The 55,002-nt window shown below is 40.3% G+C and carries 49 protein-coding genes and 2 pseudogenes; 29 read left to right on the plus strand and 22 right to left on the minus strand.

Going from position 1 to position 55,002, the window contains the following annotated elements:
* A pseudogene (locus tag RH40_RS02935) lies at window positions 1-417 on the minus strand (glyceraldehyde-3-phosphate dehydrogenase); the annotation flags it as partial.
* A gap of 572 nt (window positions 418-989) precedes the next feature.
* Here RH40_RS02935 and RH40_RS21205 point away from each other — a divergent pair.
* On the plus strand, window positions 990-1,694 hold the full coding sequence (locus RH40_RS21205) for a response regulator (RefSeq protein WP_009599824.1): 705 nt from the start codon (window positions 990-992) through the stop codon (window positions 1,692-1,694).
* A gap of 1 nt (window position 1,695) precedes the next feature.
* On the opposite strand, the gene RH40_RS02945 is transcribed toward RH40_RS21205, so the two are convergent.
* The gene (locus RH40_RS02945) at window positions 1,696-2,157 is read right to left on the minus strand and encodes a dCMP deaminase family protein (protein WP_009599825.1); all 462 of its coding nucleotides are present in this window, start codon (window positions 2,155-2,157) and stop codon (window positions 1,696-1,698) included.
* A 1,106-nt stretch (window positions 2,158-3,263) separates the two neighbouring features.
* Window positions 3,264-4,571 (minus strand): ABC1 kinase family protein, encoded by a 1,308-nt coding sequence (locus tag RH40_RS02950; protein ID WP_009599826.1) that lies wholly within the window; start codon window positions 4,569-4,571, stop codon window positions 3,264-3,266.
* A gap of 423 nt (window positions 4,572-4,994) precedes the next feature.
* Between RH40_RS02950 and RH40_RS02955 the strand changes: the two genes are divergently transcribed.
* Window positions 4,995-5,753 carry a class II glutamine amidotransferase gene (locus RH40_RS02955; protein WP_009599827.1) on the plus strand — a complete coding sequence of 253 codons (759 nt, stop codon included), beginning with the start codon at window positions 4,995-4,997 and terminating at the stop codon, window positions 5,751-5,753.
* On the opposite strand, the gene yjeH is transcribed toward RH40_RS02955, so the two are convergent.
* Window positions 5,739-7,004 carry an L-methionine/branched-chain amino acid transporter gene (gene yjeH, locus RH40_RS02960; protein ID WP_009599828.1) on the minus strand — a complete coding sequence of 422 codons (1,266 nt, stop codon included), beginning with the start codon at window positions 7,002-7,004 and terminating at the stop codon, window positions 5,739-5,741. The genes RH40_RS02955 and yjeH overlap by 15 nt on opposite strands.
* 222 nt (window positions 7,005-7,226) lie before the next feature.
* Between yjeH and RH40_RS02965 the strand changes: the two genes are divergently transcribed.
* The 5 genes from RH40_RS02965 to RH40_RS02985 all read left to right on the plus strand — a co-directional run bounded on the left by RH40_RS02965 (window position 7,227) and on the right by RH40_RS02985 (window position 10,847).
* On the plus strand, window positions 7,227-7,676 hold the full coding sequence (locus RH40_RS02965) for an Lrp/AsnC family transcriptional regulator (RefSeq protein WP_009599829.1): 450 nt from the start codon (window positions 7,227-7,229) through the stop codon (window positions 7,674-7,676).
* Complete coding sequence (locus RH40_RS02970; RefSeq protein WP_009599830.1) at window positions 7,669-8,601, plus strand: LysR family transcriptional regulator; 933 nt, start codon at window positions 7,669-7,671, stop codon at window positions 8,599-8,601. The genes RH40_RS02965 and RH40_RS02970 overlap by 8 nt, the downstream gene beginning before the upstream one ends.
* A 140-nt stretch (window positions 8,602-8,741) precedes the next feature.
* A complete protein-coding gene (locus RH40_RS02975; RefSeq protein ID WP_009599831.1) occupies window positions 8,742-9,356 on the plus strand; it encodes a LysE family translocator in 615 nt (204 codons plus the stop codon).
* 72 nt (window positions 9,357-9,428) lie between these two features.
* On the plus strand, window positions 9,429-10,412 hold the full coding sequence (locus RH40_RS02980; RefSeq protein ID WP_009599832.1) for a Gfo/Idh/MocA family protein: 984 nt from the start codon (window positions 9,429-9,431) through the stop codon (window positions 10,410-10,412).
* 24 nt (window positions 10,413-10,436) lie between these two features.
* Window positions 10,437-10,847 carry an OsmC family protein gene (locus RH40_RS02985; protein ID WP_009599833.1) on the plus strand — a complete coding sequence of 137 codons (411 nt, stop codon included), beginning with the start codon at window positions 10,437-10,439 and terminating at the stop codon, window positions 10,845-10,847.
* A 91-nt stretch (window positions 10,848-10,938) separates the two neighbouring features.
* Here the strand turns inward: RH40_RS02985 and RH40_RS02990 are convergent, their stop codons facing one another.
* A complete protein-coding gene (locus RH40_RS02990; RefSeq protein WP_009599834.1) occupies window positions 10,939-11,151 on the minus strand; it encodes a YgdI/YgdR family lipoprotein in 213 nt (70 codons plus the stop codon).
* Window positions 11,152-11,869: 718 nt separating this feature from the next.
* Here RH40_RS02990 and RH40_RS02995 point away from each other — a divergent pair.
* The 5 genes from RH40_RS02995 to yddG all read left to right on the plus strand — a co-directional run bounded on the left by RH40_RS02995 (window position 11,870) and on the right by yddG (window position 17,896).
* Entirely contained in the window at window positions 11,870-12,118 is a 249-nt protein-coding gene (locus tag RH40_RS02995) for a microviridin/marinostatin family tricyclic proteinase inhibitor (RefSeq protein WP_009599835.1), read from the plus strand.
* Window positions 12,119-12,414: 296 nt separating this feature from the next.
* Window positions 12,415-13,401, plus strand: coding sequence for an MvdC/MvdD family ATP grasp protein (locus tag RH40_RS03000; RefSeq protein WP_009599836.1), 987 nt, complete (start codon window positions 12,415-12,417; stop codon window positions 13,399-13,401).
* 69 nt (window positions 13,402-13,470) lie between these two features.
* Window positions 13,471-14,709 carry an HlyD family secretion protein gene (locus tag RH40_RS03005; protein ID WP_009599837.1) on the plus strand — a complete coding sequence of 413 codons (1,239 nt, stop codon included), beginning with the start codon at window positions 13,471-13,473 and terminating at the stop codon, window positions 14,707-14,709.
* Window position 14,710: 1 nt separating this feature from the next.
* The gene (locus tag RH40_RS03010; protein WP_009599838.1) at window positions 14,711-16,816 is read left to right on the plus strand and encodes a peptidase domain-containing ABC transporter; all 2,106 of its coding nucleotides are present in this window, start codon (window positions 14,711-14,713) and stop codon (window positions 16,814-16,816) included.
* A 192-nt stretch (window positions 16,817-17,008) separates the two neighbouring features.
* Window positions 17,009-17,896, plus strand: a complete 888-nt coding sequence (yddG, locus tag RH40_RS03015; RefSeq protein ID WP_039954096.1) for an aromatic amino acid DMT transporter YddG — start codon at window positions 17,009-17,011, stop codon at window positions 17,894-17,896.
* A 2-nt stretch (window positions 17,897-17,898) separates the two neighbouring features.
* Here the strand turns inward: yddG and RH40_RS03020 are convergent, their stop codons facing one another.
* The 7 genes from RH40_RS03020 to RH40_RS03050 all read right to left on the minus strand — a co-directional run bounded on the left by RH40_RS03020 (window position 17,899) and on the right by RH40_RS03050 (window position 25,353).
* The gene (locus RH40_RS03020; RefSeq protein WP_009599840.1) at window positions 17,899-18,372 is read right to left on the minus strand and encodes a L,D-transpeptidase family protein; all 474 of its coding nucleotides are present in this window, start codon (window positions 18,370-18,372) and stop codon (window positions 17,899-17,901) included.
* 199 nt (window positions 18,373-18,571) lie between these two features.
* Window positions 18,572-20,206 (minus strand): BatD family protein, encoded by a 1,635-nt coding sequence (locus RH40_RS03025; RefSeq protein ID WP_009599841.1) that lies wholly within the window; start codon window positions 20,204-20,206, stop codon window positions 18,572-18,574.
* Window positions 20,206-22,035 (minus strand): VWA domain-containing protein, encoded by a 1,830-nt coding sequence (locus RH40_RS03030; RefSeq protein WP_009599842.1) that lies wholly within the window; start codon window positions 22,033-22,035, stop codon window positions 20,206-20,208. The genes RH40_RS03025 and RH40_RS03030 overlap by 1 nt, the downstream gene beginning before the upstream one ends.
* Entirely contained in the window at window positions 22,028-22,999 is a 972-nt protein-coding gene (locus RH40_RS03035; protein ID WP_009599843.1) for a vWA domain-containing protein, read from the minus strand. Before RH40_RS03035 ends, RH40_RS03030 begins: the two co-directional genes overlap by 8 nt.
* A complete protein-coding gene (locus RH40_RS03040) occupies window positions 22,992-23,465 on the minus strand; it encodes a DUF4381 domain-containing protein (protein ID WP_009599844.1) in 474 nt (157 codons plus the stop codon). The genes RH40_RS03035 and RH40_RS03040 overlap by 8 nt, the downstream gene beginning before the upstream one ends.
* Window positions 23,466-23,467: 2 nt before the next feature.
* Window positions 23,468-24,385 carry a DUF58 domain-containing protein gene (locus RH40_RS03045; RefSeq protein ID WP_009599845.1) on the minus strand — a complete coding sequence of 306 codons (918 nt, stop codon included), beginning with the start codon at window positions 24,383-24,385 and terminating at the stop codon, window positions 23,468-23,470.
* 11 nt (window positions 24,386-24,396) lie between these two features.
* Window positions 24,397-25,353 carry an AAA family ATPase gene (locus RH40_RS03050; RefSeq protein WP_009599846.1) on the minus strand — a complete coding sequence of 319 codons (957 nt, stop codon included), beginning with the start codon at window positions 25,351-25,353 and terminating at the stop codon, window positions 24,397-24,399.
* Window positions 25,354-25,736: 383 nt separating this feature from the next.
* Between RH40_RS03050 and RH40_RS03055 the strand changes: the two genes are divergently transcribed.
* The 3 genes from RH40_RS03055 to RH40_RS03065 all read left to right on the plus strand — a co-directional run bounded on the left by RH40_RS03055 (window position 25,737) and on the right by RH40_RS03065 (window position 28,413).
* Window positions 25,737-27,650, plus strand: a complete 1,914-nt coding sequence (locus RH40_RS03055; protein ID WP_009599847.1) for a methyl-accepting chemotaxis protein — start codon at window positions 25,737-25,739, stop codon at window positions 27,648-27,650.
* Window positions 27,651-27,723: 73 nt separating this feature from the next.
* Entirely contained in the window at window positions 27,724-27,924 is a 201-nt protein-coding gene (locus tag RH40_RS03060; protein ID WP_009599848.1) for a restriction endonuclease subunit S, read from the plus strand.
* Between the two features lie 66 nt (window positions 27,925-27,990).
* Entirely contained in the window at window positions 27,991-28,413 is a 423-nt protein-coding gene (locus RH40_RS03065) for a DinB family protein (protein WP_009599849.1), read from the plus strand.
* Between the two features lie 183 nt (window positions 28,414-28,596).
* Here RH40_RS03065 and RH40_RS03070 read toward each other — a convergent pair whose 3' ends face one another.
* Window positions 28,597-29,319, minus strand: coding sequence for a hypothetical protein (locus RH40_RS03070; protein WP_009599850.1), 723 nt, complete (start codon window positions 29,317-29,319; stop codon window positions 28,597-28,599).
* 475 nt (window positions 29,320-29,794) lie between these two features.
* Between RH40_RS03070 and RH40_RS03075 the strand changes: the two genes are divergently transcribed.
* The 10 genes and pseudogenes from RH40_RS03075 (at window position 29,795) to RH40_RS20025 (ending at window position 41,378) form a co-directional block, all read left to right on the plus strand.
* Window positions 29,795-30,733, plus strand: a complete 939-nt coding sequence (locus tag RH40_RS03075; protein WP_009599852.1) for an AraC family transcriptional regulator — start codon at window positions 29,795-29,797, stop codon at window positions 30,731-30,733.
* A 188-nt stretch (window positions 30,734-30,921) separates the two neighbouring features.
* Window positions 30,922-31,740: an ABC transporter ATP-binding protein gene (locus RH40_RS03080; RefSeq protein WP_009599853.1), complete on the plus strand. Its 819-nt coding sequence runs from the start codon at window positions 30,922-30,924 to the stop codon at window positions 31,738-31,740.
* A complete protein-coding gene (locus RH40_RS03085; protein ID WP_009599854.1) occupies window positions 31,737-32,717 on the plus strand; it encodes an ABC transporter substrate-binding protein in 981 nt (326 codons plus the stop codon). The genes RH40_RS03080 and RH40_RS03085 overlap by 4 nt, the downstream gene beginning before the upstream one ends.
* A gap of 2 nt (window positions 32,718-32,719) precedes the next feature.
* On the plus strand, window positions 32,720-33,724 hold the full coding sequence (locus tag RH40_RS03090; protein ID WP_039954097.1) for a FecCD family ABC transporter permease: 1,005 nt from the start codon (window positions 32,720-32,722) through the stop codon (window positions 33,722-33,724).
* A 66-nt stretch (window positions 33,725-33,790) separates the two neighbouring features.
* Window positions 33,791-34,318 (plus strand): GNAT family N-acetyltransferase, encoded by a 528-nt coding sequence (locus RH40_RS03095; protein WP_009599856.1) that lies wholly within the window; start codon window positions 33,791-33,793, stop codon window positions 34,316-34,318.
* Window positions 34,319-34,374: 56 nt separating this feature from the next.
* A pseudogene (locus RH40_RS03100) lies at window positions 34,375-34,792 on the plus strand (GNAT family N-acetyltransferase).
* Window positions 34,793-35,167: 375 nt separating this feature from the next.
* Window positions 35,168-37,804 carry a hypothetical protein gene (locus RH40_RS03105; protein ID WP_009599858.1) on the plus strand — a complete coding sequence of 879 codons (2,637 nt, stop codon included), beginning with the start codon at window positions 35,168-35,170 and terminating at the stop codon, window positions 37,802-37,804.
* A 101-nt stretch (window positions 37,805-37,905) separates the two neighbouring features.
* Entirely contained in the window at window positions 37,906-38,652 is a 747-nt protein-coding gene (locus tag RH40_RS03110; protein WP_009599859.1) for an ADP-ribosyltransferase, read from the plus strand.
* A gap of 727 nt (window positions 38,653-39,379) precedes the next feature.
* A complete protein-coding gene (locus RH40_RS03115) occupies window positions 39,380-39,718 on the plus strand; it encodes a hypothetical protein (RefSeq protein ID WP_009599860.1) in 339 nt (112 codons plus the stop codon).
* A gap of 298 nt (window positions 39,719-40,016) precedes the next feature.
* The gene (locus RH40_RS20025) at window positions 40,017-41,378 is read left to right on the plus strand and encodes a sensor domain-containing diguanylate cyclase (RefSeq protein WP_009599861.1); all 1,362 of its coding nucleotides are present in this window, start codon (window positions 40,017-40,019) and stop codon (window positions 41,376-41,378) included.
* Window positions 41,379-41,617: 239 nt separating this feature from the next.
* On the opposite strand, the gene RH40_RS03125 is transcribed toward RH40_RS20025, so the two are convergent.
* Window positions 41,618-42,184, minus strand: coding sequence for a hypothetical protein (locus RH40_RS03125; protein WP_009599877.1), 567 nt, complete (start codon window positions 42,182-42,184; stop codon window positions 41,618-41,620).
* Between the two features lie 509 nt (window positions 42,185-42,693).
* Window positions 42,694-44,484: a ricin-type beta-trefoil lectin domain protein gene (locus RH40_RS03130; protein WP_009599878.1), complete on the minus strand. Its 1,791-nt coding sequence runs from the start codon at window positions 44,482-44,484 to the stop codon at window positions 42,694-42,696.
* Window positions 44,485-45,067: 583 nt separating this feature from the next.
* Between RH40_RS03130 and RH40_RS03135 the strand changes: the two genes are divergently transcribed.
* From RH40_RS03135 to RH40_RS03150, 4 genes are all read left to right on the plus strand, one after another.
* A complete protein-coding gene (locus RH40_RS03135; RefSeq protein ID WP_009599879.1) occupies window positions 45,068-45,565 on the plus strand; it encodes a hypothetical protein in 498 nt (165 codons plus the stop codon).
* A complete protein-coding gene (locus RH40_RS03140) occupies window positions 45,565-46,971 on the plus strand; it encodes a leukocidin family pore-forming toxin (RefSeq protein ID WP_039954107.1) in 1,407 nt (468 codons plus the stop codon). Before RH40_RS03135 ends, RH40_RS03140 begins: the two co-directional genes overlap by 1 nt.
* 333 nt (window positions 46,972-47,304) lie before the next feature.
* Complete coding sequence (locus RH40_RS03145) at window positions 47,305-47,841, plus strand: cysteine hydrolase family protein (RefSeq protein WP_009599881.1); 537 nt, start codon at window positions 47,305-47,307, stop codon at window positions 47,839-47,841.
* Window positions 47,842-47,951: 110 nt separating this feature from the next.
* A complete protein-coding gene (locus RH40_RS03150) occupies window positions 47,952-48,350 on the plus strand; it encodes a hypothetical protein (protein ID WP_009599882.1) in 399 nt (132 codons plus the stop codon).
* A gap of 23 nt (window positions 48,351-48,373) precedes the next feature.
* Here RH40_RS03150 and RH40_RS03155 read toward each other — a convergent pair whose 3' ends face one another.
* The 7 genes from RH40_RS03155 to RH40_RS03185 form a co-directional block, all read right to left on the minus strand.
* Window positions 48,374-48,775 (minus strand): SufE family protein, encoded by a 402-nt coding sequence (locus tag RH40_RS03155; protein WP_009599883.1) that lies wholly within the window; start codon window positions 48,773-48,775, stop codon window positions 48,374-48,376.
* A gap of 3 nt (window positions 48,776-48,778) precedes the next feature.
* Window positions 48,779-49,996, minus strand: coding sequence for a cysteine desulfurase SufS (sufS, locus tag RH40_RS03160; RefSeq protein ID WP_009599884.1), 1,218 nt, complete (start codon window positions 49,994-49,996; stop codon window positions 48,779-48,781).
* Window positions 49,996-51,267 carry a Fe-S cluster assembly protein SufD gene (sufD, locus tag RH40_RS03165; RefSeq protein ID WP_009599885.1) on the minus strand — a complete coding sequence of 424 codons (1,272 nt, stop codon included), beginning with the start codon at window positions 51,265-51,267 and terminating at the stop codon, window positions 49,996-49,998. The genes sufS and sufD overlap by 1 nt, the downstream gene beginning before the upstream one ends.
* Window positions 51,242-51,988, minus strand: coding sequence for a Fe-S cluster assembly ATPase SufC (sufC, locus tag RH40_RS03170; protein WP_009599886.1), 747 nt, complete (start codon window positions 51,986-51,988; stop codon window positions 51,242-51,244). The genes sufD and sufC overlap by 26 nt, the downstream gene beginning before the upstream one ends.
* Before the next feature lie 5 nt (window positions 51,989-51,993).
* Entirely contained in the window at window positions 51,994-53,457 is a 1,464-nt protein-coding gene (gene sufB / locus RH40_RS03175; protein WP_009599887.1) for a Fe-S cluster assembly protein SufB, read from the minus strand.
* 44 nt (window positions 53,458-53,501) lie between these two features.
* Window positions 53,502-53,873, minus strand: a complete 372-nt coding sequence (sufA, locus tag RH40_RS03180) for a Fe-S cluster assembly scaffold SufA (protein WP_009599888.1) — start codon at window positions 53,871-53,873, stop codon at window positions 53,502-53,504.
* A gap of 523 nt (window positions 53,874-54,396) precedes the next feature.
* Window positions 54,397-55,002 (minus strand): BspA family leucine-rich repeat surface protein (locus RH40_RS03185; protein WP_009599889.1); only part of this gene is annotated, 606 nt, incomplete at its 5' end.

Below are 55,002 nucleotides of genomic sequence, written 5' to 3' on the forward strand. Positions count from 1 at the left end.
TCGGCCAATTCGACCAAATCCATACAGTACAACGTCACGAGGCTCGGTGATTGACTGCCCATTCATAGCATTGAGGAGTGATGTATGCAGATAGTCTTTAACTCCATGCTCATCATCACGTTCTTGCCAAAATGTGTGGGCCAACTGACCGATATCGACGCGGCATGGTGATAGCTCCATACTCGCAAGTGTCTTAATTAGAGGCAAAGTCTGTTCAGGGGAAAGAGACTGACCTGTATATCTGCGAGCAAGGCGGTGAGCTTTAATAATGTCTATTGTTGCCGCATTAACGAGTGTTTTTCCGAATAGTAAAACCTCGACGCCTTTATCACGGTATAGCTGACCAAGAATAGGGGATATTGTTTCCGCAATCGTTTGGCTCGTTTGCCACTCTAATAGGTGTTTCTCTGGAGTCATTCTTTATAGGACCTTTCACGTTTGGATTTTGTCTACGGTAATGGTTCTGTGTGCCATTCGCAGAACAGATATTAGGGTGTTTCTTATTCTTATGAGGCCGAATTGTAAAGCCTGGCCTATTATTATGCTAGTAAAATTAACTGCAACCCAAATGCCTAAAAAAATACTATTTCGTATAATTTTGCGCTGATATTTTGGGTTGACATTCAAAATTAAAACATCTTATTTTTCGCAAATAAATATTCAGATCACTAAAATTAATGACCATTTGAAAGTTTTGCACATAAAAATGTGACGTTGGATGATATGTATTTTTGGGTATTCATCATATACGGAAATGGTTTCCAAGGAATGTTGAATATACTTGTTTAGACAGCAATCGATTTTATGATATTAAGTTATTGTTATTACATACTTAAAAGGTGTGTCTGATCATAAATTTTTATTCTGTCATTACGTTGCACGTTCTTTCATTGCATTTTGATATTGAGCGTCATCATTTTAAATGCTACTTGTTGAATAATGGTCTAAAATTTAAGACTGCAGTAATTTGATTCAAGGAGTGATATCAAATGTTAGAGCAAGGCCAATTACCCTCACTTTTAAGCAAAATGACCTGGCTGATTGAAACGATGCAAACCAGACGAGGTACTCGTAAATTTTATGAGCGATTGCGTGGTTTTACTCCACTCTTGATACTGAAAAATCGTGGATTTGAGTTCTATAAAGACGCTATTTCACGGCTTTTCACTCCTAAGCATGCATTAGTGTACCTTCCTTGTCTTCCAAAAACCGGTCTATACCCAAGTCCAGATAGTTTTGGCTACGGCATTGAAGGCATCTATCAGCAACCTGATGAGCTTAACGCAAACCAGAAGACTGGCACTTGTAATAGTGGCCCCCAGGTCTTGGTTGTTGATGACAATCAAATGAACCAAAAGATAGCAGCACTTCTCCTTGAAAAAGCAGGCTATAACTTCACTTTAGTGTCAAACGGACTTGAAGCATTAAACCTGGTTAAAAGTGGTCAAAAATTTGGAGTTATTCTGATGGATTGCCATATGCCCATAATGGATGGGCTAACTTCAACAGGCCTTATTCGTCAATGGGAACTACAAAATGGGTTAGATAAAACGCCGATAATTGCGTTGACAGGTAGTGTTGAGCCCGAAGAGATACGCAGCTGCTATGATATTGGCATGGATGCGTATCTTTCTAAACCCTATCGTTCTGAACAGCTGATTAATTTGCTCTCCGAACTTAATCTAACTGCGTAGCCTAATCGTCCTTCGGTATACCCTCTAGATCTTTAAGAGGGAGCCAGTTTACTTTTACTCCAGCCTGAAGAAACATCTCTTGGCTCACTTTTATTTTATCACCCCATCGAGAGAGAAAATCTTGTGTTTGTTCTGGGCAGTGAACTGCGCAGATGCCAGTTTGGATTATTTTTGCGGCACAGTTTGGGCATGGGAAGTGCGTTACCCAGATTTCACAATCATCTAAGTTGCGTTTAGCAAATAGGATCGCGTTTTCCTCGGCATGTAATGTCTTGAGATACTTCATTTCCCTATCGTCAGTTTCAGCACTATCTGAGATCCCGTGCGGATATCCATTAAAACCTACCGAGACTATTCGATTTTGTTGAGTAATAACTGCGCCTACTTGAGTTGACGGATCCTTACTCCATGAACTGACCAATTCGGCCATTTGATAGAAGCGCTGTGCCCATTTCGAGATCATTCAATCCCCCTTCATCAGAAAGTAATGATGGTAATTTGTGATACTAATAATTATAAACATGGTGTCATACCTAGCGGTTTTTAGATTCAGGGTTCAGAGCACTGTCACAGATTTGATTTAAAGAAAAACAGAACCGTTGAATTTGGAGTTCTTCCAAGTCTGACGATAAAATCGATTCTATGACACTTTCTCGCTGAACCTAGTACCTTGAGGTAACTTGGGTATGTAACCAATATACCTTGGGTTATCGGCTTTGTTAATGATTGTTTATTTTCAATCGCTTTATCTTCTGTGAACCATCATATTTGAGAATCAGTTTGTTCTCATTACATTCACCTCGGGTAGTAGGTGTCTTGATGTTACCATTATATAGGGTGAAGGCTTTTGACGTTCACTTGCCTTGAGCTATTTGGGTATAATTTTTACAAATTAAGGGGAATTATCAGACGTTTCTGGGTGGAAATATTAAAAAAATGTAAGATATTTCTTACGAGGTTGTAAGTTTTTTGCTCTTTGTTTTTTGTTCATCATGATGCATAAAATAAAAAGTGATAAATAACAATGACTTGATAATAACATTAGTAAATTTCAGCCATTAGATACTGTGAACACAATTATATGGTCGATTTATATCGAGAAAAAAATGTTAAATTAATGAAAACATTATTGATATTTTCGGTTGTAACCCTAAATCAAGATTGAAAATGTTCATCTTTCACCCGGATGATGGACGTTCTGGTTTTGGGTTCAAAGCTATGTAGGTTTAAGAAAGGATCTGGTAGCCAGTCGTTTTAAGATAATGTTTTTACCATAAAAAGAAAAGGCCAAGCCCAAGAGTCGGGATTGGCCATATATAGTGTGAACAAATTAGGTTCACTAACAACGTCAGTTGGCTAGGTGACCCTCGGCTTAAGAAGGGTCACACTAGTCAATGCACTATGCGTGCCAACTTTTAAAAGCCCAAAATCTATAGATTTAGTGACTTTAGAAGGGCGTTTATATAGAATTTTTGCAAAATGCAATTGCAATGTGCGAATAAACCATGAAATTGCTAATGATACCCTAGTAACTTGCAAGCCTAGCTTATAAAATTCATTTCATTAAGTTCACAAGAAGGGCATTAAAATTCTGCGTACATTTATTGAGGCCTTAACTTTAGCTGCCAGAAGAAATAACCCTCCGATTTTCCTATGAAGAAATAGCGCATCAATAGGGGGTGTATGCCAATAGCCTTTATCCATGCTTATCACGGTACCCGCGTCTCTTAGCCTAGTGGCTAAATCGCTGTCACCGAAATTGTAAACTTGATCCTCCAAAATCGGCTCGCAGGCGATTTTTACCAAACCAATGACAGCTTGACGTTGCTCAGGAAGAATTGACTGGCTAAAAAATCCGATTTGCTGCAATGCAGAATCTATTTTTGCGTTATCCCGTTGGATCGCTGCAGAGAACAAAAGCCTGTAGCCATCGCTTAGCTGCTTACTATGTTCTCTAGTTGCACCAAAATCTAACAAACCAATTTGGTTATTTTCTTCAATATATAAATAGTTCGCAAAATTAGGGTCAGTCTGTACCATTTTTAGGTCGAATAATTCTCGGAAAAAAAGTTCCAAGAGGGCACTCACGACGAAGTTTCTTGTTTCCTGTTGGAGATGTTCAATATCTTCTATGGGTATGCCTTCTATATAAGACATGGCGAGCACAGAATCAGAGCACAGATCAATGTGAGCCTTCGGTACGACAAAATGATTAAGGCCTTTTAATGCATTGGCATAGTTAGTCATAAACTTTGCTTCACGAACGTAGTCCGCTTCATCATGAAGTTGCAACTTTGCCTCTTCAAGAAGGCTTTTGTAGTCAACAGATTCGGGAATCAAACCGACAATATTTAATAAAGTGCCGACATTATCGACATCGCTGTCGATGCTCTTTCTAACTCCTGGGTATTGAACTTTAACAGCAAGCTTTTCGCCGTCATCGTTGTGTGCTTGATGAACTTGCCCGATAGAGGCGCTAGCAATCGGTTTAAAATTAAAAGCGGTAAAGGAATGCTTCCAATTCATTCCTAGCTGGTTTTCAAGCACAAAATTGAGTTGTTTGGACGGCATCGGATCAGCGTTTGACCTAAGCCGCGATAGAATTTGCGCCAATTCGGGCTCAAGTAAGTCTCCGGCATCCATAGACAACATCTGACCAAGCTTCATCGCGGCACCTCTCAGGTGCGCAAGTTGATTAGTTAGGCGCACCACATTGGTGGGAGTCAAAATCAAGTCACGTGCGCTTGGCTTATTTCCTTTCGCAATCTGCTTTGTGCCCTCCGCAATCACATTACCAGCGACACGAGTAGCTAGGGTTGCAAACTTGCTAAACCTAGAAATTCTATTTGATGGCAAGCTCTTTTCTTTAATTGACATGTTGAACTCCTCATTAACGCAGCATTATACGTTGGCTTGGTGACTTGAATACAAAATAAAATTGAGTTTATTGCACTGACGTTTCTCTTTCTGATTTGTATCATAAGCAATGTGTATTGAGAATTCGTGGTCGACATTTTGAGTGATTTAGAGCGAATACACTTGAGTTACCCCTATGATCCAAGGTATTGCGAGACTGTATTATTTGACAGATAGGTCAAAGATTTGAAGTTCTCGTCATCTAAATTGAAAATCGGTAATAATGTTTTATTTGAACAATTTGAGTAATAATTAAATTTAAGAGATGTTGAGTAATCAACTCAGACGACTTATTTTTGTTTTGAGTCAGTTGCGGTAAGCGCTTGCGACTTACACCAAATCGTGATTCTATTGATTGAGATATTACTAGATTAAGGAAGGCATATGTGTCGTTGGTTAGCCTACCAAGGAACTCCAATATATATGGATCAATTGGTTTATGAACCAGAACATTCACTTGTTCATCAGAGCCTCGAAGCAAGAAAAGCAGTCACCAGAGTCAATGCGGATGGATTTGGTCTAGGTTGGTATACGGAGAGGGATACCCCGGGACAGTTTCACGAAGTATTGCCTGCTTGGGGGGATGAAAACTTGAGGTCTTTGACACATCACATCCAGTCCCATCGTTTTATGGCACATGTGCGTTCTTCCACAGGGACTCTGGTTTCCCGTTCTAACTGCCATCCGTTTGTAATAGAGAACTGGATGTTTCTGCACAACGGTCAAATTGGCGAGTTTGAAAAAGTGAAATACGTTTTACAGCAAAAATTAGACGAGCCATTATTTTTGAAACGGATGGGAACCACCGATAGCGAACTCATTTTCTTACTTATGTTGCAATTAGGGCTCAAGAAAGATCCTATTAGGGCTATAAGAATAACGATTGAGCTAATCTGTGATGCATTATCTGAAAAGGGTGTTGAAGAACCTTTTAAGGCCTCAATGTGTATTTCTGATGGAAACAAATTTTGGGTTGTTAGATACAGTTCAGATGAAGAGGCACCAACCGTTTTTATTAAACAGGATGGTGCCAACATTGTATTGGCCTCAGAGCCACTTGAGAAAAGTCGTGATTGGAAAGCGGTTACGCCTCAAAGTATCTTAACAATCAGTTCTGATCAGGTCGTGTCACATTCTATTTGAGCGTAACAATCTATAGGTGTTCCATTTTTTCCATGGCAAGTTAAGTAGTCCAAATACCGCGACGGCATAGAGCATTGATATACCGAGACATAAGAATACTCCTGCGCACAGCACGAGCGATAAGGCTGCAAGTATGCGATTAAACCCGACCAGCAATTTTATCGCTGCCAACATGGCAAGCAGGTAGACCAATACGAAAATACCATTGGCAAGTTTAAGGAAGAATTCAAGGTCAACGCCAGAGAATGTTCCCAAGATACATGAGATCAGTGCTACACCAGCAACCAATAATGTTGCGTTACCTGGTACGCCTCGTTTTGTTAGTTTTGCCATGCTACTCGCGGGTCTGTACTCCCTAGCTTGCGACCATACCATTCGTGAAAGACTTTGCAAATACAGATTTAGACTGGCAAAACAGGCAGCAAAACCAATCAGACTGATGGCGATTTTAACTTCTTTTCCAAAAAGCTGCTCTGCAACCCAAGGGATTGATGCTGAATCAAACTCTCTGGTACCGAATGCGCCCATTTTTAAGATAACCACAGAGCCAACCCAATAAACAGCACCAGCGAGAAAACAACCTGCAACGATGGCAATCGGAAAATCTCTTTGGGGATTTTTAAACTCTTCCCCCATGTGTGCAAAGGCTTCTATACCTACAAAACACCAGAACATAACAGCCAGTGCAACCCCGATTGATGGAAGGTTTTCTGCCGACAGGCTTGGCAGCACTAAGTCATTTGCTGTGATGCCACCTTTCCACCAGAAGCTAATAATGAGTGTTAAGATGCCAAGCGCAATAAAACTTTGAAGCCTACCTGACGACTGTGCACCTCTTAGGTTGACGATAACGAGTAAAGAAATCGTAATGAATTGTGCGAATAGAGAAGCACTCAGAGGCTCTGGCAGAACTTGTTGTAAGAAACTGCTGGCAAGAGCAATAGCAGGAGGGACACCCACTGGTGTAACGCTAATAAATAGCCAAGCAACGCTCTTCTCTAATTTGATATTGAATGCTTGGCGCACGAAATAGGCAGTTCCACCGGCATTTGGGAAGCGCTTACCTAACTGTGCGAAGGTAAGAGCAATAGGGCAAATAGCTACAAAAAGGAGTAGCCATGCCCAGAGTGAATAGGCCCCTGCGATTCCTGCGGCAATGGCTGGAACCATGAACAGCCCAGTGCCCAAGAGTGTCGTAGACATCTGTCCGATACCAGAAAATAATGTTATTTCTTGTCTTAATTGGCTCATAGTAGTGTTACATCCTTTTCCGATTTCATGTTATTTGCCTCTTTGAATTTATTTCAGGTTATCGAAAACTAGCTGTTGATTCATTAGTCAAATCGTCATAGATGCCTGCATAATGTCGTTTTATTTAAACATCTTAGTCATATTGCGCAACACCATCTGATACAATTACACTCAACATATGAACTTGTCGTTTGAATATATACACGAAGACTTGGGAGATTTATGGATAAATTTGATCGCCGAATTACAGAGATTCTTAGGAGCAATGCCCGAGCTAGTGTTAGCGAAATTGCAAGAGCGGTGAGTTTGTCCCGTACTGCCGTTACGGCACGGATACAAAAATTAGAAAAAGAAAAGATTATCTTGGGTTATCACGCCGATGTTGCTGTTGAGGAAAAGACTGAACAAATCAAAGCTTACATGGCGCTAAAATTTGATATGTCCAGAGCCACGCAATATTGTGAGATTTACGCAGATTTGATTTATAAAATTGATGGTGTTAAATGGTGCCATGCAATTAGCGGTGAAACTGATATGATGCTTTACGTTGAGGTAGATACGATGACGCAGCTGAATACCATTCGCGATGAGCTACAACAGATACCAGAATTAAGGCATCTAATGACTCACACTGTATTGACTGAATTTTTCAATACCTTTGAACATGCCTAATCATCTCAATTTAAATTTACTCCGTTCCTTGTATGTGCTTTTAGATGAGTGCCATGTGAGTAACGCTGCCAAGCGGTTAAATATCACTCAATCGGGTATGAGTCGTCAGTTATCGCAATTAAGAGATATGTGCGATGACCCGCTTTTGGTCCGCTCGGGAAATCAATTAGTTGCAACAGAAAGAGCGCTGTTGCTCAAAGAAAAAGTTCATCGACTGCTAGAAGAATGCGATGAACTTTTAAGCGATCAACCGTTTGAACCAGCCTCGTGGGAGCAAGAGCTTGTCTTGTCATCAAGTGATTATTTTGCGCAATATATCGTGCCCAAAATAGCGAGTCGCTTTTCTGTCTCAGCACCCAAACTCAATATTTCCTATCGATTATGGCAACCTCACTTTCTGGAGGACTTTGATTCTCATGGTATCCACCTAGCTTCCACGATGTTAGACAAGCCTCCAAAAGATCTTAGCTCTATGAAATTAGGACAAGATCACTCGGTCTGTGTGATGAGAAAAGATCATCCTCTGAGCTTAAAGTCATCCTTTGATTGTAAAGCGATGACGAGTTTTCCTCATTTGAAAGTTACTGGTGGGGGTGATAAGGACTCTCTTGTCGATAAAGGACTAGGTCAACTTGGTTACAAGAGGCGTATTGCCTTAATGCTGCCCTTTTTTTCTGCAGCAGTTGATGCATTGCAGGGTAGCGACTACTTGATGATTGCCCCTCAGCATATTGCCCAAAACCTTTGCTCTAAATCGGATTTAGTGTTTCGCCCGTTGCCTTTTGTGACAGAGGAGCATCACTATTGGCTGTTGTGGCACCCCAAGTATGACCGCAACAGAGCTCATCAATGGGTAAGAGAGCAGGTAAAACTCGTTTTAGAAGCGTCTCCTTACTCTGTCGGTACAAAGCCCAGACAAGGTTAGATTGAATGTTTATACCAATTAGGGTGTTACCTTTCGTTATGATTTTATATCATGAGACTCATGACTAAATATGATTTCAAATCATCAAATAAGTGGATTATCTTGTTTTGTATCACTAAGAAGACACCAGGACATATTTCATGACATTGACACTTTGGCTTTCATTATTCACAGTTTGTCTTTTGGGAGCCATGTCTCCAGGACCTAGTTTGGCGGTGGTGGCTAAACACAGCTTAGCTGGTGGTAGAATAAATGGATTAGCCACCGCTTGGGCCCACGCACTGGGTATAGGTATCTACGCTTTTACTACACTCATCGGTTTAGCGGTTGTATTGCAGCAGTCTCCTTTTCTATTCAAGACTATTAGTTATGCAGGGGCAGGGTATTTAGCTTATCTTGGCTATCAAGCCTTAAGATCAAAAGGTGGGGTTGCAGAAAAGCTCGAATCTGGAAAACAAACCAGTTTGTATATATCGGCTAGAGAGGGACTGTTAATCTCGCTTCTCAGCCCCAAAATCGCTCTGTTTTTTATAGCGTTATTTAGTCAATATGTTTCTGCTGGGAATAACCTGCCTGCCCAAAGTGTTATCGTTCTCACTCCTTTTATCGTTGATGGTTTATGGTATACCTTGGTTACTTTTTTGCTGTCTAGTCCGCGCTTAATTGAAAAAATCCGTTCTCAAGCGAGCCTCATTGACCGTCTCTCAGGTGCTGTGTTAATTTTGCTAGCAATTCGCGTTTTGCTTACAGTGTAAGCATTGTAAATGCCTAATTTGTTGTATTTGTTGATCATAGTAGGACTGTGTATTAACGAAATAGGAGTTAAGATGTTAAAGTTAGCAATTATCGGCACCAATTGGATAACGGATCAGTTTATTGAGGCTGCCCTACAATCAAAGCGGTACCAACTTACAGCCGTGTACTCTCGTTGTCGTGAAAATGCTGCTCAATTTGCCGGAAAATACGCTTCTCCTGCATTATTTGACGACTTCGATGCATTCGCAAGTTCCTCATTGATTGATGTAGTCTATGTTGCAAGTCCCAACTCTTTTCATGCGCCACAAGCAATTCAATTAATGGAGGCGGGTAAGCATGTTATCGTTGAAAAGCCGATGGCAGCGAATTTTTTGCAAGCGCAAAAAATGGTAGAAACTGCGCAAAAGCATAATGTGTTAATGATCGAAGCTTATATGTCAGCACACTTACCAAACTTTAAAATACTCAAAGAATCAATGCCTTCGATAGGGCCAATTCGTCAAGGCTTTATCACTTACTGTCAGTACTCATCTCGTTATCCAAAATATTTAGCTGGTGAGCGCCCGAATACCTTTGAGCCTACGTTTGCGAATGGCTCAATGGTTGATATCGGTTTCTATTGTTTGAGTGCTGCTGTCGAGCTTTTCGGTGAACCTGAATCTCTGAAAGCGGAGGCGCAGCTACTTGAGTCAGGCGTTGATGGCAATGGTAGTGTGGTTTTGCAATATGGAAACTTTAATATTGTCCTACAACACTCTAAGACCAGTAACTCTTACTTACAAAGTGAAATACAGGGTGAAGATGGTGCCCTTTTGATCGATATGATTTCCATTGCTAAAAAGGTGACTAAGTTTAATCGTGGTAGTGAGGTAGGTATCGACCTAAGTGTTCAACAAGAGTCAAACCCAATGTACTATGAAGCGCAAGAGTTTGCTGACCAAATTGAGAAAGGTCATAGCGATGATAACGCGACTCAGCGTTCATTAATTGTGGCACGCCTACTTGAGGAAATTCGCCGTCAGACAGGCGTTGTGTATCCCAGTGATGCAAATTAATTTCGGTATATAAAGGAGTTAGACATGCAGGCACAAGTAAAATGGCTAGAAGACTTTAAGTTTGTTGGTGAGTCTCAGTCAGGACATTCTATTGTTATGGATGGAAATGGTGGGAAGTCAGCGCCTAGTCCAATGGAAATGGTATTGATGGCAGCTGGTGGCTGTAGCTCGGTTGATGTGGTTGACGGGCTCAAACAGGCTGGAGAGCGGGTTATGGGGTGTAATGCCAAGCTAACGACTCAGCGTCGTGATAGTGCCCCGCGAGTATTTACCCAAATTAATATTCACTTCGAGATATCGGGTGAATCTCTCTCTGAGGATGTCGTTTCACGTGTGACAAAAGATTCATTAGAGAAGTACTGTTCGGTCTGTTTGATGTTGGGTGGTGAGGTAGAAATGACGCACAGTTGGGAGCTTGTATCCAATAACTCATGATTGTATGTTCCAAGAACAATGTTACCCCATTAAGTTAAATTAAATCGCTGCCCTTATCTAACTTAATGGGGTAAAGTCTCGTTTGTTTTCCTTACAAATCGTTGACTTTTAAAACTTCATCCTTATTCACTGTTTGCGTCTTTCCAGCCACATTTTCATATTCATAGAACCCGGTGTCTTCGTTATACGAGATTTTGTCGGGCGAATCCAAAGTTGTTCCATCTTTAAGCACAATTTGTTGTGGGGATGCACAGCCAGCCAAAATGACCAGTGAAAAGAGAGAAAAAACAACAGGTTTAACCATTATATAACTTTCCTTGATAAGAGAAGAACTGGACTGAGTATTCTATTTAAAAGCACTGTAAAGTGTATCAGTGGTTTTTTATTTCCCAATATTAATAGGCGGAAGGTACCTGCTGATCTCTTTTTTCAAAGCATCTGACCTAAATCGCCATCTTAATCTTTAGGGTGAGTTGTCTTGCTTTGCACGCGTCGTTACCGATTTTCAATTTGGATGACTAGATCTTCAAATCGTTGCCTTACCTGTAATGCAACCCGTTCTCGCTGAACTTAGCATCTTGAGGTTACTTGGGTATAAATATATAAGAATAAATTGTTCCAACCAGTATCTTTGTATTTTTATCATTCCTTCATTTTTAAATTTAATTCGCAATAATGGGTGGTTTTAAAATGCTCAATATGGTCAAAAATTAGCCAAAGAATATTTGTGTAATTAATCTGTCAATAAATTCCAAAATGGGCATAAGTTAGAAATTTAAATAATATCTATAGTAAAAAAAATGCCCAAAAATGAGTGGTTGAAAGCCTTAAAATTGGGCTAGTCAAGGTTATGTTACTCACTATTGTATTATTTATAAGATTATCAATAACGACTATTCATTATCTTTTTTTTTGTGTTAATTCTAAAAATGAACAGCAGAAATGCAAAATCGTCGACGGATTATGTTCACAACATCGCCGAATTAACGGCTCTGTATTTCAATATTAGAGGAAGACAAAAAATGAATAAAAATACTCCATTTTTTAATAATTTTATCGAGGCAGAAACTCTCACTGAAGAAGAGGCGAACCAAATTGCTGGTGGCTGCGCAAACTTTAGTACAAGTTCTTTTTCAGCATCTGATTTGACTCGCAAATATCCATCTGATGACGATGAAGGCAATAGCAGCATATCAGGAGTGAACTTTCCAGGCAGCGCATCAGGAGTGAACTTTCCAGGCAGCTCATCAAAAGTAAACTTTCCAAGTTAAGATCAAACTTAATCTCTAAGTTTTCACCCTCGATTATCGGGGGTGATATCAAGAGAAAGAGTACGTAAAAATCTCAAACTTAATTTTATCTATCAACCACGCAAATTAAATGGTTGGATTTAATCGTTAGCGCTATCGATACCATATCGGATATGGAGAACACATATCAGTTCTTAGAGTTAAGTCCGGTAGGAGAATGAGGAATGCTAGAAGTGTGGCTGGCCTTGAGAGTTTCGAAACATATTGCCTACACACTCATTAAATATAGCAATTAATAAAGACAGACTGGAAGAAGCATGAAAAAAAACAAAGTACTTATTATTACGCATTCGAAAGACAACTCGAGTATCGAAACGGTTTCTGACCATTTACACACTTTGGATGTTATTCCGATCCGCTTTAATACTGATCTTTTTCCGACAGAAGTCCAAATTGCTAGTCATCAACTTAACGGTGGTCATCATAGTGTTTTGATTACGGAAACGGGCGAAGTTGTTAATAGCAGCGAAATAATGGCGGTTTGGTATCGCCGTTTTTACCCTGCTAAAGGTTTACCTATCGATATGGATTTCCAGTTTAAGCAGCCCTCTACAGAAGAAAGTAGGCGAACTATTCTTGGCTTTTTAGATAGTTTGCAGTGTTTCAAACTGGATGATTACTGGAATGTAAAACATGCATCAAACAAAGAATACCAACTAATGCTGGCTCGCAAAGTTGGTTTAGATTTGCCGAATACGTTAACCAGTAACTCACCAGATGCGGTTCGCCAGTTTTTTACCGATAACAAAGGCAAGATTATCACTAAAATGCAAACGGCCTTTTCCATATGGAATGAAGATATTGAACAGGTGGTCTTTACCAATAAAATAAAAGAGGAACATCTCGATAAATTAGAAGAGTTGAACCTCTGCCCAATGGTGTTTCAAGAGCATATTGAAAAAGAAGTTGAGCTTCGAGTAACAGTGGTCGGTAACCAAGTCTTCTGTGCCTCGATTGACCCTGAGATCATGAAAGGTATGGAAACCGACTGGCGTAAAAGAGGTATGTACACGGTCGATAAATGGCAGCCCTTTGATTTGCCCAAAGAAGAAGCTGACAAAGTGGTTGAGCTTGCCAAAGCGTTGAATCTCAATTACGGCGCGGCGGATATCATATTAACGCCAGATGGTTCCTACAAATTCCTCGAAATAAATCCATGCGGTGAGTTTTATTGGATGGATGTTTACCAAAAGCTAGGGATCTGTGAGGCTATTGCCCGCAATCTAGTATCAGGTGGTCGCTAACTGCAGATTTATTGTACTTAACCCCGGACGCAATGTGAGTTCGGGTGTGTATAACAGTGGAGAGAACTATTGAGTCAGCTGTATCGTCAATCTGTTATTGATGCCCAAAAACAACGACTTCATGGCGATGTGTTACTTGCGCAGCCTTTATCGATTTATCTTATTGTAGCCATCCTATTTATTTCGGTCAGCTTACTCGTACTGTTTTTAAATTACGCAGAATACAGTCGTAAAGAAACAGTTCAAGGTTACATCTTGCCAGATAAAGGTGTTATCAGGTCTTTTTCGCAACGTGAGGGTATTGTTAAAACGGTTCATGTCTCTGAGGGTCAGGAGGTTGAGAAAGGTCATCCTTTGATCACTATTAGTTCAAAAAGCAAACTGGAAAATGGACTGGATCTCAATCAGACGGTTGTTAGAGAGTATGAAAAACAATATCAGTACATCAATAAAGAAATTGAGTACCAAAATAGCCTGTATGCTCAACAAATTAGCAAACAACGTTTGCTTGCTGCCGATATCGAGCGTCAGCTCGCTGCCGTTGATAGTCAAAAACTCCTGATCAAAGAAAAATATCAGCTTCAGCTTGAACGAGAAGCACAGCATCAAAAGCTTCACAGGGAAGGGCATCTCTCCGCACTGGATTTTCAGTCTCAAAAAGAGGCATTAATAGAAATCAAAGCCCAGGAAGAAAGGGTGATCGCCAATGAGTTAGAACTGCGAAAGGTTCGCAACACTTTGCAGTCTGATTTAACTATTCTTCCCAAGCAACACCAATTGAACGTTTTGGATTTAGAACAACAAAAATCGTTGATCCGACAGCAGCTCAGCCAAGCACAAGGGAATGCTATTCACGTACTGACTGCCAATGAAAAAGGTAAGGTGACAGGAATTAACGTCGTAACTGGAGAAACGGTTCGTGATAATGATTTGATGTTGAGTCTGATACCTGAAAACGCAGAACTGGTTGCTGAACTGTTCTTGCCGACTCGCTCAGCTGGATTTGTTAAGAAAGGGGATCTCGTAAAGCTCAGATTGGAAGCTTTTCCATATCAGAGGTTTGGTTACTTAAGCGGTGCAGTTTCACATATTGACACTGTACTTCTCCAGCAAGGGGAATCTCCCTTATCAATTAGCGAGCCTGTTTATCGCATACGAGTGTCTCTTGATAAGGAGTACGTTGACTTTAAAGGCTCTACCATTTCGCTTAAAAACGGTATGCTTCTGGAAGCTGACATATTATTGGAAAGCCGCAGTATCCTCGGTTGGATCCTCGAACCCGTCTATGGACTATTAGGAAAAATTTGATATGGACTCAGTCGTAACAGAGCCTCATATTACAGAACTTCTAGAGTATTCTGGTAATAAAAAAGTGGCCATGATTTCACAAACAGAAGCTGCGGAATGTGGTGTTGCTTGTCTCGCTATGGTTTCTACTTATTACGGTCATAAACTCGATTTGCCTGCTGCACGCAAGTTTCATACTCCGGGTTTAAAGGGTATTAATGTTCAGCAGTTAATTCAGACAGCAGATAAAATGCAACTGGCTGCGCGCGCTCTTAAATGTCCATTAGAGCATATCGGGAAGCTCACTTTGCCCTGCGTATTGCATTGGGACCTCAATCACTTTGTGGTTCTTACCGGCGTTAAGAAAAATAAGCTAACCATCAATGACCCGGCGACGGGTACAAGAGTTTTAACGCTCGATGATTTCAGTAAGCACTATACGGGTATTGCCATTGAGTTGATCCCGACAAAGAAATTCGAGAAAAAAGATTCACGACAAAAAATGGGTATTCGTCAGCTATGGACTAGAATTTCTGGGCTAGGAAAAGCGTTAATTACTCTTGTCATGCTTTCGATTCTATTGCAAATCTTTATGTTGTTGAGCCCTTATTATATCCAGTTGGTCGTCGATGAGGTATTGATTAGTTTCGATACATCTTTACTGGTGGTGTTGGCGAGTGGCTTTAGCCTGTTATTGTTTTTTAACATCATTACGAAAGCAATAAGAAGCTGGTTGATCTTGAGGTTATCAAGTCAGTTGAGTTTACAAATGGGAGCAAACCTTTTGCGCCATTTGCTGCGTTTACCTATGAGTTATTTTGAAACAAGGCATATTGGTGATTTGGTTTCACGCTTTGGGTCACTTGGCCAGGTCAGAGAGCGCATGACAACTGGACTAGTTGAAACTATTGTGGATGGTATCATGTCCATAGCTATCTTAGGTGTGATGTTGACATACAGTCCATTCTTAACTGGTGTCGTCTTGTGCATCATTGCTATGTACTTATTGATTCGATTAGCTTTGTATAATACCTTGCAGCAAGCAACTGAAGTGTCGATTGAAGCGAAAGCAAAAGAGCAAAGTCAATTTTTGGAAACGGCCCGTGGTATTCAGACTATTCGTTTGTTCAATGCAGAATCCATGCGTCAGAGTAACTGGCAGAATCGCTACAGTGCAGTTATCAATGCCGATATTAAGTTAGGGAAACTAAATATTGGTTTTGAATCGGCTAATCAATTTTTGTTCGGATTAGAAAATATTTTTATCATCTTCCTTGCCGCCACTGCCGTTATGGATGGGGAATTGACGATAGGGATGCTTTTCGCCTTTCTTGCTTACAAAGAGCAACTAACTACTCGAATGTCGGTTTTGATTGAACAAATTGTGCAATTTAAAATGCTGCGATTACATCTGGATCGTATCGCTGATATTGCGCTCCACGAGCAAGAACCTCATCGTGAGAAAGGTCGAAAACAGATACAAATGCGCGGTAACATTAAGCTAGTAGACTTGTCTTTTAAGTACTCGCCAGATGATGAATATGTATTTAAAAACATAAATTTAGAGGTAAGGGCGGGTGAGTCAGTCGCGCTGGTTGGTCCTTCTGGTTGTGGAAAATCAACCTTACTAAAAATAATGTTGGGTTTACTGCAGCCCACATCTGGTAAAGTACTGGTTGACGGGGAAGATATCCGAGATCTTGGGCTGTCCAGTTATCGCGATTATATCGGTTCTGTGATGCAAGATGATACTTTACTGACTGGAACCATCGAGGAAAATATATCGTTCTTCGATCCAGAGCCTGATCATCAGTTGTTAGCACATTGTGCCTATCTGGCAGGGATCCACAAAGATATCCTTAATTTACCAATGAATTATCAAAGTTTAGTATCAGACATGGGGTCTAATTTTTCTGGTGGACAAACTCAGCGGTTATTGCTTGCTCGTGCCTTGTATCGACGTCCTGTAATACTCTTTTTAGATGAAGCGACCAGTCACCTAGATGTTGAGAATGAAAATAGGATAAATGAAAATATTAAAACCCTCCCTGTAACTAGATTAATGATTGCTCATCGTCCTGAAACAATTGAGAGTGCGGATCGTGTGGTGAACTTAGCGGATCTATAAATCAATACCTGCCATAACTTAGGCATTAAGGTTTCATCGCTTGAGACGTGAAGATAAGGACTGTTTTAGAGGAAATATTTTAAGTTGCGCAAAACTCGTATTGGTTATCTAGTGACGAGTCAGTTAAAATGACGCACCTTGAGAAAACACCTTTAATAAGCCGAGGTAAATATTCGGCTTCACCATAAGAAGATGAACAACAGTCAATATAAATTTACATTAGCGGGAGCCTGTGCCATTTTGCTTTGGAGTGGGGTAATGGGGCTAGTCAGGGCCGTTACAGAAATGCTTGGTCCCATCTCTGGCTCTGCTTCCGTGTACTCTGTAGCTTCAATATTTTTATTACTTGCTTTGGGTGTGCCCAAGATACGTCACTATTCTCTGAGCTATTTAGCAATTGGTGGCTCTCTTTTTGTTGCTTATGAGATTTGTCTTGCGCTCGCTTTGGCAATGGCGAATTCACGCCAACAAGCAGTTGAAATGCTTGTGATCAACTACCTCTGGCCAGCGCTAACCGTACTTTTGGCAGTGATAACAAGTAAGAAGAAAACCAGTATTTTGGTCTACCCAAGTATTCTGGTGGCTTTTTTGGGTGTTGCTTGGTCTATCAGTGGTGAGCAAGGTTTAAGTATTACTCAGATAGCTGCAAATGTTGCAACTAACCCTATCACTTATCTGATGGCTTTTACTGGGGCATTCTTATGGGCAATATATTGTAATCTGACTAAAAGGATTGCCAAAGGCCAGAACGCCATTACTGTATTTTTTATAATGACAGCAATTAGCTTATGGCTTAAGTATGCGTTAAGCGATGAAGTTATGTCTCCGATGACGTTTGACTCATTTGGTTTGTTGTTGATTTCTGGTGTGGCTATGGGGAGTGGGTATGCGCTTTGGAACTATGCCATTATTGGTGGGAATATGGTTTTGTTGGCAACATTGTCTTATTTTACACCTGTTCTATCGACGATCATTTCATCAATTATTCTTGGGTTAACTCTCACTAGTTCTTTCGTACATGGCGTTATAATGGTGACGATAGGTTCACTCATGTGCTGGTGGGTGACAAGAGAGCGCTAGGATCACCACTCGATATCAATCGGAGTTCCTTCTTTAACAAGGGATAGAAACGTATCCATGTCTTGATTACTTAACGCGATACAGCCGTTGGTCCAGTCAAAACTTTGCACAAACTGAGCAGGTCGATTTTCACCATTTCTTAATCCGTGTATCTTGATGTTTCCTCCAGGGTCTCGATTAAATATCATTGCCCCGAGCCTATCATCAAGGCTCGGGTAGCTGATATGAATAGAACGATAGAATTCAGAGTCTTCTAGGATGAATTGAAGATAGTATCGTCCTTCTGGTGTCCTCTGGTCACCTTGTTCTGATTTGTGACCCTTAGGCTGTTTACCGAGAGCTATGCGAAATTCGTGAGTGATTCTCTCATTTTCTATCAAATATAATCGACGCTTAGACTTATCAACTTTGACGAGGTCGACAGCAGAATAAACAGCAAAAGGTGCCAATGTTAAAAGCAGTAGTAGTTTTTTCAAGCTCACGACGCAGTTAGAGGGTGATTAGATAATTATACTCAAGTGACTTCAAAATGCAGGATTCAGAGAAATGTCTTAGTGCTGGGTCTAAGGAAAATAACGTAACGGAATAGTCGGCTTTTACCAAGTTGTTTGACGGTTTGCTTTATGATTTATGGGAAAAGGCAGCTTGTGATGCTGCCTTTTGGATTTATCTGCCTTAAAGCTCGGCAAGTGAAGGGTTAGTGTCGGTTTTCTGTGATGCTTTTTGTGCTTTCTTAAGCAGTTTGATTAGTGTGTCTTTTTTCCAGGGTTTGTCTGCAGAGGAGTACTGGCTCTCATTCATCAGTTGTAGCTCTTCTCTGATTTGTTGTTGAAGTTTCAGATCAATTTGATTGTGGTTTTGTAGCCATTGGCTCACAGTAAATTGTGCCTGTATTGAGCCTTGATTTTCAAAGGTAGTCTGAAAATCTTTCTCAATACTAAGTTCGGCACTTGGTTCTTGTTTCTCTTTAATCAAGGTATGCTTTGCTCTGTACCAAAAGAACAATGTGATGAGCCATAAAGTCACAAATAGGGCGGTGAGGTATGGCCAGAAACTTGGGTCTTTTATGGTAATTGTTTCGCTAGGCGTGGCTTGTATAAGGGGGACTGAAGTAGGCTCAGCATTGATAGCCGCAGCAGCGGATACATTTAATGTCAGTCCCGCTATAACAGTATTTTCTGCTTCATTTTTCTCACTGTTCCACCAACCGATTGAGATCGGGTCCAGTACTATCTCACCAGGAGTCTTGGGAATCAAAACTTGTTTGATGGTCATGCGAGTATGACCATTTTCAAGCTCAGTAAATTTAGGCTTCTCTTGATAGACTCTAATAGACTCAGGATAGGAGACCGCGAGGTCAGGGAAGCGTTCAGAAGCAAGACCATCTATGTCTAAGTTAATAATTCGGGTAATTGAGTCACCAACTTTGATAGGAAAAGTCTGGTTGGGTTTTAGACTATTTCCTGACGCATCAGTCCATTGTTGTGACAGTTTCAATGAGGCCGCAGGTAGCCATTTACCTTTATAACTTTCTGGAATTTTCGCGACCTTAATTGGATATGTTTTCGCGGGACTATCGATCGACATGAGTTTGGTTGCTCCAGTCTTCTTATCGGAATAAACCAAGCTACCTTTAAAACCGATACCTGTTATTACATAGTCTCCCGGTTGATCAGCTGTTATACGGTAGTTTTGGTCAACCACAGTCACTTCAACTCCATCGAGCACACTTTGATATTGATTCGGTTCACCAATCGCTTCTAGAGACAGACCTTGAACACTAGGTGCAGCGATTTTTGGGTTTTGTAAACGTCTCGGATCCGCTTTTATGATCAGACGTGTTTTTAATGTGGTACTTTGATTGGGGTAGAGGGTTTCTTTACCTAGCTGATTGTGAACTTCAACCAGCTCGCTCATTTGAGGCTCATTTTGGTCTGCGGTAACACTTATTTCGATAGGCTTTGACGAGGTACCATCAATTGTAAATGATGGGATAGAGACGACACCGAGGCTTTGTGCCGCGAGAGTAAGGTTCCACTCACTTCTGGTAGTTCGATTACCATTAATAATGTTGACAGAACTACCAAAGCTCGGACGACTGACATAAAAGTCTTTTTCTAACTGGCTGAAGTCAATCGCATCTGATGCAACTTTTTTATCTACCACGATTCTTAATTGGAAAATTTCATTTTTCGCTACTTTATTTTTACTAACTATGGCGGTGACACTGGTTGCGAAAACCAATGGACTGAATATGGTTAAAAATAAAATGCATAACCTGGCAAAGCATCTTTGTCTATATTTGTTCATTACCATTTCTTACCTGTATCTTTAGGCGGCTGCTTTTGTTGAGCCTGAAGTATCATTTGAGCACGAATTAAGCGGCTTGGGTCACGAGCACTCTCTACCTGTTGCAGCTTTCTCAGCTCAGGTTCGACCGCCTGTTGATTGTCCATTGGTGTATTCTGGGGAACGACTTCAGTGTCAGTATCACGTTCACCAGTTTCTTCTTTTTGAGACTTTTCTATCTCAGAGTTTTGAGAGAGGTTGTCTTCATCGGACGGTTCTTTTTGTTGAGCATTATCCATTTGTTGCGGGTCTTGGTTTGATTGCTCACCTTGCGCTTTTTTAGACTCGCTTGGTTTGGATTTGCTTTCCTCACTCTTTTGTTGAGAAGAGTGACTCTCATCGTCATTTTTTGATTGACTCGGAGTTTCAGAAGAATCAATTTGTTGCTGTTGCTGTTGCTGTTGCTGTTGCTGTTGCTGTTGCTGTTGCTGTTGCTGTTGCTGTTGCTGTTGCTGTTGCTCAATGGCTTTTTCAACCACAGACAAATTGTGCTTTGCATCGCCTTGTTCTGGGTTTTGTTCTAGAACCTTTTGGTACAGATCCTTGGCTTGTTCGAGTTGACCGTCTTGCGCATAAGCGTTCGCTAAATTATACATTTCAGTTGGTGTCTTGGGGTTCTGTAATGATTCAATGGCGGCTTTGAAGTTGTTGGCTTGATACTGAGCAACACCTCTCCACTGTTTGTCTTCAAACATTTTTGCTGCATCAGCATAGTTTTTTTCTTGAAAAAGTTCATTGGCTTGCTGAGCTTTGTTAAGCCAAGGGCTGGCTTGCGCCGGTTGTGTATAGGTAAGAGGAAGTGACATCATCACCAAACCGAAAATAAAGCCACGGCGAAAAAGCATCAAGGCGGGCAGTAGTAACAGTGGTATCAGATAGTAGCCCTGATTAATTCGCTCTGAAATGGATTGTCCACCTTTGACTGAGGAAGTTAAATCAATGTGTTGTGTCCACAAGCTAATACTATCAACATCGCTATTGGTGATCTGCAATGGAACAAAATATCCGTTCACTTCTTTGGTAACAGCACGCATATTGTCGAAGTTTGACTTTGCAACCACAGGTTGACCGTTATCTTTCGTCATTAGGGATCCATCTTCCAGAGGGATAGGGGCTCCTGCTTTCGAGCCAATACCCAATATCACGAGTCGCCAATGCTCTCCTTTGAGTTGCGTTGATATGGCTTCACGTTCCCTATCGTCCAAATCATCTGCTAGTAAAACGATATCGCCTTTATTTAGGCCAGCGGCTTTCATCATATTGATTGACAGTTTGATTGCCGCCGCAGCGTCTGAACCGGGATAAGGCATCAGCTCAGGTTTAAGGTCGGGTATTAGGTTATTGATCGTATTTGAATCACTTGTCATTGGGCTGATACGATAAGCATCACCTGCGTAAGCGACCAGTCCTGTTAATCCCTCTGACCAACCGGATAATAGATCTGAAGCTTTGTAACGAGCTTGAGTTAATCGATTTGGCTTAACATCATTAGCATACATGGACATTGACATGTCCATGACAAGTACTCGGGCATTGGTATTGGTATAAACGGGGCGCTCTTGCAAGCTTAAACTCGGGCCAGCCAATGCAATAATGGCAATAATACCGGCGAAGGATGAAACAAAGATTGAGGATTTACTCGCTTGTCGAGATTTGAACCCTAAAGCTTTAGCCAAATGTGGTGCAATTAATGTTTGGGCCCCACTGCGTTGAGCAAGCCAAATCATAAGCACTAGCCAAGGTATTAAAGCGAACAAAAATAATGGTGCTGTGAAGGTAAACTCAGACATGATTTCTCCTAATAAACAGCAGTAAAACTAGGCTGAGGAAAGACAGTGCGAGAGGAACAGAAAACCACTCTTTCTGTGGACGCCAAGTTTGTGATGCATTTTCGACGGGCTCTAAACTATTTATAGTGTCATAAATCGTGGCAAGTTCTTGGGCATTTCTTGCTCTAAAATATTGACCGCCAGTAATCTTAGCAATGCTCATAAGGGTTTTTTCATCGAGGTCTTGGGCTGTATTGACCTTGCGAGTCATAAAGAAATCTTTCACCATCATTTCACCCGCTCCGACACCAATGGTGTAGATAGTGGCGTTGTACTTTTTAGCAATATTGGCTGCTTCAATAGGATCTAGTACGCCTGATGTATTACTGCCGTCACTTAACAATATCATGACACGTTGTGGTGCATCGCTATCAATAAAGGTTTTAGTGGCAAGTCCAATACCTTCACCAATAGCGGTTTTCTGGCCAATCAATTGCAGTACAAGTGAATTTACTTGTTCAGAAATTGTGTTTCTATCTAGCGTTAATGGAGTTTGTAGGTAAGCGTGATCCGCAAATAGCACCAAGCCTAATCTGTCGCCCTTTCTTTGCTGAGCAAATTGGCTAACGACATTTTTGACTGCCGTCAGTCGGTCAATGTAGTTTCCACTGCTGTCTTGCATATCCTCTTGGCTCATTGAGTAGGACAAGTCTAAAACAAGCATTAGGTCACGATGTTTAGGTTGAGTTGTCACGGGCTCGCCATACCACACTGGTCTTGCAAGTGCAGTGATTAAGGCGCACCACAATAATATTGAGAGCGTTTTTGTGAAATAATTTCGAGGCGCAGTATTGTCACCTGCTTTGGGGAGATAGGGCAGGTGTATTGCGGATCTATCCTTAACAGGTGAAACGAATAGGTAGATAAGGAAAGGTATAGGAAGCAGAGCAAATGCCCACCACCAAACGAAGCTTATATTAGCCACGTGCTGACCTCCTTTTTCTCTTTGGAGGTAAAGCTTGATCTATCCAAAAGCTGCAGTCTTGCAATAATGTGTGTGTTTCCTGAATGGGATGTTTACTGTATAGAGCCTGTTGCCAAAGTTCGTAGTTAGCAATGAATACAGGCTGGTTAAGTTGGCTATCTAGGAATTCATACCATTCTTTGCCAGTCAATTGAGCAATCTCTTCTCGAGGGAAATAACATAATGCAGCTTGGCGAACCAATTCGATAGCATCTGCGGGTTTTTGATGGCTAGCCATTAACCTTTGAGCAGTTTTTTTTGCGGCTAAGTGCCTTTTTTTTCGATAAAGCAGAAGCCAGACGATGAGAAGTCCGACGATAACGCTGGCGATTAAAGTCCACCAACCCCAAGCAAGAGGGAACCAACTTGGCGGCTCTGGGAGGTGCATGGGATTTAATGGTAAGAGTGTTGAAGTATCTTTGCTCATAATTAAAGTCCATGTAATTGTTGTGTTATCGCGGTATCACACGAAATGGATGAAAAACGGATTCCCGTTTTTGATGCGATGGTCTTTATTTGTTGCTGATGTTGTTCGAATGCGTGTCTGATTCCTTCTCTAGTTTTGCGAGAAGAAAAGTTTAGCCAATGTACCTCATTGTTATCTTTTACTTTTTCAAGGCCTCGATATTGAGTTTGACCTTTTTCAAGTGGGTCAATAATTTGTACCATGTGCAGCCGATTGTGTTGACTCAACCTATTCAGTATGGATTCATTTTCGGCAGAAAAACGTGAAAAATCACTCAGTAAAGTAATTTCGCTACCTTTGGGACACAAGCGACTCAGAGACATAAAGCCATCAGCTAAATCATGAGTAGGTTGTTTTTTGTTCGCTAGCAGCTGTTGATGAACGGTGACCAGGGACTGGATAATCGTAAGAGCACCTTTTTGGCGAGCAGATGGTTTGATATCGATTAGCTCTTCGCCAGTATCAATGATGGCACCCACTCGATCTTGCTGTGCCACACTTATCCAAGCAATGAGACTTGCTAAGTGGGCAACTTGGACAGATTTTAACATGAGTGTCGAACCAAATAGCATACTGGATGACAGATCAAGAAAAAGAATAATGGGTTTCTCTTTCTCTTCGCTAAACAGCTTGGTATGAGGTTTGCCAGTTCGGGCCGTCACTCGCCAATCAATGGCTCTGATATCATCTCCAGCTTGGTATTGACGAACTTCACTAAAGTCCATGCCTCTTCCAAGTCTGCGACTTTGATGCTGACCTAGCATCTGTGACCATAAACTTTTCGCTGGTGGTAGCCATCGAATTGATTGTTGTTTGTAGTAAAGAAGCTCATCTAAAGTGAGGTTTACACCATCACTGTAAGGAGGCAGATTATTTGACATTGATGGTGCCCCTATGCGCTGCCAACCAATGATAAAAGCTTCTCTATTACCTGATTAGGGGTAATACCTTCTGCTTGAGCTTGATAACTCAAAAGCAGTCGGTGTCTTAGCACAGGAAATGCCATAGCTTGGACGTCCTCCGGAGAAACAAAGTCTCTGCCATTTAGCCAGGCATGCGCGCGCGCACATCTATCGAGGGCAATCGTTGCTCGTGGACTTACTCCCATTTCTAGCCATTGAGCGAGTGTACCATCGTACTGTGAAGGATGTCGGGTCGCCATTATCAAGCGAATAATGTATTGCTCGATAGGTTCTGCCATGTGAATTTCAAGCACGGCCCTTCTGGCTGAAAAGATTTCTGACTGAGTTATAGTTGGAGGAGTCGTCTCGGTGTTGCCTTGAGCTTCTCCTCGGTTCAGGCGAAGTATGTCGAGCTCACTTTTTGCATCAGGGTAGTCAACGTTTAGGTGAATAAGGAATCGATCTAACTGTGCTTCTGGAAGCGGGTAAGTACCTTCCTGTTCAATCGGGTTTTGAGTAGCCATAACCAGAAATAACTCAGGGAGTGAGTAGGTATTGCGGCCTGCCGTAATTTGTTTTTCTGCCATCGCTTCTAACATTGCCGCTTGAACTTTGGCAGGCGCTCGATTGATTTCGTCGGCAAGAATTAATGAATTGAAGATAGGTCCCGTTTGAAAAACAAACTCCCCCGTCTCTGGGCGAAATATATCAGTCCCGGTGAGATCGGCGGGAAGTAAGTCTGGTGTGAATTGAACCCGATGAAAGTCACCTTCAATACAATCAGCTAAACATTTTACAGCACGAGTTTTTGCTAATCCCGGAGGCCCCTCTACCAGAATGTGCCCATCGGCTAACAGCGCGACAAGTAGTTGATTGACTAACTCTGTTTGGCCAATTACTTGACTGTTTAAATAGCTGCGCAGCTGTTGTAGGGCATTTGCATTCATTACTTTTCTCCTCGTTTTTTGACTTAGTAGCCCTGAAGTCTAAAAAGTTCCTTGATCATTTTGTTATTTGTTTATTAATTTCGCCGTCTTGGAAACATGGCAAAACTCTATTTGAACAAATTCATTTATTTCAGCACGTTAAGATATGGGGTTGAAAACCTGATATACAAGATATTGTAATGAAATCTAACTTTTCAGGAAAGCGACTTGCATCTAAACATATAAGAGATATCGATATTTTTAGCATATAGTCAGTAAAGGAATTCATTTAGCTGTCGATATACTAGTCTTATAGAGCAGTCTGTTCGAAGTGTCGGCGCATTACTTAACCCGACACGATTGCTTGACTTTAGAAAATATAATAATTGCTGCGAGAGGCAAAAATGAAACTTAATTCTATTAGCATAAAACAGAAAGTGGTTGCGGGGATCACTGTAGCTGTTTTGGCATCAACTGTTATCGTTGGGGTTCTAGCCCAACGGCAGGCTCGTGAACTTCTTGAACATAGGCTTATAGGTATTGAACTCCCTTCATTACTCAATCAAATTAGTGGTCAGATAGATGATGAAGTGCGTCAGATGTTATTTGCGGCGGAGCAACTTGCCAATAATGAATTCATCAAAGACGCGATTAATACGACCGATATCTCACCGGATGTGGAAAAAACACTGATTGCTCAACTGAACAATATGAGAGCGCAATACAATCTCAACGATGCGTCCGTCGTTAATCTGAAAACTGCTTACTATTGGAACCAAAATGGTTTCCTTCGAGAACTTAACCAACAACAAGATGGATGGTTTTTTGCCTTTCGCCAGAATAGCAGTCCGACTTCGGTGAGTATCTTCCAAGAGGCAAGCGGTGAAGTAAAAATGTTTACCAACTACAAAGTGCTTAATGGCATGTCGATGTCAGGCTTGTCCAAATCAATGGATGATATGGTCAAGTTACTGAATGGCTTTAAGATTGAAGATACAGGCTTCGTTTTCTTAGCCGATTCATCAGGTGTGGTACAAATCCATCGTGACCGCTCAAAATCTCAAGCGGCAATGAACACGTTATTTGGACGAGAATCCGACAAACTCTTAGATAAAAATAATTTTAATTTGATTGAGACTGATTACCAGGGGAAGAAAGTCTTTGTTGCTAGTCAGTATGTTCCTACGATGGATTGGTTCGTTATTGGTGTTGCGCCTGTTGAAGAAGTATTTTCGGATCTGAATAATGTGGCTAAACAAATGATGATTACGACAATCGTTGTTGCGGGTCTATTTATTTTAATGGGGCTTTTCTTGGCTAACAGCATTGTTCGTCCTATTCGTAATATTGCTGCTAGATTCGTTGCTTTGGGGAGAGGCGATGGCGATCTTTCTCAGCGAATTACCATTGAGGGGAATGATGAAATTGGCCAGTTATCAGAGGGATTCAATGGCTTTATTGAAAAAATTCATCAGTCAATGAAAGAAGTGGCTTCGACCAGTGGTGCGCTTCAAACGGCAGCGGATGGTGTGAGTGTCAAAGCCAATACGACGCACGATAATAGCCAAATCCAGCGTGATCAAACTATCCAGGTTGTCGCCGCCATTAATCAAATGGGCGCGACTATCAGTGAAATTGCAAGTAACGCAGCGACAGCAGCGGAAACTGCGGGTCAGGCATCGGACAATACTCAAATGGGGCAAGATGTGGTCGGTAAGGCGAAAGACGCCATCGGGCGTCTAGCAAAAGATATAGAGAACACGGGTATTGTCGTTGAAAAACTGGCTTCAACGACCAACGAGATTGGCTCTATTCTTGGCGTTATTCGTGATATTTCAGAACAAACAAACTTGCTTGCTTTGAATGCTGCAATTGAAGCAGCTAGAGCAGGGGAGCAAGGACGAGGTTTTGCTGTTGTTGCTGATGAAGTGCGTAATCTTGCTAGCCGAACAGCAGATTCGACAGAAGAAATTCAAAAAATGATTAATCAACTCCAAACTGATGCGAAAGATGCCGTCACTGCAATGGAAGCAGGTAAAACAGTGACACACGAAGGTGTTTCATCTTCGGACGAAGCTGTTGAAGTATTGGTGAGTATTTCAGAACGTATTCATGATATTTCTGATCGTAACACTCAGGTAGCAACTGCGACAGAAGAGCAGTCAACGGTAGTGCACACCATCAACCAGAACATCGAAGAGATCAATGCGATAAATGAAGCGACTACGGGCACGGCAGAGGAGTTAGCTGCGGCGAGCTTAGAATTGAAGGATCTTTCATCGCGCTTAGATACCCTTGTAGGTAGCTTTAAACTTTAAATGAAAAACTAGTCAAAACGGGCTTTAGTGGTTACACTTTAGTCCGTTTTTTATTGTAAGAGTGGTACTAGTAATGAGTGATATTAAACACGAATTGGAGCAGCTTTCTGAACAAGTTGAAGAGCAAGCTGAGGTTGCACTCCCTTCTTTAGAAGAACAAAAAGCCATAGCTGCGGAGCTAAAACAGCTAGAGTCTGAGGGTAAATTAACCCCTGAGATTCTTGAACATTACTTCGGAAAGTTCTTTGCGGATAGTGATACACCTATACACTAACCCATTGAATTTAAGAAAAATAGCTGTATATTCTCGAGGCTAAACATTGTCAATTAAGGGAATACAGTGAGACAAACTGTTTTAAAACACATCTTCCAACGCTTTGATTCTATGCTTGAGCTTGTTCAAGAGCTAGAAGGCTCTTTTCTTGGCTGCAAGCTACCTATCCCAGCGAATAAATCTATCGGTGAGCATATGTGGTGCATCATAGGTGCACGGGAAAGCTACGCACGATCGCTTCTAAAGGGTTCATGGGCTGGCTTTGAATGCTCTCTTCAAAATAGCAGTGATAAGGTCGAAATTATGGAGAAGCTTGAGCTTTCTCGACTTCAATTTACCTCTGCTTTTGAATCTGTTGAAGATTGGAACCAAGAGAGAGATGAGCTTCTTGTGCATTTGCTCGAACATGAGACAATGCACGAGGGTCAACTTATTCGACACATTTATGCACTCGAGCAACCTATACCAGCAAAGGTTAAGTGGGCCTAAGGTTTAAGCTAAATAGCACCATAGACAACTCGCTCTGAATCTTGCATTTTATAAAACCACTTGGTTATATCCCCAAACTTTGAGATCATTTGGGGATAGCTTTCCTCAGCTTTGTTTATTATTTTTCTTCACCATGAAACTAACTTCGAAATTAGTAGAATTAAACGTTTATAAATTATGCAATTAAAGGTCGGTTATGCTTTTGAATGTTTTTGTATAAAAAGTAGCACCATTAATAAAATCAGTTTTTGGTTTTATATCCTTATTAATGGTATTTTCTATACGAATATTACTAAATACACTTTCATTGGTGAACTTAAAATCAGGATAAAGAATATGGTTGCTTTTCTCCCACTGACGCTTTTCTAACAAGTGTTGAGTAATTGGGCTTGTGGCTTCAGCAATACAATAGGTGTACTTTCTTTCGATGAGTAACGCTTCCAATATATCAGTTAGTTGACCAACAATGCCCTGATTACGAGCTATTTCACAAACACCACCCATAAAGAGTTCAGCACCAATACCTTGTTGTGTTAAAGCGAGGTTTGCCGTGTCACTCTTTGACCAAAATGACGAAGATTCAACGAGCTGCTCTAAAAGAGCGAATATTGGCGTCAGTGTTTCAGAGACATCACTAAAATCAATTTCTGTTGACATATCTCGAGTAATTAAGGCACCTATAATTTCACCATCTTGGTTAAAACAGCCTAGGTTTAGTCCATCTTTAATTGATTGCTCGATAAATATCTTTGCAAGCCCGGTAAGATCATCGGCTGGAAGTTTGAGCTCAGTACACATAGGTTCAGCATTTGCGAAAGACTTACCAAGTATTTCACTGGCTTTATTTATATCTTTTTCGGTTAAAAAATCGAAACATTTATCTTCAATATATAATGGTAATAACATATGGACTCTCTTTATTATTGCTCAATGAGTTATATTTTTTTGATATAATAACACCTTAAGTTAAAATATAAACTTAATTAGTTTTTATTTATCACGTGTCTACTATTTCATTTGATAATAAATGTATTTGTTAATTTGTTAATTTGTTAATTTGTTAATTTGTTAATTTGTTAATTTGTTAGTTAACAATTAATGATAATTAATTTATTTAATTAACACTTATCTTTTGGAATAGCTGATTTTCATCTATAAAGCCGAAGAATCTTGGTATGCTGGATTCTACAAAAGTGGTCAGCTATGCAAACTTCGCAAGGTTTGTGCTCATTTCTGGTTTAGCCTTCACTTTAATTAGTCTAAATTTTCACATAAAAATCATGTACAAAAAATTAATTATTATTTTTGTCTATGTGTAGGCGTGATTTTATCAGCTACTGATGATAAAAAGTCTTTTGAGTAGAGTTTTTGGAGGAGCGTTGTGAAGCAAAGTTTAGCAAGAGATAAGTCACAAATCTCATTTGATCGCATTAGTAAAGTATTGGCGTTTATTCATAACAACCTTGACTCATCACTTTCACTCAATGATATCGCCAAGCAGAGCTGTTGGTCTCGCTGGCAGCTTCAGCGTGTATTTCAGTCGCAAACAGGCATGTCAGTGGCCAATTATACTCGAGAACTAAAATTGAGTGTTGGTGCAGAATGGCTCCTTGATACTAACAAGCGAGTTATTGATATTGCGATAGAGTTCGGTTTTAGCTCAGAGATATCTTTCAGTAGAGCTTTTAAACAAAAGTTTGGCATCAGTCCGAGTACGTATAGAAAAAGAGCTCAGCGTATTGGACTTAAAAAACCAATTGAAGTCTCTCGTTTGTCATACAATGGATTAGGCTCTTCCGTATTTCTTGAAGTTAGAGTCGATACCAAAGAAGAGTTTATTCTTAAGGGTGTGAGAGGAGAAATTAATGGTTTGTTTTCATCGTCCCCCAACTTCTCACAAATTGTCCCTAAATTATGGCAACAACTTGAGTTAGAAGCTCGAGACTTTCCTCGTCCAAAAGGATCGCTTCTTGGGATAATTGACGTTACAAAATCAGACTTTGATGGCTCCTCACTAGATTATTGGGCGGGCATTCGGGTGCCAGAAGAGGCGGCTTTACCAGAATTACCAAGTTTATATTCAAATAAGTTTGAGGTGCTATCAGTACCGAAGCAAACCTACGCAGTGGTTAAGCATCGCGGCCCGGTTTTGAACCTACCCAAGACAATTGAGTGGTTTATTTTGAGTTGGTTACCTAATTCCGGGTATCGTGGTATCGACGGCTATGAACTGGAGATATACCCTGAGTCATATCAACCAGCTTCAGCCAATGCCGAAATGGAATATTGGTTACCGATTGAAAAAATATCAGATACATAAAATAACATAGAGCATCACCATAGATACTATAGAAAGTCTGCGATATTTCGAGTCTTGAGGCAATTCCCACTGAACCTACCATCTCGAGGTTACTCGGGTATATAACGTAATTTCCTTTTTTCTATTGATAGCTGCAACAATAAAATGTTATGTTATAACGTAACATTTGGTTGTGCGTTGAAATTAAGATGGAAAAGTTCAGTTTACCGGTTCTCTCTGTTCAAAACTTATCTGCCCAAAGCCAAGCTGGTTGGCGCGCAGTATCTGATATTTCTTTTGATGTTGGCATGGGTGAGTGCATCGCCATAATCGGCCCAAACGGGAGCGGTAAGTCGAGTTTACTCAAAGCAATCACTCGTCAGTTTTCAATCATCGCGGGAAAAGTCGAGTTATCCGGCATTGATATTTGTCAATTGAGCCGACAAGAAATGGCTCAATGGATTTCTATCGTTGCACAACATGAATACGTTGATCCTCGCCTTACTGTTGGCGAGTATGTTTGGCTGGGGAGAACTCCTCATGCTTGCTATTTTAGTCAGCAAGAGCATGAGAATGTGGTAAACCAATCATTAACAGATGTCGGACTATACCATAAGAAAGAACATCATTTTGGGGACCTATCTGGAGGGGAGCAACAGCGAGCAAATATTGCGCGAGCTTTTGCCCAAAAGGCTAGGATTATCCTACTGGACGAACCGACCAACCATTTAGACCCTCTTGCTCGAATTGAGCTTTTGAATCTAGTAAAGGCAAAAGGCGTCACAGCGATCGCTGTACTACATGATTTATCTCTCGTTAGTGAATTCGCCGATAAGGTACTGCTACTACAAAACCAAAAAATGGTTGCGTATTCTTGTCCTGAAGGTGTACTAAACGATCGATTTATTTCACCTACTTTCGGTTTAAGGGTTATTCCATTTCAGCACCCGAGAGCGAACTCTATTATCCATCATTTCGAAGCCTTGGGCTCCAATTGTTACGATCAACCCAGAGGAGGGGTTGTATGAGAAAAATAATCGTTTCTTTATTTTTGGTTTTTTTACCATCTGAATATGCGCTTGCTGATAAAACAACTTATCCAGTGTCGGTTCAAAGTTGTGGTGATAGTATTACGATAGATAAGCATCCCGAAAGAGCCGTTTTTCATGATATTAATATGACGGAAATGGCGCTTGCCCTTGGGATAGAAAGTGACATAGTCGGGGTTACTGGTATTACGGGGTGGTATAAGATGTCTCCAGAGTTTAAAAAGAGGCTCGGAAATATTCCTGAATTGGCACCTAAATATCCAACATTAGAAACCTTGATTGCAGCGAAAACCGATTTCTTTTTTGCTGGGTGGAATTATGGAATGAAAATTGGTGGAGAAGTGACACCAAAGACGTTAAAACCGTATGGTATTGATACTCTGGTACTTTCTGAAAGCTGTATTCATAGTAGTAAACAAAAAACAAGTGCCAGCATGGCGCTGCTTTTCGATGATATCACTAAATTAGGTGTTATTTTTGATAAACAAGATAAAGCCGTATCACTCATCAATGAATGGAAAATTCAAATTGCGAAAGTTAAAAAAAGAGCTTTAGGTAAGCGCCCGCCAAGAGTTTTCCTTTACGATTCAGGTGAAGCGAAACCATTTACTGCAGGAAGGTATGCGATGCCGAATGCTTTGATTGAAACGGCTGGCGGAACGAATATTACCAGTTCTATGCAAACAAGCTGGGGGCGAACCTCTTGGGAGGATATTGCACAATCGGACCCTGAAGTGATTATTTTGCTCGATTATCAATCGGGTGGAGGGGCTGAGTCCTTACAAAAATTTTTGGAGGGGCACCCACTTATGAAGCACACCGAAGCGGTCAAAAAAGGTCGATATGTCAAGTTACGCTACGAACAACTCACCCCTGGTCCCGCTAATATCGGTGCGATAGAAAAATTGTCCAATGCATTTTTTCCAAAAGAGACTCGGCTTTTTGACCTACAGTGAACATGACTAAATACAGATTTGCATGGTTTGTTGGTGTTAGTGCGCTTTTGTGTCTATTTTTTGTTAGCTTGAGCTTTGGGGCCGTTTCACTCTCGTTTTATGAAGTTTTTAACGGCCTCCTTGAAGTTAATGAAAAGAGCATGAGTATTGCGAGTCGTATTCTGGTTGAGTTAAGACTTCCCAGAGCGATTCTTGCGATCATTGTTGGTGCTAGCCTCGCGCTTGTGGGGGCTTTATTGCAGACATCGACGCGTAATGACTTAGCCGATCCATTTTTGTTTGGCCTTTCATCGGGGTCATCTGTTGGTGCAGTACTTATCATCACAAAATTTGGTGACGTGTTCGGTATTTGGTCACTGCCCATTGCAGCATTTTGTGGTGGGGTTTTATCTGCATCTGCCGTAATGGTTTTATTTTTCATGCAGAAAAAACGCGGACACAGTGACATAGTCTTATGTGGCTTGGCGATATCTTTTTTATTCGGTGCGATAACTAGCTTTCTCGTTTACTCAGGAGACCAAAGAGCTGCTAATTCTATTTTGTTTTGGACTTTGGGCGGTTTGGGTCTTGCTCGATGGGATAACCTTATTTTTCCATTCGTCGGCATGTTGTGTTTGGTTGTTTTGATATTTAAACGATATAGAGAGCTGGATACACTTCTGGTTGGTGAACAAACGGCGCTTTCTTTGGGCATTAATGTTCGTAAGTTACAAGTAGAAATATTTTTATGTTGCGCGTTTTGTACTGCATCGATTGTTGCTCTCACAGGAGTGATTGGGTTTATTGGCCTTATGGTTCCGCATATTGTTAGGCCTTATTCAAGCGTGAACCATAAATTAGCGTTGCCACTAGTAGGGATCTGGGGGGCGGTTTTTTTGCTCTTCGGAGATGTAATGAGTCGAACAATTCTCGCGCCTCAAGAACTGCCGGTTGGTATTGTCACTGCGGGATTAGGGGGAATGTTTGTTTTGTACCTTATATTGAGGAAACCAACTAAAAAGTTCTAAATATCAATTGATTTCATGTGCTTATTTGGCTAAGGTGAAATTTTGATTACGCCATGGTGATAAGATATGCAGCCAGAATTGGAAACAGAACGGTTAATCTTACGTCCTTTTCTTGAACAAGATTGTGAGCGTGTGTGTGAGTTAGCAGGCGATAAACGCATTGCTGATATGACTGCCAATATCCCGCATCCATACCGCTATGAAGATGCCGATAGCTGGATACAAACGCACCACTCTGATTTTGATGCAGGCAACAGTGTCGTATTCGCGATTATTTTGAAGACGTCGGGAGAGCTCATAGGAGCCGTTAGTTTGCCTAAAATCAGTTCTGGGACGGGGACGCTTGGTTATTGGTTAGGTGTGCCTTTCTGGGGATATGGCTATGCGGTTGAAGCTTCAAGAGGGCTGATCGACTTTGCACACCAGCATTTTGATTTAAAGTACATAGAAGCTCAACATTTGGTTGAGAATACACGTTCGAAGAGGGTTATCACCAAACTAGGGATGCAGTATCTGGATACTCAAGATTTGGTAAGAAATAATATTTTGTATCCGATATGTACTTACCGGTTATCACTTGAAATACTCAAATAGCCTCAGTTGCTAAGTTTAGCGACCATCTTTTGTCTTTCACAAGGATTGAAAGGTACATGAATTTTACAATGGATGATTCCCCTTCTGAAAATGTTATTAATGAAATCCGAACTGGGTTAACTCAGTATAATGCGCCGTTCTTAGAAAATATTCCTCAATCAAAAATTGCTTACTATGCTACTGAAGACAAAAAAAATTGGTGGGGTTATCGCTGAGATTTGGGGTAATTGGCTACTTATTAAGTTTCTTTGGGTCGATAGTGAATTTCGAGCGAACAAGTTGGGCAGTCAACTTTTAAAAGGACTAGAAGAGCATGCTCAACTTAAAGGCTGTCATTCGTCTCTTGTTGATACTTTGAGTTTTCAAGCGCGTCCTTTCTATGAAAAGCATGGGTATCAATGTCAAATGGTATTGGATAATTATCCTCTCAATACATCGCTTTCATTTTTAACAAAGCCTCTCATCCATGACTGATGCCATTTATTTCTAAGATAAATCATATCTAAAAGTGCAGGTTAAGGTTTTAGCCTAAGATTTTGGTGGATTTTTGTATCTTAAATATTAATGTTTTATTTATCATATAGTAAATAAAATATTAATATATTGTCTTTGTTCTTATCAATTATAAACATACATACTATTTTTCTTGTGTTTTATATTTTTAACTGTCATTGTCCGCCGACTTGGTAATAGGCAGTTTTTTGCTGATATATAAAAATAATCTCTGGCTTATATTGATCCTCGGCTTATAAATATAATAGAACCAGAGCACATTAATCTCGCCTATTACCTAGTTTCCCAAGGTGGTTTGGGTATATCAATATCGCAACAAATAATAAGAAACTATCTATGAGATTAACAAAAATAGTAGTGGCTGTAGCCCTATTAACTCCTAATGCACATGCACTACAAGTGTGCCAGTTAGGGGATAATTATAAAGTGTTAGAAAGTGAAGCTTTTGATAAGCTTCGCCAAAAAAAGTACCGAGCTTTCAGTGAGGAAGTGACTCCAGAAACACTTTTCTCCTCCTCTCCAACACATTACTCTGACATTAAACCGAGTATTTCCGAAGCAGCAGAGCATTTCCCTCGTACCTCTTCTTTGTTAGAGAAAGGTGCAACTGGAGCTATGAACCTTGAATTAGCAGGGGAGGCAACAAGCCTTTTATCAACGATTGGACACAGCGCAATGGGCGCTGCGAGAGGTGCAATTGAGGTATTAGGTCCCGTTGGAGACGCAATTGCTGTTGGTCTATGGGCTGAGGAGGTTGCTGAGTCTTTTGCTGATGAGACACAAACTTCCTACGATCGTTTCGCGACGGTAATGAGTTTGATTGACTGGTTCGGTGTGCTTAAATTACCTGCTCGTGATATTGACCGTCATATATTAATTAATCGATGGAATAATGTGACACAAGGCGATCATTACAGTTTTCAAGTTCACCAAGACCCGATTACTTTAAAAGAAGAAAAGGAAGTAGACTTTTGGGTCAAACTGATATCTGATCAGAATTTGATGCTTAAGTCTATTGCTCGTGGCTACGCAACAGATGTAGCGTTGAAATATCAAGCGAGTTACCAGCATGCCGTTCACGCACAATCCGAACTGGCAGATGCTTTGATTAAAGCGTTAGAAAATGAGCTAAACAAGACCTTTTTTTATCAACTTGGCTTAGAGGGAAGCGGACGACAATTATTCGCGACGGATTTTGGTCGTTTGTGTGAAAGTGAAATTGATAAAGTCGTTGAAATTTACTCGCCACAAGAGCAAAACAATCGCCAGCAAATATTCGGTCCATCACCTCGCCAATCAAATAAGGCATTAGCTCAACTACAAAAGTGCCAACAAGGTCATTTAAATGATGCGATCGCTCTTTTAGATGATTTACGTAATGGTGACATCGAGAACTTTGATAAAGCGTCAGTTTCCCAACTTTATTTCAAGGTTTTAAATGCCAAAAAACGCATCGTTGATATTGCGAATACCCAATTGGAAAAAATTCGTGATGCACTCATAGAAGATATGCGAGCAGAAGGGCTCGCAACTATCGATCATCTATTTGATTCCGGTGCAGTAAATAACGCTTATCAGTTTTTTAAGTCAAAAGCAGATCAGTTGGCAATTGATATTATGGCTCGCAGTATACTAGGGCGGCCAGCAAAACCAATTGAGCTTCGTCAACGCTATTTTGTTTTGCAAGAAAGTTATAGAGAGTGTGTTCAACTGGGCATTATAAGAAACGGTTTGGGCGGAGATCCAAACTTTAGGGGGTGCACTCGATATGAGCGAATTCCGGCGACTATCAGGCATTTTGATTCTTCAGAGTTTGATCAAGAATCACAGCTGGTATTTCCCGACCGCGATGCACTCAAACAATACTTTAATCAAAGTCTTGATAGTCTGGTGCAAAATGGGTGGCGGGCTCAAGAAGAGGAAGCTTGGCTAGAAAAACAGCTCAAAGATTATTCGAAGAAGCATCGACTTATTGCAGAGAAAGAAAAGCTAAGAAAAGAAGTATTGCACTGGCTATTTGATACTTCGGAGTCATTTTTATCGCGCTGTGGTGCTGGTTGTGCAGGATGGCCACTTGTTAAACTTCAAGAGAGTAACCTCTCACCTCAATCGTCTCTGACTGAGATTAAACAGTGGTATGAGAGTAACAAATACTCGGCGGGATATAAGCGTGTGAATAAACTTGGAGACCTCCTTGACAACGCATTAGAAAAAGAACAACAAGCGAATGAGCAAATTGAGTTGTATAGCTTTGTCACCCACGGTAGCTTTGACCTCGACAAACATGCTCCGTTGATTGTTTCTGCTTTGGAAAATGCACAGCTTGATCTGGCTCATCTAGATGTCGTAATGCCTATGGCGAAGCGCGTGGTGAAACAAAGGATTGAAAAAGCCATGAGTGTGGCGAAAAGCAATGGTTCAGACTGGTTGTATTCTCAAATTGGCGACTTTCATCGATACTATTCGATTGTAAAAATACAAGAGATGTCAACAGGGCATTTCTCATCAGGTGATACAGGCGTTGACTCCCTGTTTTCAGAACCTCTTCCTGCTCATCTATTGCGCTATTTAACATTGGTTGATATCCAAAAAAATATCGATGTCGTTGGAACTCACTACAGTACGGTTGGCAATTCTGTTCAGACTTCTTACGACACAAGACTGAATCAAGCTATAGACTCTTTGTTTTCGCCAAGCGGTAAGTTGAATAGTCAATTAAAGCAGTTGAGTTTAGTAAATGAAGATTTTGATTGGATTGCGGGCAGATCGTGTTCTATCAACTACGAACCACTTAGGTCGGCTTTAAAAGCCGTTGCTAAAGATAGTGATCTTCAACTAATTAATCCGTTATCAGAATGGTACAAACGACTAATGCGTCAACAAATATTTTTATTTGAGGCTGTTGCATTCAGTGCAGCTCAGCAGGAGCAAAAGGAAATTCGCTGTGCGTTAAGTCTTAATAGCATTAACTAGCATCGACATAGTGCCACTTTAGTTACATTGTAACTTTTTGAGTGTAAAATATAAGCAAGTGATTGAGTGGCTCACTTGCTTTCATTTGGGAACTTTTACTAATGAAATATTTTCATTACTACCAATTATTAGCTTTAAGTTTAATTTTATTTACTTTGCAAGCCAAGGCAGGGCTTGATTTTAATCGTGAACTTTATAGTCAATCTGAAATCAATCGAATTATGAGTGAGATGTCTGAAGAGAGTAATTCTATGAGCATTGATGAGTTTCACAGACTTCGCGTAGAGTTTCACCGTATGGGTAATCAAGAACGTTTCAACTTAGGATACGAAGAGTTAAACGCATTAGAGCGTTACCAGGCTGACGCCTATCGGCAAATAAGGGAAGGCTTGTCGACGGGTTATTTGGACGAGGAAACTGAAGAGCTCGTCAGTGCTATTGACTCTGCATTTGAGCAAGGTACTCGTTATAGAGGTACTACATTTCGTGGTGAGGGCTTTTTGGAGCCTTATCTATCGGAGATAAAAGTGGGTGATATTGTAAGCCCTAGCTCTTATGTCTCGACCTCGGCCTCTAAGTCTACGGCTTATGTTTTTCACCAAGGGCAATTGTCACGTTTTGAACTGTCGTCAGCTCGTCACGGGATCATAATTCCTACGGTAAGAGACGACGAATTGGAGGTGATTCTTGATAGGAATTCACTCTTTGAAGTTACTGCGATAGAAAACAGTGAGGAAGGATTAAAGGTTATTTATAAAGAAGTTTTACCCGAAGAGGTGGGTTCAAAACCAATCAAAGATATGCATACAGGAGAAGTGTTATCAGCAGAAGAGGCGTGTGCTTTTTAGAAGAAATCCTCAAGTAACCTCAATATGATACTTCCGCAAGATTGAATAGCCTTACTTTACAGGTAAGGCTATTCACTTAGATCTTTGGATCAACCTTATGCATACCAAGTAACCTTAAGATGCGAAGTTCAGAGAGAACGACTCACTTTACGGGTTAGGCAATGATTGAAAGAGTTAGCTATCTAAATTGAAAATCGGTAATGACGTATTTAAAGCATGCAACTCAATCTTTGGGGAGAAGCCACAGTGCCGATTTTATCACTAAACAACTAAATATAGCCTATTTAATCACCAAATAACTTGGAAAAACTGAACAATTTTTATAAAAGGAAAATTTATTTTAATTTTATAAAAATTGTTCAGTTTTTATAAAAGGAAAATTTATTTTAATTTTTAAAATCACTATTTTTTAAATTTTCAATAAGAACCAAAAAATAAATTTCCATCTGTGGCAGGAAGTTTTTATCTATAAAATACGTAATTGTCATTTAGTCGAACTTTGAATAATAATGTCAATTAATTGTATTATTTTCATAAGCTTATGAAAATAAATTCTACTTTTTTATCTGTATAATTTAAAGGGCTCGCCAAAAGTAAAGATAATAGTACGATTATTTTAGGTATAAAGACCAAGAAATTAATACCGTAAAAATAACGGTGTTTAATTATTGTTTTTATAGTTTTATGGCTTAGCAATTATAATTCTATTAGATAAACGAGGTATCCAATGCATAAAAAAATTTTAGCAACAGTTTCTTTATTAATTTCATCTGCTTGTTTTGCTGAATCCCCTTTACCTGCTGAAACCGCTAGCACAGAAGTTATGCTTCTGTCCGAGTGTGCGGGAGCGCTAGCGAGTGTTTCACAGCCAGGTTCATGGGTCGGAACCATCGACAAAGTTGGTAAAACTTACCAGCAGGAAGACTTTTCTTATATCTACAATGTTTTTAAGTTATCAGGCTGGTCAACAGAAAAAATTGGTAGCGTAGTTGTTCAAAAAGAATATATTCCTAATCCTCCAGCTGATGGCTCTGCATACAAAACCCATTGTTTGGTTCAGCGATAATTAACCTATCTAGAATCTTACATTTATCGATTAAATGGCTCTAACATCGGGCCATTTTTTATTGAATTCTATAGACTCAAGGCGAGTCAGCGATCCTAATCAAACCATGAAAACTCAAGACGCATGTAAACTGCGTACACAATCGTGTCTTAAATAAACTCCTCATCATGTCAACGTATGTCTCAATGCTGATTTGCTCGCCAAAAAGCGTGGAAAAACTGGCTATATTTTTTTCCAACTTGCCTAATGTGCACAGTTGACCGTTAATTATTATAATGATTGTCACGTCGGGGAAGGCATGCTGGCGCTTAGTAAACAGAAATTTTTTTCAACGGGCACTTTGATTAGGGTCATCATCTGGCTATTTACTATGATGGTTGCGGCGATATTGTGTTCTGCTTACTTTTTTTTGAATGTACTAGACGATAAAGCGCAAGCATTGATTGATAAAAGGGTTGAAATCACTCTTATCAATGAGAGCCGTCATCAACAAGACATTGTAGAAGGCTTTGCCTACTCAGATGAGGCGTACCAAAAGCTATTTATTGATAATAATGATCAGTGGCACGCCCTAAATACGGGCGACTTTCTAATTAAAAATAAATTTTTTGACTTTTCTCTTGTAGTTGATAACCGTCGCCAACGTTTCTTGACTCAATCACGTGATACGATTTCACTCGACTTGGAAGATTTGATGCAAGCAGGGATGGCTGAATTGATGACTGCTGCTTGGTCAGAAATATCTCTGACGAAAACACATTCTTCTTTTATGTTATTAAATGATGGTGTCTATCTTGTTGCTGGTTCCCCGTTTATCAGTGAACAAACAAATAAACCAAGAATTGGTACGTTCTTGGCTATCGGTAAAAGGCTCGATAAAGATTACTTGTTTGAGCTTGCTCATTCTTATCAGATATTTGACTTGAGCTTATCTTTAAAGCCAAATCTTCAAGCAAATAAAGTTTTGTTCTCCGATGCTGGAGAGGAGATTGCATGGTTATCATGGAATGCTGTTGTACCAACGAGGTTAGTTTTCCCTCAAGTAGCCACTGTGACGGTGCTTTGCGCTTTGATATCTATAGTTGTTACCTGGCTAATCATTTCGCGCGCGAGTCGAGATAGGGAAGCCTATGAGAAAAAGTTATACAAAGCCGCAACGAGAGATGGTTTAACTGGTGTATACAACCATCGTCATTTCGTTGAGGCCGCCTCTCATGAATACCAAGTCAGTCGATATCTCGGGAAACCTTTGTGCCTCTTGATGATGGATATTGATCATTTCAAGACAATTAACGATACATACGGCCATCAAACTGGTGACGATGCGCTGAAACACTTTGTTCTGTTATGTTCACACAAATTACGTAATAGTGACTTGCTAGGAAGAATAGGAGGCGAAGAGTTTGCATTACTGATGCCTGATACATCGCCTCTAACGGCGATAGAATTTGCAGAGTCTATCCGTGAACTGATTAAGACCTCACCCTTAGAAACGAAAAAGGCGAAGATCACATTCACTGTTAGCATTGGTGTTTCGGCAATGTTAATCGATAACGATTTTGAATGTATGCTTGAACAAGCCGACCTGGCAATGTATCGAGCAAAGCGTCTTGGCCGGGATCAAGTTCAGATTTGTGAAAAAACCATTGGGCTTGAATAGAACCTTTATTTGAAGCGGACTCTGCTCACACTATTTGGCGATAGAATCAACTTTGCAGCAGATATACCGAAGTGACTTCAAAATGCTGTGAACCTAGCATCTTGAGGTTACTTGGGTAAAAACAATGATTAGGTCGCTGTCACTATCTTTATCAACGCCAGTACTTCAAAGTGATTTGTATTCAGAGCACCCCGTCCAATTTGATTGTCTGTCGAAACTCCTTTAAAAGAGTCGGGCAACTAATCTCTAAGCCATCGATGATTCTCGGATCCTTCGAATGAGTTAAAAAATCCAGAGTGCCTTTGTTTAAATTGATCACTCCTGAGATCTGATAGAGGCCAGTGTTTAAAGCTCTCTTTGATGTACTTACCGTTAATTTTTATACTCAAAGTTTTCAGTGTCGGAATGACTTTTCGTGCGATAGTACTTTGCAGTGACTTTTCACAGTTTACACTAGAATTATCGATTTTTTTATCATTTATGAGTATTTCTAGCTTTTTCGGAGCACCGATTTTACAAGGTTTTCCGTAGACAATGTCTAGTTCAAATTGATTATCGATCGTTGTACTTACATAAATTGCAAGTGAGTCTTCTAGGTAAACTCGTCTTTGCAAAAGCTGCTTTGTATCAGGAGTTCGTGTTGCTTGAATTCCATTTGAAAAAGGCTCGAAGTAGTACCAGTCCCAACGCCAATCTAGCTCCCGTGAATCGAATTGAAGCTGAGGCACAGTGTTCCAGAGAATAACACCAAGCGTAGAAAAAATAGCGATTGTGAGCATTAGAGATACTTTAACTAGAAAACGCATTCAGATCTTATACCTTAATTAATCCGAGATATTTATTATATTTATTACAGTGTTTAATTGTTATATTTATCTATTAGTCATTATATATCCCCATTTTTAATGATAATTAAGTCATTTTAATTCAAAGGAGAATCGATAATATCTAAAGCGCGCTAGGATACTCTATTTTTTTTGAGTGGTAAAATTTAAGATGACAAGAAAGGGACAAATTTTTATCCATTTTTTTTGCATTTAATGGGGAGGTATAGAGGTTCGAACATTTAGTTGTTAAAAATGGCAATATTAAAAATTTCATAAATTTCAATGACATGTTGTTATTTTTGATAAGAGGAAGACGTCTGTTTATTTTAAGTTCTCTATGTATTATGAATATAATACTCAAGTCTCGATATTGAGACTTGAGTGGCAAAAATAATAACCAGATCTTTTATTTGTTAGGCTGTTTTTTAATTATCTTTTTCTCTCAAAGTTAATAGGGTAAATTTGATAGGATTGTAAGTTAATTAATTCTAGGGTTTAACAAGACTAAAGTCAGTAAGTCGGCTTGTGAAAAGCGTATTCTGTGTGGCATTTTGTGTACCTGATATAGTTGAAATCTCTGGTTGGTAGGATGATGCTTGAAGTGCATTAATGCTTCCATCACTATTTACGGTAAATAGCATATCGTTTGCGATTCCATAAGGATCGTTCCAGTGCCAAATTTGCGTATTTGGCGCATAATCATCTTGGCAGTTTAAACTTAATGACAAGTTTCCATTTGCGCTGTCAAGGCATCGAGTTAAATCAACGACACTTCTATAACGTCTTTCATTGTCGTAAACAAAAGATTGAGATAGCGACCCATCGATACAAGGGGTAAAAGTCAATTGTGCACCATCATCAACGGTTAAGCAGTACGCTTTTTCCTGGCTTAAAAAAGTTGATTTGATATTGACAGAATCAGCACCTAAAAACCATGGACTGTCCCAATTTACATCGAGAGTAAAGGAGTCGATGTAGGTCAGGTTTTCGTAGTCTTGCTCAGTTTTCCAAGTAGGGAAGAATACACTGGTATGCTTTAACTGATTTCCTGCGGCGAAGCGATTTCCGTAAATCCAGCGATCGTGCCCAAATAGAGCTAGAGCGTTTATTTGAGTTTTAACTGCAATTTCTGTCGTTCCAGTAACATTGTGTTTTGCTGCAATCTGTGCGTTGAAATCAGGACGTAAACCTCGTATCGCCAACGAGTTATTCTCTCTTAACTTATTGAAGTCCCAAGGATCCATTTTTTCGTGTACTTCAACATAGTCCCAGCACCATCCGTCAGCACTACCTAAGTTACAAAAGCCACTTTTGCGATCCAGATGAGAGCCATATTGGCTATTGCGGTATTCGATTTTATAACCATCATCATTTACTTGGGTGGCTAGCTCAAACTGCTTTTTGTTGGTAATACTATATCTGGTTGAGAGCGTGTATTCCGCTGAATTTATTGGTAGCTTAGGCACAACGGACAGTCCAAGTTTAATCGTCTTGCTTGTGTTTTTTTCAATTTTAGACTCTAGTTGATCCTGCATCTTGGGAGAGAAATCATTTAGATATACCTCTCCGGACTGCAGTTTCTCTTTGTCTTTCACTTGTAAAGATATGGAGGCGGAGTCAATATATTCTCTATAAACATAATTGGTTTTACTTCCTTTGGACCATCTATAAAAAATGTCTGAATTGTATTTATCTAGCCCAATATCCACTCCAGGGCCTTCAGATAATGATATTTCGACGTACTTATCTTTATCTCCAGATCGTGCATAAAAAGGTGAGGCACTAAAATAGCGTACTCTATACTTGAGCGTCACAGATCCTTCACCGTTTCGTTCAATATTGAAACGCCGATGAATAACAAACTCCATCACCTTGTTCTCGGGTGACATTGATCTCTGCATTCTTTTGCTATGAGAAAGATCTGCAACAAAGTTGTTGATAACGTAATCCTTATCAAAGGAATCAAGTAAATAAATATCCCTTGGCTGTCTGTTCCTTAGATTAGTAATCAGAAATTTATTACTAGGTATCTCCAGACCAAAGATTTGAGTTTTTTCTTCCTTAGCCCAATTTTGGTCGATATCTACAAGTAGATATCGACACTGCCAAGGAATATCTTTCGGTGTCTCCTTTATGTGACATTCTGGTTGATAATGAGGAGTTTGTGATCGGATGAGATCAGATAAAGCGACAAGATCGCTATTCGTTGATGCAAAAGCCAAAGAGGAAAAATAGATTGGGCTGGCTAGGGTTATTATTGCCTTAAATGATGATTTCATATCTTAACTATCCTAGTTGTTTGAAACCGAGCTTTTTACAATTTAAAGCCTCCTAGAAAGCACAAATTATAATAAATCAATGTCTTTCTAAAAAAGTCTACCCCTTTTATAATCTAATTAATAAAACATTTTAAGAATTAGTTGTTAAGACTGTGTTACTTATCAAATAAAGTGGTAATGGATAGTTTACCTAGTATCATGTTAATATTTGATAAAAATTATCCATCAATAAATTAATGGAATTCAGTCTATTTTGTGACATAGGCTTTAATTTTCAGGTTAATTAGATTTATTTCTATTATTTCATAAATAAAGTTATTTTATTTGTTAATACATTTTAAAAATATTAAATTCATAGTTTTGCTCTATTTTTATTATTCCAATAATTTTTTTTACTTATATTGACAATTGTGTTTTCTATCATTTTTTTATATTTAATAATATTTCCTCGAACTCTATGTTGACTTTATTAATTGCTATTTATGCAATCTTGGTTTGAATGGCTTTTTTTGTTGTGGTAGTAATAATTTAGATGTTTTGGAGCCTTCTTTAATTTTTATTGCCAAAAAAGAATTTATTATTTATGCAAATAAAGTGTTTTTTTATATTTTCAGTTTTATTTTTTTCTTGTTATTTGAGCGCCAAAATTAGCGTTTCTGGCAACGAAACAGATATTTCCGATTTCTTATCAAATTATATCAATGAAGGTGTTGAATATTCCAAATATCGTTTTAATAGAAATGGTATCTATTATATTGATGTTTCTACCGCATCCACCGAGGAAATAGAATATGTAAAGTCTCAGATAGTTGATGGAAAACTTGTTATTATCGATCTGAGAAATATCTTATCTGAAGATACAAGAGTTATGCATAGTCAATTCTTGACAGGACTGGGTGTTTCTTCACCTATCATTGTTTCTGGGATATACCGTGGTGAGTTTGTTGTCAATATGATTTCCAGTGAGGTAACAGATCAAAATAATCAATCGATAGATATTCCAGAAGCGGAAAATTATTCGCTAGAGCAATCCTTAAAACACGTACTTAAGCGTTTTGATTTAATGGGAGAAGTAAAGTGATAAAGTTTTTCCCTTCGATATTAATTTTATTCTTATCTAGTATAAAAATGGCCGTTGCTACAGAATATGTCCCTGTCATTGAAAAAGCGATTTATATTACAAAATCAGGCATTAGGTGTAATCTATACGATAGTCATGAGTTTGCCAGCTTCAGAGACTGGTGTCATGCCAGTGGCTCGATTGATGTAAGAGTGAACGTTGCCCAGATGCGTTCTGTAAAATCTTTCACATCATATGGAGTTACCCCAGACGCAAAATTTGTACGTTTTACTGTAGAAGCAGGGCAAGAAGGCAGCGGTATTCACTTAGTTGATGATATGGTTCAGGGACACAGCTGGTTTCAAAGTTGGGCAAACCGTAGGACCTATATGGGGCCTTTTGTAAATAACTATGATCTATGGGTCAATCCTGTATCTGGTTATATGCCGAATAAGGTTGGAGATTCGCCTAAAAATGAAAATAAAAAGTACCAACACCGAGATACGATTGGTTATTCGATAGGAATTAATGGCTCTCTTGGCGCTGAAGTCGGCAAAGATGGTCCAAAGTTAAAAGCAGATGTCTCCGCCTCGTTCAGTTATAAGAATGAAAAGACTTTAGTCTTTGATACTCACGACTATCGGGTTAATAACCGTTCGAGCTCAGGTAAATTTGAAGTTTCATTCGAACGAGAGTTTAGCGACTGTGAGAGTATGCGACGAAGAGAGTTAGCTTGCTACTTTACAACGCCTTTGTGGGGGAGTGGCTGGGTATTTGATAGGAAAAAATTTAATCCGATCTCATACGCTAATTTTAAGCCAAATTTTGATGTGCTCTATGAAGCACCAGTTGATGAGCTCGGAACTACTGAGTTCGATATCGGTGTCAGGATGACATACAAAATGCTTTATGGTTTAGTTGTCCCATCATCTTTGTACTCTGTTTATGGACCCAGCGACTTTTCATGGGGTTATGCCGTGGCGTCACATCGTTTTAGGGTAGACTGGAGTCATCCGTTATTTGAGCCTGAAGCGCACGTGTCGATCCAATCTCTGGATCATAATAACTTGTGTTTAGGGACCTTCGAGAATGATAGTACAGCCGGATTTAAAGTTAGGGGAGCTAAATGCCGTGGAGGCTGGGATCAAACTTGGGGGTTAGACAATCAGGAGAGGTACCGTAGTCGTTCAGCCCCCGACCGTTGTTTAACCGTTCTAGCGAATAAAAAACTTGCAGTAAGGCCATGCAAAATGAATTTATCTCAGAAATGGTATTGGGAAGGGGAGCGTCTCTTCAGCCGTTATGTTGATGACACAGGTTCGAGATATGTTCTAACAATAGTTAAAGATCGCAGGTTAGGTGTTGCTCTAGAGTCAAATACAAAAGGTGAAAGATGGAAGCCTTCATTACAACAAATTGATCTTTAGTTGATAGTAACACCATAAGATTTTTATTTGTTTCATACCCAAGTAACTTCAGTTAGTGCAAATTCTGAGAGCATTTAATTGTGGTAAATTAGTCGTCAAGCAATTTGCAAAGGACGCTATTTTTCTGTGTCATTTTTTGTTTTCACACCTATGAAAACGCTTAATTGTTATCTTTGAAATTACTTGGGTATTAGCTTGAGCCCTATAGTCCGAGGAGAAAAACCGCGGTATTTGTTTATTTGGAATATCGTTAATATGTTGAAAATCAACAAAGAGTATAGCAGTATGAAATGCTAATAGCTTAATTAGTTTTAATATGGAAATTAGTACGTTATGAATTCTGCTGTTTTAGTTATTGATGTTCAGAAAGTTCTTTTTGAACCTAAACCTCAACCTTTTGATGCTAATGATACTATTTACAGGATCAATCAAGTAACAGAGTGGGCGCGCTTGCGGTCGGCCCCAGTTATTTTTATTCAACATGAAAAGGCCAACTCAGTGATTGCCCACAATAGTGTAGGGTGGGAACTAGAGTCTGGTTTGATCGCACTAGCATCCGATTACTACTCGCGAAAGACAACCCCCGATGCTTTTTTAAACACGGATCTTCAGTCAGTGCTTGAAAAGCTTAATATCAAACATCTCATTATATGCGGCTATGCGAGTGAATTTTGCGTTGATGTTACTGCGAAGCGTGCTGCAGGGTTAGGGTATTCGATAACACTGGTATCCGATGGGCACACAACTCATGATAAGCCTCACCTAAGCGGTGTTGAAATTCGAGATCATCATAATGCCACGCTCCCTTTCATTACCAGCTTTGGCGTCAAGATTGAAGCAGTATCAACCCAAGATATTTTGTTGCGATAGTTGAGGTTCGTCCCAATACAGGCTTACTTTTTGATACATTTACCTATTGACCTCAATAATGATAATAATTATCATTATCAAGTCAGGTGCTTGATAATAGGAGGCTTTATATGGACTGTGTCAAAAGTTGGCTGGTTACGGAAATCGATAAATATAACGATATTCAACAAGCTTTGATGTCAGAGTTTTTTCTTTCCGAGATGCGCTTAAACTGTAGAGGAATGTCCAAACAGCGATTGACTAGTTATTACGATACTTGCATCAGTTTAGCGAAATTTTCGCGTAAAAATGGCGATGATAATCTCTATTTACAGTGCCTTAAAAAACTTTATACCAGGATGATGGCAGAGCTCGGAAATGCAGAAAATACGTTTGAGTGTCGTTCACGATGCAAAAGATATGCGTTAGATTCTCTCAACTTGACTTGTCAGCTTTATAAAGGCTACGAGGTGATGGAAAAGGCGCAAATATTGCGCCGAGATTTCGCAAAGCGAGCTTCGATAGGCTAAAACGACGAATTTAACGTGTCAGGCTAAATAAAATGCTCGACTTTGTTAAAAATAGTGCGAACCATGGCTTCAAGTCCTTGATTTCGCGCTGGGGTGAGTTGTTGCTGAAGGCCTAATTGAGCAAAGATTGTTTTAATATTGGTGTTTAAAAGCTCTGATGGTGTTTTATCATTGAGCAACATACACACAATGGCAACTAACCCTTTGACCAAGGCTGCATCACTATTGCCAAGTAAAGATACCTTTCCCTCAATCAGTTTTACATCGATCCAAACGCTGCTCTGGCACCCTACGATTGCGTATTGTTCGGTTTGTTTTTCAGCAGGTAAAAGCGCGTACTTTTCACCTAGCGAGATAATATAGAGGTATTTATCTTCCCAATCGATGCAGCGGTTGAAGTTCTTTATCAGTTTGTCTGTATCCACTTGTTATCCTAATAAGGTTTGTATACGTTTTAAACTCGTTACTAGAGTATCGATATCTTGTTGAGTATTGTATATCGCAATAGAGGCTCTGCACATTGAGGTCACACCATAATGTTTCATCAGAGGTTGGGCGCAGTGATGACCGGTGCGAATAGCAACGCCATATTTGTCAAGAAAGCTGCCCACGTCAAACGCGTGTAATTCCCCAAGATTAAAAGCGACGACGCCAGCGCGAACCTCCGGTCCGTAAATATGAACACTCGGTATTGATTGCAATTGCTTGTACAGATAATTCACTAGCATGGTTTCGTACTGATGGATCTGCTCAAAGCCAATATTTAATAGATAGTCTATCGCTTGGCCAAGCCCAATAATTCCGGCTACATTTGGGCTTCCTGCTTCGAAGCGCCAAGGAACTCTGTTATAGCTGGTACCATGCTCTAAATCTACGTTCTGAATCATAGAACCGCCGCCTTCCCAAGGTGGCAGGGTATCCAGTAACGCCTTTTTGCCATATAAAACACCTATACCTGTTGGCCCATACAGTTTGTGACCAGAAAAGACATAAAAGTCGCAATTGAGTGCTTGTACATCAACATGTTGGTGCATGATGGCTTGGGCACCATCAACAAGGACTTTGACACCAAATTGATGAGCCAGCGAGGTGATTTCTTGGATAGGATTGACGGTCCCGAGCACGTTTGAGACATGGGCAATAGCAAGTAGTCGAGTTCTGGAGGTAATAAGGGCGCGCAATTTATCTAGGCACAGAGAACCATCATTTTCTATCTGCCAAACGACGACTTTTATTCCGAGAGTGTGTTCCAGCATTTGCCATGGCACAATATTAGCGTGGTGCTCCATTTCTGAAATGATGATTTCATCACCTTGAGCCAAGTGTTGTTTGCCAAAGGTATTTGCGATCAAGTTAATGCCGTGAGTGGTGCCGTTGACGAAGATGATCTCTTCACGTTGAGAGGCATTGATGAAGGTACATACTTTGTCGCGCACCAATTCCATATGTTCGGTTGCCTGAGCACTTAACGTGTGTATGCCACGATGAACCGCTGCATATTCGTGACGGTAAAATTGGCTGACACTCTCTATTACTGACAATGGCTTTTGCGCACTGGCTGCGCTATCTAAGTAAACAAGTGGGCGGTTATTAACCTCTTGTGTTAACGCCGGAAAATCATCACGCCAAATCGCTGCTTGTTCCATTACCCACTTACCTTACTCATTTTCTGTTTGATTGACTCTAACGCTAATTGACGGATGAAAGGAATATCCACTTCTTCGGCTACTTCTGCTGCAAAGGCCAGTGTTATTAATTGTTCTGCTTGCTCTTTGGCCAGCCCTCTAGTTTGAAGGTAAAAGACTTGCTCTTTATTGAGCGCACCAGTTGTGGTTCCATGGCTGCATTTAACATCATCAGCATAAATTTCGAGCTGAGGTTTGCTGTTTACCTCGCACTCTCGACTGAGCAAGAGATTATGGTTATCCATTTGCCCATCGGTTTTAAGTGCGTTAGGCGCCACTTTTATCATGCCGTTAAATACAGCTTTGCTGCTTTCGCTGGCAATAACCTTGTGAATTTGTCGACTCGTACAATGGCCCTTGTTATGTTCTAAGTAGGTACGGCTGTCGTAAGTCTGGGATTTTCTTGGCAGAGTCAAACTATTGATATCAATATGAGAATTTTCACCGTTGAGTTGACTGCTTGTATGATGTCGAGTCAATTGACCACTAAATAAAAAGGTATGGCTGGCAACCTTCGCATCTCGACCAATAAAAATGTCATTATGGCCAAAATGGAAGTGTGTATCAGACGCAAAACACAGCTTGTAATGATCTAGGCCAGCATTGTCAGCAACGTCCATTACAAGCCTCGACCCTGAGTAATGAGCAGAAGTATCTTGTAAGTTATCGCAAATCAGGTGTTCGATGATTTTAACTTGACTGCCTTGCCCCTGTGTTACGTGAATTTTTTGCTGGCTCATACCGCCATAAGGTCGGGAAACAATATTGAGCAAATATATTGGTTTGGAAACGACGCAGTTCTTCGCTATCTCAATATGGAGGGTTTCTCGAGTACTTGCTTCTGTCATATGCAAAAAGAATTCTGGGTTAATGGGCTTTGGCAAGCGCTGTTTTGCATTCTCGTCGAGCAAAGTTAACCGGTAATGAGGATCATCAATATCACTCAATTCGGAGATGAAGCGACCATTAACAAATACAATTCGACTTGTCTCAGCATCGATAGCGAGTTTATCGATATCCGCTTGGGTTGGGATTGTCTCTGCTTGATGCGAGAAATCAATGTCGCGAAAGTCTGTCAAAGATGTGTATTTCCAGTCCTCATGTTTTGGGGTCGGAAATCCAACTTGTTTGGCTAAATCCCAATGACGCTCTGCATATTCGCTAATCATGTTGGGCTTGGGCATAAACCAGTCTGATGCAATCGATTTATTCTCCTTCAGTAAGCCAGCCATAGCCGTTCTCCTCTAACTCCGCCACCATAGAAAAATCGCCAGATTTGATGATTTTTCCTTGATATAGAACGTGAACAAAGTCGGGTTTGATGTAGTCCAAAATACGCTGATAGTGAGTCACAATGATAAAAGAGCGGGTGCCATCTCTTAGACTGTTGACGCCATTTGATACTTCTTTAAGCGCATCAATATCAAGGCCTGAGTCTGTCTCATCAAGGATACACAATTTCGGGTCTAATACCGCCATTTGTAGGATGTCATTGCGCTTTTTCTCTCCACCAGAAAAGCCGACATTCACAGAACGAGAGAGCAAATCTTCTGGCATATTTAACAGCTCAATTTTTTCTTCGATGAGATCAGCCAGTTCAAATCGTTCAAGTTCAGGCAGGCCTCGATAAGAGCGCACTGCATTAACAGAAGCTTGTAGAAAGAGGTGGTTGCTGACACCCGGTATTTCGACCGGGTATTGAAATGCCAAGAAAACACCTTCTCCAGCGCGCTCATCGGGGTCGAGAGCTAAAAGATCTTTCCCGTTGAGCATTACCTCGCCTTCGGTGATCTCATAGTCTTCTCGCCCAGCAAGAGTGCTGGCTAACGTGCTTTTCCCTGAACCATTAGGGCCCATGATCGCATGAACTTCTCCTGGTTTAATTTCAAGGTCGATACCGTTTAAAATCGGCGTATCATCAATTTGAGCTTTTAAATTTTTAATCGTTAACATTATTTTTATCCCACGCTATGCTCAAGACTAATTGCCAGTAGTTTCTGTGCTTCTACGGCAAATTCTAGCGGTAATTCTGAAAAAACATCCTTACAAAAACCATTGACTATCATTGAGATAGCGTCTTCTTCAGCGATCCCGCGCTGAGAGCAATAAAAGAGTTGGTCTTCGCCAATTTTTGTCGTGGTTGCTTCATGCTCCACTTGCGCCGTGTTATTTCTCACTTCGACATAAGGAAAAGTGTGTGCACCACAATCTGGGCCGATAAGCATTGAGTCACACTGAGTGAAATTTCGAGCATTTTCGGCTGACGGTAAAATCTTTACCAAGCCTCGGTAACTGTTCTCACTACTACCAGCAGACACCCCTTTCGAGATAATGGTTGAGCGAGTGTTTTTGCCGATATGAATCATCTTGGTTCCGGTATCCGCCAATTGCTTACCAGAAGTGAGCGCAATAGAATAAAATTCTCCTATTGAATGATCGCCTTGCAAAATAACGCTAGGGTACTTCCATGTGATCGCTGAACCTGTCTCAGATTGAGTCCAAGACATTTTAGATCCAGAGCCTTTGCATAGTGCTCTTTTGGTTACAAAGTTGAGGATGCCGCCGTTAGTGTCTTTACCTGAGAACCAGTTTTGCACGGTCGAGTATTTGACACAGGCATCTTTGAGAATGATAACTTCGACTACAGCAGCATGGAGTTGATAGTTATCATGAGACGGTGCTGAGCACCCCTCGATGTAGCTGACATAACTGTTTTCATCGGCAATTAGTATGGTTCGCTCAAATTGACCAGTTTTAGCCGCATTGATGCGAAAGTAGGTTGAGAGTTCCATTGGGCATGTCACGCCCTTGGGAATATAGACAAAGGTACCGTCAGACGCGACGGCTGCATTAAGGGCAGCAAAAAAGTTGTCTTCTGGCGGTACCACAGTTCCTAGGTAGGTTTTGACCAGTTCTGGATGATGTTGGATCGCCTCACTAAATGAACAAAAGATGATGCCTTTTTCGGCCAATTTTTCGCTGTAGGTGGTTTTTACCGACACTGAGTCAAAAATAGCATCAACGGCAACGTTGCTCCCTTCTCTTACTGGAACACCAAGTTGGTCAAAGGCCTCTTCGACTTCCTGAGTTAAGAATTCATCGCTCTGCGCTGCTTTGTCACTGTCACACTGGCCGCAAGAGGGGGCGGAATAGTAACTGTAATCCTGATAGTTGAGTGAGGGGTAGTCTGCTTTTAACCAATGGGGCTCTTCCATATTTTGCCAGATATGAAAGGCTTTTAAGCGGAATTCCAACATCCACTCTGGTTCATTTCGTTTCGCTGATATAGCGCGAATGACATCTTCATTCAGCCCTTTTTCAAGCTGATCTGAAGCAATATCACTATAAAAACCTTGTGTATAGCTTTCATCATCAACCCAAGCTTGTACATCGGCTTGAACTTCAATACTACTCTGTTTCATTGTCAATACCACTTGGTGAGTATTCAAATACTCGGTACTCGTTTTCAAACATTAAAACTTTCGCCGCAGCCACAAGCATTCTGGACTTTTGGGTTGCGGTATTCGAACATTTTGTTGAGCCCCTTTGATACATAGTCAACCTCGGTACCATCGAGGTAGGGCATAGCACTGATAGGAACAAATAACTTAGCACCTTGATGTTCAAAGATAAGGTCATCAGCGTTTGGCTTTGCAATGGTAGAGAGTGCGTAAGCATACCCAACACATCCAGAGGGTTTGATTGAAAGTTGCACGCCTAAAAGCTGCGCGTCATTTTCAACCAGCTTACAAATTTGCTGCGCTGCTGCATCTGTGAGTGTTAATCCTTGCCAACTACTGTTGGGATCAAAGCTATCTACGGGGTTATTTGTGGACATGGTTATTTACCTGCCTATCAATTTTTAGGTGAATGATAGTTATTATCATTACCATCTTCAACCACTTTCAATTTATGGGATTAAAGCGTGATGGTGTTTGTGTTGAGAATTTCATGTATTTTCTCACGATAGTTAGCGACCAATTTCTCATTAAAACATAGGGTTACTCTCGATTTTTCAGCGTTAAAGAATATGATTGGCTGGGTATTAATGGCTTAATTGATTAAATTGCAATTTGAGCTTTTGATAATGTAGTATGAGTGCTTCTTGTCTATGTAAATTTATCTATTGGAACAGCAAAATATTTAGATAACTTAATGTTGGAGCATAAGTATCATGGGGTTGTTGAGCCAACTGCTTTCCTATACCGATGAGAGGGTGAATTGAGTACCCCAAATTGCGTATTCAATGTTGGTTATTGAGCACAGTAGACTTTTGTCACGATGGCTTTGTTGGTTCATTATCTAGGGTACCCTCCCTTTACTAAAAAAGCCGCACAAGGCGGCTTTAAATTAAGGGTGTTTTATTGAAACTGTGGCCAGTGATGCAGGTCTTGGCCTAGTGGGCTGCCTGTTGCAAAGTCTCTATAGTATGTGACCCTATCGACAATAGCCAAATCGCTCAAATCCTGGTCAAAAGCAGAGGCTCCGCGGAACATACTTTCTACAGACTTTAGGTCTTCCACCATCCAAGTACTGATATCTTGGTTAAAGCTCGTAGCATCGTAAAACATATATGACATATCCGTCACCATGGGTGCAGCCCAACCTGTGATGGGTTGATTGAACGACGAGGCACCAGAGAACATCCACCTCATATTTTTGACAAACCACACATCCCAGTTGTCAATGTTTTGGTTAAAGGCGGAGGCTCCTTTAAACATCGAAGACATATCTTCTACGCTGGAGGTATCCCAGTCACCGATGGGTTGGTTAAAACTGGTGGCTCCTTCAAACATCCCCTCCATATTCCATACCTTGGAGGTATCCCAGTTGCCGATGGGCTGGTTAAAACTGGTGGCACCTGAAAACATTCGTTTCATACTTGTAACTTTGGAGGTATCCCAGTCACCGATGGGTTGGTTAAAGGCTTCGGCGCCTGAAAACATACCCCACATACTTGTAACCTT

The sequence above is a fragment of the Vibrio caribbeanicus ATCC BAA-2122 genome (genome assembly GCF_000165125.1).
In the GTDB taxonomy this organism is placed as follows: Bacteria; Pseudomonadota; Gammaproteobacteria; order Enterobacterales; family Vibrionaceae; genus Vibrio; species Vibrio caribbeanicus.

Bases quoted from the DNA above. Each gene is read 5' to 3' on its own strand.
- RH40_RS21205 (WP_009599824.1), top strand. From the start codon at position 990: ATGTTAGAGCAAGGCCAATTACCCTCACTTTTAAGCAAAATGACCTGG.
- RH40_RS02945 (WP_009599825.1), bottom strand. From the start codon at position 2,157: ATGATCTCGAAATGGGCACAGCGCTTCTATCAAATGGCCGAATTGGTC.
- RH40_RS02950 (WP_009599826.1), bottom strand. From the start codon at position 4,571: ATGTCAATTAAAGAAAAGAGCTTGCCATCAAATAGAATTTCTAGGTTT.
- RH40_RS02955 (WP_009599827.1), top strand. From the start codon at position 4,995: ATGTGTCGTTGGTTAGCCTACCAAGGAACTCCAATATATATGGATCAA.
- yjeH (WP_009599828.1), bottom strand. From the start codon at position 7,004: ATGAGCCAATTAAGACAAGAAATAACATTATTTTCTGGTATCGGACAG.
- RH40_RS02965 (WP_009599829.1), top strand. From the start codon at position 7,227: ATGGATAAATTTGATCGCCGAATTACAGAGATTCTTAGGAGCAATGCC.
- RH40_RS02970 (WP_009599830.1), top strand. From the start codon at position 7,669: ATGCCTAATCATCTCAATTTAAATTTACTCCGTTCCTTGTATGTGCTT.
- RH40_RS02975 (WP_009599831.1), top strand. From the start codon at position 8,742: ATGACATTGACACTTTGGCTTTCATTATTCACAGTTTGTCTTTTGGGA.
- RH40_RS02980 (WP_009599832.1), top strand. From the start codon at position 9,429: ATGTTAAAGTTAGCAATTATCGGCACCAATTGGATAACGGATCAGTTT.
- RH40_RS02985 (WP_009599833.1), top strand. From the start codon at position 10,437: ATGCAGGCACAAGTAAAATGGCTAGAAGACTTTAAGTTTGTTGGTGAG.
- RH40_RS02990 (WP_009599834.1), bottom strand. From the start codon at position 11,151: ATGGTTAAACCTGTTGTTTTTTCTCTCTTTTCACTGGTCATTTTGGCT.
- RH40_RS02995 (WP_009599835.1), top strand. From the start codon at position 11,870: ATGAATAAAAATACTCCATTTTTTAATAATTTTATCGAGGCAGAAACT.
- RH40_RS03000 (WP_009599836.1), top strand. From the start codon at position 12,415: ATGAAAAAAAACAAAGTACTTATTATTACGCATTCGAAAGACAACTCG.
- RH40_RS03010 (WP_009599838.1), top strand. From the start codon at position 14,711: ATGGACTCAGTCGTAACAGAGCCTCATATTACAGAACTTCTAGAGTAT.
- yddG (WP_039954096.1), top strand. From the start codon at position 17,009: ATGAACAACAGTCAATATAAATTTACATTAGCGGGAGCCTGTGCCATT.
- RH40_RS03025 (WP_009599841.1), bottom strand. From the start codon at position 20,206: ATGAACAAATATAGACAAAGATGCTTTGCCAGGTTATGCATTTTATTT.
- RH40_RS03030 (WP_009599842.1), bottom strand. From the start codon at position 22,035: ATGTCTGAGTTTACCTTCACAGCACCATTATTTTTGTTCGCTTTAATA.
- RH40_RS03040 (WP_009599844.1), bottom strand. From the start codon at position 23,465: ATGAGCAAAGATACTTCAACACTCTTACCATTAAATCCCATGCACCTC.
- RH40_RS03045 (WP_009599845.1), bottom strand. From the start codon at position 24,385: ATGTCAAATAATCTGCCTCCTTACAGTGATGGTGTAAACCTCACTTTA.
- RH40_RS03050 (WP_009599846.1), bottom strand. From the start codon at position 25,353: ATGAATGCAAATGCCCTACAACAGCTGCGCAGCTATTTAAACAGTCAA.
- RH40_RS03055 (WP_009599847.1), top strand. From the start codon at position 25,737: ATGAAACTTAATTCTATTAGCATAAAACAGAAAGTGGTTGCGGGGATC.
- RH40_RS03060 (WP_009599848.1), top strand. From the start codon at position 27,724: ATGAGTGATATTAAACACGAATTGGAGCAGCTTTCTGAACAAGTTGAA.
- RH40_RS03070 (WP_009599850.1), bottom strand. From the start codon at position 29,319: ATGTTATTACCATTATATATTGAAGATAAATGTTTCGATTTTTTAACC.
- RH40_RS03080 (WP_009599853.1), top strand. From the start codon at position 30,922: ATGGAAAAGTTCAGTTTACCGGTTCTCTCTGTTCAAAACTTATCTGCC.
- RH40_RS03085 (WP_009599854.1), top strand. From the start codon at position 31,737: ATGAGAAAAATAATCGTTTCTTTATTTTTGGTTTTTTTACCATCTGAA.
- RH40_RS03090 (WP_039954097.1), top strand. From the start codon at position 32,720: ATGACTAAATACAGATTTGCATGGTTTGTTGGTGTTAGTGCGCTTTTG.
- RH40_RS03095 (WP_009599856.1), top strand. From the start codon at position 33,791: ATGCAGCCAGAATTGGAAACAGAACGGTTAATCTTACGTCCTTTTCTT.
- RH40_RS03105 (WP_009599858.1), top strand. From the start codon at position 35,168: ATGAGATTAACAAAAATAGTAGTGGCTGTAGCCCTATTAACTCCTAAT.
- RH40_RS03110 (WP_009599859.1), top strand. From the start codon at position 37,906: ATGAAATATTTTCATTACTACCAATTATTAGCTTTAAGTTTAATTTTA.
- RH40_RS03115 (WP_009599860.1), top strand. From the start codon at position 39,380: ATGCATAAAAAAATTTTAGCAACAGTTTCTTTATTAATTTCATCTGCT.
- RH40_RS20025 (WP_009599861.1), top strand. From the start codon at position 40,017: ATGCTGGCGCTTAGTAAACAGAAATTTTTTTCAACGGGCACTTTGATT.
- RH40_RS03125 (WP_009599877.1), bottom strand. From the start codon at position 42,184: ATGCGTTTTCTAGTTAAAGTATCTCTAATGCTCACAATCGCTATTTTT.
- RH40_RS03130 (WP_009599878.1), bottom strand. From the start codon at position 44,484: ATGAAATCATCATTTAAGGCAATAATAACCCTAGCCAGCCCAATCTAT.
- RH40_RS03135 (WP_009599879.1), top strand. From the start codon at position 45,068: ATGCAAATAAAGTGTTTTTTTATATTTTCAGTTTTATTTTTTTCTTGT.
- RH40_RS03145 (WP_009599881.1), top strand. From the start codon at position 47,305: ATGAATTCTGCTGTTTTAGTTATTGATGTTCAGAAAGTTCTTTTTGAA.
- RH40_RS03150 (WP_009599882.1), top strand. From the start codon at position 47,952: ATGGACTGTGTCAAAAGTTGGCTGGTTACGGAAATCGATAAATATAAC.
- sufS (WP_009599884.1), bottom strand. From the start codon at position 49,996: ATGGAACAAGCAGCGATTTGGCGTGATGATTTTCCGGCGTTAACACAA.
- sufD (WP_009599885.1), bottom strand. From the start codon at position 51,267: ATGGCTGGCTTACTGAAGGAGAATAAATCGATTGCATCAGACTGGTTT.
- sufC (WP_009599886.1), bottom strand. From the start codon at position 51,988: ATGTTAACGATTAAAAATTTAAAAGCTCAAATTGATGATACGCCGATT.
- sufB (WP_009599887.1), bottom strand. From the start codon at position 53,457: ATGAAACAGAGTAGTATTGAAGTTCAAGCCGATGTACAAGCTTGGGTT.
- sufA (WP_009599888.1), bottom strand. From the start codon at position 53,873: ATGTCCACAAATAACCCCGTAGATAGCTTTGATCCCAACAGTAGTTGG.